This is a genomic window from Bradyrhizobium betae (genome assembly GCF_004123905.1).
Classification (GTDB): domain Bacteria; phylum Pseudomonadota; class Alphaproteobacteria; order Rhizobiales; family Xanthobacteraceae; genus Bradyrhizobium; species Bradyrhizobium betae_A.
In genome coordinates this window covers 1-53,018 of record NZ_MZXW01000031.1, presented here as the reverse complement: position 1 = coordinate 53,018, position 53,018 = coordinate 1, and the positions used below count along the sequence as shown (strand labels likewise).

At 61.6% G+C, this 53,018-nt stretch carries 59 protein-coding genes and 7 pseudogenes; 49 read left to right on the top strand and 17 right to left on the bottom strand.

The annotated features are described in order from the left end of the window. Positions 1-944 precede the first annotated feature (944 nt). The gene (locus B5V03_RS24130) at positions 945-1,334 is read left to right on the top strand and encodes a response regulator (RefSeq protein WP_129272874.1); all 390 of its coding nucleotides are present in this window, start codon (positions 945-947) and stop codon (positions 1,332-1,334) included. A gap of 404 nt (positions 1,335-1,738) precedes the next feature. Here the strand turns inward: B5V03_RS24130 and B5V03_RS43050 are convergent, their stop codons facing one another. Next, complete coding sequence (locus B5V03_RS43050; protein ID WP_129272873.1) at positions 1,739-1,924, bottom strand: DUF2934 domain-containing protein; 186 nt, start codon at positions 1,922-1,924, stop codon at positions 1,739-1,741. 201 nt (positions 1,925-2,125) lie between these two features. Then, entirely contained in the window at positions 2,126-2,572 is a 447-nt protein-coding gene (locus tag B5V03_RS24120; RefSeq protein ID WP_129272872.1) for a hypothetical protein, read from the bottom strand. A 330-nt stretch (positions 2,573-2,902) separates the two neighbouring features. On the opposite strand from B5V03_RS24120, the gene B5V03_RS24115 reads away from it, so the two are divergent. The 4 genes from B5V03_RS24115 (at position 2,903) to B5V03_RS24100 (ending at position 7,542) form a co-directional block, all read left to right on the top strand. Further along, positions 2,903-4,126, top strand: coding sequence for a sensor histidine kinase (locus B5V03_RS24115; protein ID WP_129272871.1), 1,224 nt, complete (start codon positions 2,903-2,905; stop codon positions 4,124-4,126). Positions 4,127-4,172: 46 nt separating this feature from the next. Further along, positions 4,173-4,550 carry a response regulator gene (locus tag B5V03_RS24110; RefSeq protein WP_129272870.1) on the top strand — a complete coding sequence of 126 codons (378 nt, stop codon included), beginning with the start codon at positions 4,173-4,175 and terminating at the stop codon, positions 4,548-4,550. Between the two features lie 33 nt (positions 4,551-4,583). After that, complete coding sequence (locus tag B5V03_RS24105) at positions 4,584-5,315, top strand: PRC-barrel domain-containing protein (protein WP_129272869.1); 732 nt, start codon at positions 4,584-4,586, stop codon at positions 5,313-5,315. A 265-nt stretch (positions 5,316-5,580) separates the two neighbouring features. After that, a complete protein-coding gene (locus B5V03_RS24100) occupies positions 5,581-7,542 on the top strand; it encodes a hybrid sensor histidine kinase/response regulator (RefSeq protein WP_129272868.1) in 1,962 nt (653 codons plus the stop codon). Positions 7,543-7,738: 196 nt separating this feature from the next. Here the strand turns inward: B5V03_RS24100 and B5V03_RS24095 are convergent, their stop codons facing one another. Continuing rightward, the gene (locus B5V03_RS24095; protein ID WP_129272867.1) at positions 7,739-9,097 is read right to left on the bottom strand and encodes a transposase; all 1,359 of its coding nucleotides are present in this window, start codon (positions 9,095-9,097) and stop codon (positions 7,739-7,741) included. 395 nt (positions 9,098-9,492) lie between these two features. On the opposite strand from B5V03_RS24095, the gene B5V03_RS42455 reads away from it, so the two are divergent. The 3 genes and pseudogenes from B5V03_RS42455 to B5V03_RS24080 form a co-directional block, all read left to right on the top strand. Beyond that, positions 9,493-9,819, top strand: coding sequence for an SAM domain-containing protein (locus B5V03_RS42455; protein WP_245502320.1), 327 nt, complete (start codon positions 9,493-9,495; stop codon positions 9,817-9,819). Between the two features lie 88 nt (positions 9,820-9,907). Further along, complete coding sequence (locus B5V03_RS24090; RefSeq protein ID WP_245502319.1) at positions 9,908-12,844, top strand: AAA family ATPase; 2,937 nt, start codon at positions 9,908-9,910, stop codon at positions 12,842-12,844. A 708-nt stretch (positions 12,845-13,552) separates the two neighbouring features. Continuing rightward, positions 13,553-13,921, top strand: a pseudogene (locus B5V03_RS24080) (molybdopterin cofactor-binding domain-containing protein); the annotation flags it as partial. Between the two features lie 43 nt (positions 13,922-13,964). Here the strand turns inward: B5V03_RS24080 and B5V03_RS42450 are convergent. Beyond that, positions 13,965-14,378: pseudogene (locus B5V03_RS42450) on the bottom strand (hypothetical protein); the annotation flags it as partial. A gap of 76 nt (positions 14,379-14,454) precedes the next feature. After that, a complete protein-coding gene (locus B5V03_RS42770; RefSeq protein WP_283811545.1) occupies positions 14,455-14,577 on the bottom strand; it encodes a hypothetical protein in 123 nt (40 codons plus the stop codon). Positions 14,578-14,897: 320 nt separating this feature from the next. On the opposite strand from B5V03_RS42770, the gene B5V03_RS24070 reads away from it, so the two are divergent. The 11 genes and pseudogenes from B5V03_RS24070 (at position 14,898) to B5V03_RS24020 (ending at position 22,309) form a co-directional block, all read left to right on the top strand. Then, positions 14,898-15,860 carry a DUF3618 domain-containing protein gene (locus B5V03_RS24070; protein WP_164988242.1) on the top strand — a complete coding sequence of 321 codons (963 nt, stop codon included), beginning with the start codon at positions 14,898-14,900 and terminating at the stop codon, positions 15,858-15,860. A 10-nt stretch (positions 15,861-15,870) separates the two neighbouring features. Next, entirely contained in the window at positions 15,871-16,530 is a 660-nt protein-coding gene (locus B5V03_RS24065; protein WP_129272866.1) for a hypothetical protein, read from the top strand. After that, positions 16,527-16,943: a phage holin family protein gene (locus B5V03_RS24060; protein ID WP_129272865.1), complete on the top strand. Its 417-nt coding sequence runs from the start codon at positions 16,527-16,529 to the stop codon at positions 16,941-16,943. The genes B5V03_RS24065 and B5V03_RS24060 overlap by 4 nt, the downstream gene beginning before the upstream one ends. Then, positions 16,940-17,671 (top strand): hypothetical protein, encoded by a 732-nt coding sequence (locus tag B5V03_RS24055; RefSeq protein ID WP_129272864.1) that lies wholly within the window; start codon positions 16,940-16,942, stop codon positions 17,669-17,671. Before B5V03_RS24060 ends, B5V03_RS24055 begins: the two co-directional genes overlap by 4 nt. A gap of 67 nt (positions 17,672-17,738) precedes the next feature. Further along, on the top strand, positions 17,739-18,200 hold the full coding sequence (locus B5V03_RS24050) for a YidB family protein (protein ID WP_129272863.1): 462 nt from the start codon (positions 17,739-17,741) through the stop codon (positions 18,198-18,200). 26 nt (positions 18,201-18,226) lie between these two features. Further along, positions 18,227-18,490, top strand: a complete 264-nt coding sequence (locus tag B5V03_RS24045) for a GlsB/YeaQ/YmgE family stress response membrane protein (RefSeq protein WP_129272862.1) — start codon at positions 18,227-18,229, stop codon at positions 18,488-18,490. 621 nt (positions 18,491-19,111) lie between these two features. Continuing rightward, positions 19,112-19,234, top strand: a pseudogene (locus tag B5V03_RS42060) (CopG family transcriptional regulator); the annotation flags it as partial. Then, on the top strand, positions 19,235-19,408 hold the full coding sequence (locus B5V03_RS42055; protein WP_245502323.1) for a hypothetical protein: 174 nt from the start codon (positions 19,235-19,237) through the stop codon (positions 19,406-19,408). Positions 19,409-19,879: 471 nt separating this feature from the next. Continuing rightward, positions 19,880-20,293, top strand: coding sequence for a response regulator (locus tag B5V03_RS24030; protein ID WP_129272861.1), 414 nt, complete (start codon positions 19,880-19,882; stop codon positions 20,291-20,293). 84 nt (positions 20,294-20,377) lie between these two features. Continuing rightward, the gene (locus B5V03_RS24025) at positions 20,378-21,166 is read left to right on the top strand and encodes an alpha/beta fold hydrolase (RefSeq protein ID WP_129272860.1); all 789 of its coding nucleotides are present in this window, start codon (positions 20,378-20,380) and stop codon (positions 21,164-21,166) included. Continuing rightward, on the top strand, positions 21,167-22,309 hold the full coding sequence (locus B5V03_RS24020) for a PAS domain-containing sensor histidine kinase (RefSeq protein ID WP_129272859.1): 1,143 nt from the start codon (positions 21,167-21,169) through the stop codon (positions 22,307-22,309). Between the two features lie 11 nt (positions 22,310-22,320). On the opposite strand, the pseudogene B5V03_RS24015 reads toward B5V03_RS24020, so the two are convergent. Continuing rightward, positions 22,321-22,807: pseudogene (locus tag B5V03_RS24015) on the bottom strand (3'-5' exonuclease); the annotation flags it as partial. 476 nt (positions 22,808-23,283) lie between these two features. On the opposite strand from B5V03_RS24015, the gene B5V03_RS24010 reads away from it, so the two are divergent. From B5V03_RS24010 to B5V03_RS23980, 7 genes are all read left to right on the top strand, one after another. Beyond that, positions 23,284-24,273 carry an NADP-dependent oxidoreductase gene (locus tag B5V03_RS24010; protein WP_129272858.1) on the top strand — a complete coding sequence of 330 codons (990 nt, stop codon included), beginning with the start codon at positions 23,284-23,286 and terminating at the stop codon, positions 24,271-24,273. 79 nt (positions 24,274-24,352) lie between these two features. Further along, positions 24,353-24,997: an HD domain-containing protein gene (locus tag B5V03_RS24005; RefSeq protein WP_129272881.1), complete on the top strand. Its 645-nt coding sequence runs from the start codon at positions 24,353-24,355 to the stop codon at positions 24,995-24,997. A 132-nt stretch (positions 24,998-25,129) separates the two neighbouring features. Next, entirely contained in the window at positions 25,130-25,516 is a 387-nt protein-coding gene (locus tag B5V03_RS24000; RefSeq protein ID WP_245502322.1) for a cupin domain-containing protein, read from the top strand. Between the two features lie 93 nt (positions 25,517-25,609). Further along, a complete protein-coding gene (locus B5V03_RS23995) occupies positions 25,610-26,584 on the top strand; it encodes a GlxA family transcriptional regulator (protein WP_129272857.1) in 975 nt (324 codons plus the stop codon). A gap of 178 nt (positions 26,585-26,762) precedes the next feature. Continuing rightward, complete coding sequence (locus B5V03_RS23990) at positions 26,763-27,404, top strand: HD domain-containing protein (RefSeq protein ID WP_129272856.1); 642 nt, start codon at positions 26,763-26,765, stop codon at positions 27,402-27,404. 126 nt (positions 27,405-27,530) lie between these two features. Then, positions 27,531-28,181, top strand: a complete 651-nt coding sequence (locus B5V03_RS23985) for a nitroreductase (RefSeq protein WP_245502318.1) — start codon at positions 27,531-27,533, stop codon at positions 28,179-28,181. A 23-nt stretch (positions 28,182-28,204) separates the two neighbouring features. Further along, entirely contained in the window at positions 28,205-28,747 is a 543-nt protein-coding gene (locus B5V03_RS23980) for a DUF4863 family protein (protein WP_129272855.1), read from the top strand. 34 nt (positions 28,748-28,781) lie between these two features. On the opposite strand, the gene B5V03_RS23975 is transcribed toward B5V03_RS23980, so the two are convergent. Next, positions 28,782-28,991 carry a hypothetical protein gene (locus B5V03_RS23975; protein WP_129272854.1) on the bottom strand — a complete coding sequence of 70 codons (210 nt, stop codon included), beginning with the start codon at positions 28,989-28,991 and terminating at the stop codon, positions 28,782-28,784. Positions 28,992-29,627: 636 nt separating this feature from the next. Here B5V03_RS23975 and B5V03_RS23970 point away from each other — a divergent pair. Then, positions 29,628-29,849 (top strand): hypothetical protein, encoded by a 222-nt coding sequence (locus B5V03_RS23970; protein ID WP_129272853.1) that lies wholly within the window; start codon positions 29,628-29,630, stop codon positions 29,847-29,849. Between the two features lie 11 nt (positions 29,850-29,860). On the opposite strand, the pseudogene B5V03_RS41625 reads toward B5V03_RS23970, so the two are convergent. Next, positions 29,861-30,053: pseudogene (locus tag B5V03_RS41625) on the bottom strand (hypothetical protein). Between the two features lie 220 nt (positions 30,054-30,273). Between B5V03_RS41625 and B5V03_RS23965 the strand changes: the two are divergent. Further along, positions 30,274-30,636, top strand: coding sequence for a PRC-barrel domain-containing protein (locus tag B5V03_RS23965; RefSeq protein WP_129272878.1), 363 nt, complete (start codon positions 30,274-30,276; stop codon positions 30,634-30,636). 75 nt (positions 30,637-30,711) lie between these two features. Then, a complete protein-coding gene (locus tag B5V03_RS23960; RefSeq protein ID WP_129272852.1) occupies positions 30,712-31,089 on the top strand; it encodes a response regulator in 378 nt (125 codons plus the stop codon). A gap of 67 nt (positions 31,090-31,156) precedes the next feature. On the opposite strand, the gene B5V03_RS23955 is transcribed toward B5V03_RS23960, so the two are convergent. Further along, positions 31,157-31,402, bottom strand: a complete 246-nt coding sequence (locus B5V03_RS23955; RefSeq protein WP_129272851.1) for a hypothetical protein — start codon at positions 31,400-31,402, stop codon at positions 31,157-31,159. 169 nt (positions 31,403-31,571) lie between these two features. Continuing rightward, positions 31,572-31,763 (bottom strand): hypothetical protein, encoded by a 192-nt coding sequence (locus B5V03_RS23950; protein WP_129272850.1) that lies wholly within the window; start codon positions 31,761-31,763, stop codon positions 31,572-31,574. A 499-nt stretch (positions 31,764-32,262) separates the two neighbouring features. Between B5V03_RS23950 and B5V03_RS41620 the strand changes: the two genes are divergently transcribed. Then, positions 32,263-32,430 (top strand): hypothetical protein, encoded by a 168-nt coding sequence (locus tag B5V03_RS41620; protein WP_164988240.1) that lies wholly within the window; start codon positions 32,263-32,265, stop codon positions 32,428-32,430. Positions 32,431-33,725: 1,295 nt separating this feature from the next. Here the strand turns inward: B5V03_RS41620 and B5V03_RS23940 are convergent. Next, positions 33,726-34,142 (bottom strand): hypothetical protein, encoded by a 417-nt coding sequence (locus B5V03_RS23940; protein ID WP_245502317.1) that lies wholly within the window; start codon positions 34,140-34,142, stop codon positions 33,726-33,728. Positions 34,143-34,434: 292 nt separating this feature from the next. Here B5V03_RS23940 and B5V03_RS23935 point away from each other — a divergent pair, with 292 nt between their 5' ends. From B5V03_RS23935 to B5V03_RS23910, 6 genes are all read left to right on the top strand, one after another. Then, positions 34,435-34,635, top strand: a complete 201-nt coding sequence (locus tag B5V03_RS23935; RefSeq protein ID WP_129272848.1) for a hypothetical protein — start codon at positions 34,435-34,437, stop codon at positions 34,633-34,635. 12 nt (positions 34,636-34,647) lie between these two features. Next, entirely contained in the window at positions 34,648-35,043 is a 396-nt protein-coding gene (locus B5V03_RS23930; protein ID WP_129272847.1) for a hypothetical protein, read from the top strand. 94 nt (positions 35,044-35,137) lie between these two features. Continuing rightward, entirely contained in the window at positions 35,138-35,347 is a 210-nt protein-coding gene (locus tag B5V03_RS23925; RefSeq protein ID WP_129272846.1) for a hypothetical protein, read from the top strand. A 132-nt stretch (positions 35,348-35,479) separates the two neighbouring features. Next, positions 35,480-36,520, top strand: coding sequence for a glycosyltransferase family 4 protein (locus tag B5V03_RS23920; protein WP_129272845.1), 1,041 nt, complete (start codon positions 35,480-35,482; stop codon positions 36,518-36,520). A gap of 103 nt (positions 36,521-36,623) precedes the next feature. Continuing rightward, complete coding sequence (locus tag B5V03_RS23915; protein ID WP_129272844.1) at positions 36,624-36,845, top strand: hypothetical protein; 222 nt, start codon at positions 36,624-36,626, stop codon at positions 36,843-36,845. Between the two features lie 126 nt (positions 36,846-36,971). Next, on the top strand, positions 36,972-37,487 hold the full coding sequence (locus B5V03_RS23910; RefSeq protein WP_129272843.1) for a PRC-barrel domain-containing protein: 516 nt from the start codon (positions 36,972-36,974) through the stop codon (positions 37,485-37,487). Positions 37,488-37,748: 261 nt separating this feature from the next. Here the strand turns inward: B5V03_RS23910 and B5V03_RS23905 are convergent, their stop codons facing one another. Next, positions 37,749-37,976, bottom strand: coding sequence for a hypothetical protein (locus B5V03_RS23905; protein ID WP_018643639.1), 228 nt, complete (start codon positions 37,974-37,976; stop codon positions 37,749-37,751). 647 nt (positions 37,977-38,623) lie between these two features. On the opposite strand from B5V03_RS23905, the pseudogene B5V03_RS42765 reads away from it, so the two are divergent. From B5V03_RS42765 to B5V03_RS41615, 3 genes and pseudogenes are all read left to right on the top strand, one after another. Next, positions 38,624-39,355 (top strand): annotated as a pseudogene (locus B5V03_RS42765) (ATP-binding protein); the annotation flags it as partial. Between the two features lie 839 nt (positions 39,356-40,194). Beyond that, on the top strand, positions 40,195-40,752 hold the full coding sequence (locus B5V03_RS23895) for an NYN domain-containing protein (RefSeq protein ID WP_129272842.1): 558 nt from the start codon (positions 40,195-40,197) through the stop codon (positions 40,750-40,752). A 392-nt stretch (positions 40,753-41,144) separates the two neighbouring features. After that, positions 41,145-41,297 carry a hypothetical protein gene (locus B5V03_RS41615; RefSeq protein WP_164988239.1) on the top strand — a complete coding sequence of 51 codons (153 nt, stop codon included), beginning with the start codon at positions 41,145-41,147 and terminating at the stop codon, positions 41,295-41,297. A gap of 44 nt (positions 41,298-41,341) precedes the next feature. Here B5V03_RS41615 and B5V03_RS23890 read toward each other — a convergent pair whose 3' ends face one another. Together B5V03_RS23890 and B5V03_RS23885 are read right to left on the bottom strand one after the other, a co-directional pair. Then, positions 41,342-41,743, bottom strand: a complete 402-nt coding sequence (locus B5V03_RS23890; protein WP_129272841.1) for a hypothetical protein — start codon at positions 41,741-41,743, stop codon at positions 41,342-41,344. 22 nt (positions 41,744-41,765) lie between these two features. Continuing rightward, positions 41,766-41,966, bottom strand: coding sequence for a hypothetical protein (locus B5V03_RS23885; protein WP_129272840.1), 201 nt, complete (start codon positions 41,964-41,966; stop codon positions 41,766-41,768). 665 nt (positions 41,967-42,631) lie between these two features. Between B5V03_RS23885 and B5V03_RS23875 the strand changes: the two genes are divergently transcribed. Continuing rightward, the gene (locus B5V03_RS23875) at positions 42,632-42,829 is read left to right on the top strand and encodes a hypothetical protein (RefSeq protein ID WP_129272838.1); all 198 of its coding nucleotides are present in this window, start codon (positions 42,632-42,634) and stop codon (positions 42,827-42,829) included. Positions 42,830-43,949: 1,120 nt separating this feature from the next. Continuing rightward, the gene (locus tag B5V03_RS23860) at positions 43,950-44,315 is read left to right on the top strand and encodes a response regulator transcription factor (protein WP_129272837.1); all 366 of its coding nucleotides are present in this window, start codon (positions 43,950-43,952) and stop codon (positions 44,313-44,315) included. Positions 44,316-44,401: 86 nt separating this feature from the next. Here B5V03_RS23860 and B5V03_RS23855 read toward each other — a convergent pair whose 3' ends face one another. Then, on the bottom strand, positions 44,402-44,629 hold the full coding sequence (locus B5V03_RS23855; protein WP_164988236.1) for a hypothetical protein: 228 nt from the start codon (positions 44,627-44,629) through the stop codon (positions 44,402-44,404). Positions 44,630-45,255: 626 nt separating this feature from the next. On the opposite strand from B5V03_RS23855, the gene B5V03_RS23850 reads away from it, so the two are divergent. The 4 genes from B5V03_RS23850 (at position 45,256) to B5V03_RS23825 (ending at position 48,821) form a co-directional block, all read left to right on the top strand. Beyond that, positions 45,256-45,444: a hypothetical protein gene (locus B5V03_RS23850; RefSeq protein WP_129272836.1), complete on the top strand. Its 189-nt coding sequence runs from the start codon at positions 45,256-45,258 to the stop codon at positions 45,442-45,444. Between the two features lie 1,139 nt (positions 45,445-46,583). Beyond that, the gene (locus B5V03_RS23835) at positions 46,584-48,266 is read left to right on the top strand and encodes a DNA polymerase/3'-5' exonuclease PolX (RefSeq protein WP_129272834.1); all 1,683 of its coding nucleotides are present in this window, start codon (positions 46,584-46,586) and stop codon (positions 48,264-48,266) included. Between the two features lie 48 nt (positions 48,267-48,314). Then, the gene (locus B5V03_RS23830; protein ID WP_129272833.1) at positions 48,315-48,554 is read left to right on the top strand and encodes a DUF2171 domain-containing protein; all 240 of its coding nucleotides are present in this window, start codon (positions 48,315-48,317) and stop codon (positions 48,552-48,554) included. A gap of 63 nt (positions 48,555-48,617) precedes the next feature. Beyond that, positions 48,618-48,821 carry a hypothetical protein gene (locus B5V03_RS23825; RefSeq protein ID WP_129272832.1) on the top strand — a complete coding sequence of 68 codons (204 nt, stop codon included), beginning with the start codon at positions 48,618-48,620 and terminating at the stop codon, positions 48,819-48,821. Between the two features lie 24 nt (positions 48,822-48,845). Here the strand turns inward: B5V03_RS23825 and B5V03_RS23820 are convergent, their stop codons facing one another. Beyond that, positions 48,846-49,712, bottom strand: coding sequence for a ribonuclease HII (locus B5V03_RS23820; protein ID WP_129272831.1), 867 nt, complete (start codon positions 49,710-49,712; stop codon positions 48,846-48,848). Positions 49,713-49,820: 108 nt separating this feature from the next. Continuing rightward, positions 49,821-50,207, bottom strand: coding sequence for a hypothetical protein (locus B5V03_RS41610; RefSeq protein WP_164988238.1), 387 nt, complete (start codon positions 50,205-50,207; stop codon positions 49,821-49,823). Here B5V03_RS41610 and B5V03_RS42430 point away from each other — a divergent pair. From B5V03_RS42430 to B5V03_RS23800, 4 genes and pseudogenes are all read left to right on the top strand, one after another. Continuing rightward, positions 50,088-50,613 (top strand): annotated as a pseudogene (locus tag B5V03_RS42430) (MOSC domain-containing protein). The gene B5V03_RS41610 and the pseudogene B5V03_RS42430 overlap by 120 nt on opposite strands. Positions 50,614-51,129: 516 nt before the next feature. Continuing rightward, the gene (locus B5V03_RS23810; RefSeq protein WP_129272830.1) at positions 51,130-51,351 is read left to right on the top strand and encodes a hypothetical protein; all 222 of its coding nucleotides are present in this window, start codon (positions 51,130-51,132) and stop codon (positions 51,349-51,351) included. 51 nt (positions 51,352-51,402) lie between these two features. Next, a complete protein-coding gene (locus B5V03_RS23805) occupies positions 51,403-51,831 on the top strand; it encodes a hypothetical protein (RefSeq protein ID WP_206736182.1) in 429 nt (142 codons plus the stop codon). 45 nt (positions 51,832-51,876) lie between these two features. Continuing rightward, positions 51,877-52,353 carry a DUF3833 family protein gene (locus B5V03_RS23800; RefSeq protein WP_129272828.1) on the top strand — a complete coding sequence of 159 codons (477 nt, stop codon included), beginning with the start codon at positions 51,877-51,879 and terminating at the stop codon, positions 52,351-52,353. Positions 52,354-53,018 lie beyond the last annotated feature (665 nt).

The window sequence follows — 53,018 nt, the reverse complement described above, 5'->3', positions numbered from 1 at the left end:
CTAATTCACTAACGACACGTCAATTCTTTGGCATGTGAGCAAGACTGACCAGCGCCGAACGCAGCAGCGGTTTCACAGTGGTTCCATCACCGTCCAACACGGCAACTACCGGTGACTGAGAGTTCTGTAAGGCTCCCGCCTGATCAAGGCGTGCAAGATGTTCCACCATCCCCGAACGCTATGTCCAACGTGTCGAACAGAAGCGGTGCTGGCTCGGATTACGCCCGGCCACTTTGGCTTCGATATCCGGACGTTTGAGTGCCCCGCGTGCAAGGACGTCCACCAGCTTGTGGCCGATCTGGTTGATCCGATGAAATCCCCACGAACAACCGGCTGGCTCCACGGCCAACTGCAACCGCCGAGGTAGCGGCTGCACGTTATTGAGCCGGGTTTTCGTATGAGGGCCTTGAATACACAGGCACAGTGCCAATCTCACGTCCGTCATCGCTGACTATGGCGATGCGACGCTAGGATCATCTTCAGGCTTATCAAGTGCAACGCCGATGGCAGCGTCGTCGCCCTGATGATTGCGGCAATATCGTCGTCGCAAACAAAGCCCGATGAATCAAAAAGCCTGTGGTCATCCTCAACATCAAAAAAATAGCGGGCATTGGCAACCTCCAGATGCCGAGTTCTTGCGGAAGGCGTTGTTCCGATAGGGGCCGCATCAGTTGGCGGCCTCTTTCATAACCCGACTAAACCTGCCATGTCGCTTGATGGCCCATCAGCGAAGTCGCCGAGCGCTTCGTTGAGGTCCGCTCAGTACGGCAAGGCCGACCAGATTTGCTCCGGTTGAGTTCTTCGCATTTTGACCCACCGCGGGCTCCAGAGCGTCGAGCTGCCTCTAGGCACTGGACCGGCTTGTGCAATAGTGTTCACAAAGGAACATAACCCTCCATCGTGAGTTCCTTCCTCGGGCGCAGCAGGGTGCGCAGGGGACAACCATGCAAGGCGCGGCAATCATAATCCTCGTGGTCGAAGACGATCAGCTTATCCGCGACATGGTGGCCGACGCATTGTCCGATGGCGGTTTTGAAGCCGAGGTCGCCGTCAGTGGAGAGGATGCAGTTATTCTTCTGCAGGGTGACCAAATCAAGTATCGCGCGCTCATCACCGATATAAATTTGTTCGGTACACTCGATGGCTGGCAAGTCGGCCACCGCGCGAGGGAGCTAAATCCGGACATCCCAGTCATCTACATGACGGGCGCTGCGGCCGATCAATGGTCCGCGCACGGCGTCCCCAACAGCATTTTGTTAAACAAGCCATTTGCACCTGCGCAAATCGTGACCGCCGTATCTCAACTTCTGAACACCGGAGCGCCGCCAGCGTAGTGTAACCCTCCTGAGGGAGGGGACGTCAGTAGCCCAGCAGAGTATCTACTTATGCTTATCCTCATTGACCCTCCTGAACAGCGTTCGCGGCTAATCGAAAATATCCGGCGCCGCATGGGTGAAGAGATCGAGGAAGTTGCCTTGATCATTTGCGAAGGCAAGTCCGCCGAACGCTCCCTGCGACGATTGCAAACGCTTACAATGCTGCTCACGTCGATGAAGTAGCTACGGCTCCGACTCGGCTTCTATCCTGGCGGATGGTTGGCCGCGGGTCCGCTCAAGAAAACTCGCGTCGACAGAAGGTTCGTCGAACGGTACCGAACGCGAGACGTCCCGCCAAATGGCGAGGCGGTTCAGAGGACAGTCTTTGCCCTTGAAATGGCCGCGAAGTTGTTTCTAGGAGATCAAATCCTGTGTCCCCTGGAAGCAACCGGCGGATAGGCAGCATGTGTGTCGGCGTCCAATTGCTCTATAGCCCGGTGCCAGTATTCTTCCGCTCGCCCCTCTTGGCGGCCCTCGAGTGCCCAAAGCTGGTAGGCCCGCTCTCGGATGCGCCGTTCTTGATCGTAATGAGTGTTGGAATCGGGCATGTCTTGAGCCTTGGATGTTGCGGCGGCCGTTGCCGATGGGATCTTGCCATTGGGGCGTCCGGCGGACCGTCACTTGAGACCGTAGCGGATCACATATCGGAAGCACACCTATAAGAATGCAGCATGGTGCTCAGGTGTCCCAGTAACTACGTTAATCTGTCCGTGGGACTCACCTTAAAGTCAGGCCGTGTTGGCTCTCCATCACTCCTCAATCACCATCTCCACCAGCTTGGCTATTTTGGCTCGCGTCAGATCACCGGAGTTGGAAATGTAGGGCTCGACATCCGGGGCAAAAACAAAAGGGATACCCTTCTTGGTCCCGCTGTCACCGATGCGAGTTACAACGATGTTGCCGAATGCAGTTGAGATGCTGGTCGGAGCACCATTGCCCACGGTAAAAGAAACCCCCACTGGACGGTGCTCGTTGCGCTCAATCTGGGGAGCAAAGGAGAACTGCTCTTCGCCCAAATGGTGCTTCAGCTCCTCCAGAAAAGGTATGACTTCGCGCTCCATCGCCTGCTTGCAGTGCTCGATGTCGGCGGTTCGCTTATCCTTGTTTTCTGCGGCGATAATCGTCTGCCTCTCTTTTTCGACGACCGCTGCGGATATTTTCTGTCGAAATTTCTCAGCCAGCTGCTCGGCGTTCATTCTTGTTCCAATCGAGCTCGGCCCCACCTCACTATGTATTTCATAGGACTACGGCTTATCGGCGGCACCGACGACTGAACGCGATCGATCGGAGCACGTAGCGATGTCGCTCCGGACATGCCGCTGCGTGGATTGGCGAGCCGTAGGAACGAGGCGCCCGTGCCCCGTTTGTTTATGGGCGGACTGACGAGAGGGCAGACGTTGCATAGGAACCATGAGCGGCCAAGACCGTTGTTGAATGTCCTCCTCCGGCAGTTGGTAGGGTGCTTCTCTAAGCACCGTGTATGGCCATCGTCTCTGCGAAGACGCTACCCAGAACTGGCAAGCTAAATGACCTCTGAACCGAGGCTGGTTTCGTCCACGGCCGTCGATGCTTTCCCGGATCGCCAGGATGAGCTTCCATATCGTCGCCGCCAACAGGCTCTCCTCAGGGATTTCGGCACGGCTACACTACAAACCCGCGACTTCCGGCAAATTCTTCAGCACGCGGTCGAACTCAGTGCCCGCGGTCTGGGATGCTCATACGCCAAGGTTCTCGAATATCTTCCCGATGAACAGCGTTTGATAGTACGTGCCGGCATCGGTTGGCCGGCGGGGACGGTCGATCATGCAACGCTTGGCGCCGATATCGAATCGCCCGCCGGCTTCGCCTATCAGACAGGGCAGTCGGTGATCTCCAATCACTTGGAGGAAGAGACTCGGTTCCGAACGCCGAAACTTCTGGCGGAACATGGCATCAAGCGCGCGATCAACGTGCTTATCAGGCGTGGCGGCGAGGGCGACACGCCGTTCGGTGTTCTCGAAGCTGATAGTCACTATCCCGGCCAATTCGACGATGCGGATGCGGATTTTCTCGCAGGCTTTGCAGGTCTTCTCGGAATTGCCATTGAACGCCAACACGCCGACGCCAAGCTTCAGGAAGCCCTCGATCACGAGGCCTTGCTGACGCGAGAGATGAGCCATCGGGTTAAAAACAGCCTCACATCAGTCGTGGGCCTGCTACGTGTTCAAGCACGCGGCTCAGAGTCGCTGGACGTGAAGCGCGCACTCGAAAATGCCGCTATGCGCGTCGCGTCAATAGCGGAAGTTCATGATCATCTCTGGCGAGGCAGCAAGATTGGATATGTCGATCTCTCGGACTTCGTCAGTCACCTTTGCCAAAACCTTCAGAGTTCGGCGCCGGAACACAGGCTTCAATCGCGATCGGATCCCATTATCATATCCGCCGACAAGGCCATTCCTTTGGGCTTGCTGGTCAACGAGCTCGTCACAAACGCGATTAAATATGCCTACGTCGATGGGCCGGGTGTCGTCATGGTAGACGCCCGCGAAATCGACGGGCATCTGCGCGTTGAAATCTCCGATGAGGGCGCAGGGCTACCCGACGGATTTGACATCAACCAACCTCGGAAGAGCCTCGGATTCCGGGTTATCAGCGGCCTGGTCAGACAGTTGATGGGCGAAATTACCATCTCAAAAAACATACCAAGGGGGGCGCTGTTCACGATCAGATTTCCTCTCGATCACCCTGCACGATCGCCTGATGCGAGCTAAACACCCACTGCGGGTGTAGGCGTCGATTCTTGAGAGTTCTGTTCGTATGCCCTTCGTCATTTCAACCATCCAAGTCCTAGTTGTCGAAGACGAGGCATTCATTCGCATGGATGTGGTCGACATGCTCCGCGCCGCCGGCTTCGATATTCTGGAGGCAGCCAACGCGGACGAGGCCATTCTGTTACTCGAAAGCCACTCCAATATTCGCCTTATATTCACCGACATCGATATGCCGGGTTCAATGAACGGCCTGAAACTCGCGGCGGCCGTCAGGGAGCGCTGGCCGCCAATCAGGATCGTCGCAACTTCAGGGCATTTCAAAGTACGAGCCGGTGATCTTTCGGCGGACGCGCGGTTTATCCCCAAACCCTGCATGCCCGTGCAAATAATCGACGCTATCCATGAGCTGACGAGCACGGTGTGATGAACAATTCGAATCGCCGAAAGGTAGGTTGCAATGAAGACCCGACAAACCATTTTCATGGCCGCGCTAATAGTTTCCGGCGGTGTCACCCAGGCGCTGGCAGATTGCCAGATTGCCGACGCGGGGCTTGAAGAGGCGATTCAGCAAAATCCCCGGCTTCGAGGCCCGGCCAACAGTCAGTCCGTGCGCGACCTCCGAAGTTTGAGAGATGCCGCTTTCACGCTTCGATCCTATGGACGCCACGAAGACTGCGAGCGTCTCCTCGCCAACATTCGCGAACTTATCGCGGGCCCCCCTATGGGATCCCTTGGAGACAATGATGAAGAGTCGGCCGACAAGCAAATGGCTGATAGCGAACCCAAAGCCAGGCGCGGGGCATCGTCTGGGAGCAGGGACAAGAAAGGCGCCAGGCCGTTAATGAAGATAGATCAACTTACGCCCGGCTTGAGGACCGACGAGATGATTGGGGCGGAAGTTCGCAGCTCCGATGACAAGATCGTTGGCGAGGTGCGAAACATCGTGTTCGGCACCAAAGATGGGACGGACTACGCGATTGTCGCGTCGGGAGGTTTTTTCACGACCGGCAAGGACAGCATTGTTGTACCGATCCGATCTCTCAAGGTGACGCAGGATCGATCGAGCTTCTTTCTTCCAATTGCAAAAGAAGTCATGAAAACGGTGCCTGTTATGCCTGATCAAGACTACAAGTGGCTCTCTGACCAGGCCTGGCGCGTCCACAACGATGCATTTTTTGGAAAGCCCTAGGTCCTGATCACTTTGTACATGTGCCTCCCACAGCCTGAGCTCATCCGGGCGTCGGTCGGCGCCTAGGGATGTGGAAGCTACAGATGGACGCCGTCCTTCGTTGCGGCATCTCATTCAGCGACAGGAAAACCCGCTCGTAGCCCACGAACGGAATTCATATCCCCTCGACAGCGGCCGGGCCTGCGCGCCCAAGTGGGGAGCGGTGCGGAACTATGCGTTGTCAACACGGTTGTCTAGTGTTCCCTCCTCCGTTGGAGCCCGCCGTTTGCAAAGCCCAAAGTCAAAACTGGACGGGATCGGAGATGCCGCGCGCCTTCAATTGCTTATCGACGCAATCATTGACTACGCCATCTACATGATCGACGTCGACGGTACGGTGCGGAGCTGGAATTCCGGCGCTCAGCGGTTGAAGGGTTACTCGCCGGACGAAATCATCGGCAAGTCGTTCGCATCATTCTATACGCCCGAGGATCGCGCAAAAGGACTGCCAGAACGCGCCCTGCGCGTCGCAACGCAAGCAGGGCGCTTCAGTGCCGAGGGCTGGAGAGTTCGCAAAGATGGCGGTCGTTTCTGGGCATCGGTGATCGTCGATGCCATCCGCAATGAAGGCGGTGAACTGATCGGGTTTGCCAAGGTCACGCGAGACATCACTGAGCGGCAGCAAGCCCACGAAGAGCTTCTCAATAGTGAGCGGCGCTACCGCCAACTGATCGAAGCCGTGGTCGATTACGCGATCTTTCAGCTCGACCCGCTAGGCAACGTGACAACCTGGAATCCGGGAGCGGAGCGGATCAAGGGCTACACGCCGCCGGAGATCATCGGTCGGCATTTCAGCGCTTTTTATACTCCCGAGGACATCGAGCTTGGTGTGCCAACACGTGCGCTTTCCGAGGCGGCAGTGCAGGGACGCTTCGAAGCGGAAGGGTGGCGCCTGCGAAAAGATGGCTCCCGCTTTTGGGCGTCGGTCATCATCGATCGCATCATGGACGAGACTGGAGGCATCGTCGGGTTTGCCAAAGTCACGCGCGACGTTACGGACCGGAAGCGCGCCGAGCACGAGCTCAAGCACGTTCAGGAGCAACTCGCCGCATCCCAAAAGCTGGAAGCGGTGGGGCAACTCAGCGGCGGGATCGCGCACGACTTCAACAATCTGCTGATGATCGTTCTTGGCAATCTCGAAACGGCTGAACGGCACGCCATGGTGCCTGGAGCCAATCTGAACCGCGCGGTCGCAAACGCCAAACGAGGCGCGCAGAGAGCCGCGGCGTTGACCAGCCGCTTGCTGGCGTTCTCGCGCCGACAGGCGCTCGATCCCAAGCCGATCAATGTGAACAACTACATCAACAGTCTGCAGGAATTCCTTCAGCGCACACTCGGAGAGCGCATCGAGGTCCAAGCGGTCGGAAGTGCGGGTCTGTGGGAAATCGAAGCCGACGCGAATCATCTGGAGTCAGCCATCGTCAACCTGGCGATCAACGCTCGCGACGCCATGCCTGACGGCGGAAAGCTGACTTTGGAAGCTGCCAACATCGCCGCCGACGAGGATTATTGCCGTCTCAATCCCGAACTGGCGCCCGGTCATTACGTCGCCATTTGCGTGACGGACACCGGAGGCGGAATGTGGCGGGACGTTCTCAGTCACGCCTTCGAGCCCTTCTTTACCACGAAGGAGCCGGGCCACGGCACCGGCCTTGGCCTGAGCCAGGTCTATGGCTTCGTCAAACAATCCGGAGGCCACGCAAAAATCTACAGCGAGGTGGGGCAAGGCACGACGATCAAGATGTATTTCCCGCGCTTTTCCGGGAGTGCCCGACATGAGGAAGTGGCATCTGAGGAACTCGCCGAGGGTGAGCTATTCGAGACCATTCTCGTCGTCGAGGATGATGACGACCTTCGCAGCTACATTTCCGACGTTCTGCGCGAACTCAACTACCGCGTCCTCTCGGCCCGCAGCGCTCAAGCCGCTCTGACTATCCTCCTGCAGGATGATTCGAAGGTCGACCTTCTCCTCACCGACGTGGTCATGCCGGGAATCAATGGACGCGAACTTGGCAGGCGCGCGCACCAAATTCGGCCGGGTCTGAAGATCCTGTACATGACCGGGTATTCGCGCAATGCCGTGGTCCACCAGGGAAGGCTTGACGAAGGCGTCAATCTGCTGGAGAAGCCGATCTCTCAAGCGAAACTAGCGCTAAGGGTGCGAGAGATTCTCGACCAGATTGAATGAACCGGCGCGCGACAGCAGCGGCATCTGGGGAACGGCAGGCGCCAGGGACGAACTCTTCCGGTCAGCCCGCAAGCGACTTCCGCTTGTGGCCGATTTTGTTGCAAAAATCGGCTGTAACCGATGATGCCGTTCGGCCATTTCAACTGGGCGACGGGGTTTGGTCCCCGACCCCGACACTCTCTACGCAACTCTTACGCTACGTAATACAGAGAACCTGAGCGGGAGGCGCTCGCGCAACCAGCGATGCGAGCCGCCGCAAGTTCTGGGCGATGGCAGCCAGAACGAACTCATCTTGGGCGCCTTGTGGACCACGCAGTCGAAGCCGGCCGAGCTTCAGGTGTGCAAACCGCATCTCGATCTTCTTGCGCTCGCGACGCGACGTCTCGAAGCCCTCGGTGCCAGCGAACGACCGGGCGACGTCGCGGGCGTGCTCAGGTATGTCGCGCGGAATCTTGCGCGATGGTTCTTTTGGACAGCACTTCGGTTTGAGCGGGCATACATCGCAGTCGAGCTTGCTGGCGCGATACAGAAGCGTCTTGCCCTCGTGCACGGTGCCACTCGTTCCGAGCCGCTTTCCGCCCGGGCAGTGGTAGACATCGCTGGTCGGATCATATCGAAAGTCGCTGCGCGAGAAGGTGCCATCATCCCGCTTCGACTTGTCGAACACGGGGATATGTGGCGCGATACCCTTCTCCTCGACCAGCCAGTTCAGCATCGGAGCCGCCCCGTATGCGGTATCCCCGACAAGCCGCTCCGGCTTGAGGCCGAAGCGCTCCTCCGTTCGCTCGATCATGGTTCTCGCCGCACCGACCTCGGCCTGGCGAATGGCGCGGGACGCCTCGACGTCGACGATAACGCCGAACTTCACGTCGATGAGATAGTTGTCGGAGTAAGCAAAGAATGCCGGTCCTTTGTGAGCTCCGGTCCACTGGGCCGCGGGATCGGACGGCGAAACGAACTTCGGAACGACGTCGCTGGCGGCGCCCCACGCCGTATCGTCGAGGGTGGCCAGATACTCCTTCACAGCGCGGCTTGACCTCGCCGGATCACGATCCTTCCACCAATCCTGACCCGCGATCGAGCGCTGCTTGTTGGCGTCGGCAGCAATCAGGCTCGCATTGACTGCAAAGCCTTCTCCACCAACCAGACCGGCCGCAATGCACGCCTCGACGACACGCTCAAACACCCGGCGAAAAACATCGCCCTCACGGAAGCGCTCGTTCCGGGCGCGCGAGAACGCCGAATGATCTGGGATAGCGTCCTCGATACCGAGCTTGCAGAACCAGCGATAGGCGAGGTTCACCTGCACCTCGCGGCAGATCAGCCGTTCCGAACGGATCGCAAAGACATACCCAACGATCAGCATCCGGATCATCAGCTCCGGATCGATCGATGGACGACCCATCAACGAATAATGAGGTGCAAGTTCGCTGCGAAGCCAGGACAGATCGAGAGCGGTGTCGATCTTCCGCACAAGATGATCTTCGGGGACCGCGTCGCCAAGATGAAACTCGTAGAACAGTTGACCTTGGTCACTCTTCAGACGGCCCATCATGGATCGACCTCACCGAGAATCGCGTCACATAACGGAATCATGCTTCGCGGTCTGTCTCAACCGACTTTTGCAACAGAATCGGCCAACAACGGAAGTAGCCCTCTCACTTGATCACCCCGTCGGCGAGCGCGAGATGCGTCGGTGGGATAGTGACGGTGAGCGTCGTTCTTCGGGAGTCCTCACGGGCTCGCTCCCGGGTTGATCCGCGGGTTCCAACGCTTCACGAGCCAAAAAAACGTGTCTCGTCCCATGGGGTGGGGTAAACTGGCTTTCTCATTCTGGTGCGACGGTCTGATCCGCGAGCGGCTCGACCGACGACGCACGGCTGACGGACCGGCCGACGTGACGACGGCTATAGCCAGTCGATGAGTGCGGCCAAATGTGCGGTGAATGGCATGGATATCTCTGCCTGGCTGCGCGGCCTCGGCCTGGAACGCGACGAGCAGGCATTCCGGGAAAACGCGATCGATGAGGCAATCCTGCCCAAGCTGACCGCGGAGGACCTCAAAGACCTCGGCGTGACGGCGGTCGGCCATCGCCGTATCCTCCTCGATGCGATCGCCGCCTTGCGAGCCGAAAATTTTTGCGAGACGACCGAACGTTCGGTCGAGCCCGACCGTCCCGGCGGCAAGGCTCCCGAAGCGGAACGCCGCCAGCTCACGGTCATGTTCGTCGACCTCGTCGGTTCCACCGCGTTGTCGGCGCGGCTCGATCCAGAGTAGCTGCGCGACATCATTGGCACCTATCACCGCCGTTGCGCCGAAGTGATCACCGGGTCCGGGCTTTGTTGCCAAATATCTCGGTGACGGCGTGCTGGCCTATTTCGGTTACCCGCAGGCACATGAGGAGGACGCCGAACAAGCGGTGCGCGCGGGCCTCGCCTTGATCGAGGCCGTGGCGAAGCTCGATGCGGGCCAGGCGAGCTCACTGCAGGTGCGTGTCGGCATCGCCACCGGCCTTGTGGTCGTCGGTGATCTCCTCGGTGAGGGCGCCGCCCAGGAACAAGCGGTCATTGGCGAAACCCCTAATCTTGCGGCACGGCTACAGGGGCTTGCCGAACCGAACTCGGTTGTCATCGCAGACGACACGCGCCGCCTGCTTGGCGGTCTGTTTGATTATTGCGATATGGGCACATTGCCAATTGCGGGAATTGACTATCCGGTGCGTGTCTGGCGGGTCGTGGGCGCGAGCCTGGTCGGCAGTCGGTTCGAGGCCCTACGCGCCGCCAGCACGCCGTTGATCGGTCGCGAGGAAGAGATCGCATTGTTGACGCGGCGCTGGGAGCGGGCCAAGGCCGGCGACGGTGCCGTCGTCCTGATCGTGGGCGAGCCGGGCATCGGCAAGTCGCGCATCGCCCAAACCCTGCTGGAGCAGTTGGGCGAGGCACACACGCGGTTGCGTTATTTCTGCTCGCCACATCATCAGCACAGTGCCCTTTATCCAAGCATCACCCAGCTCGAGCAGGCGGCTGGATTTCGGCGCGAGGATACGGCCGAGACCCGCTTGGATAAGCTTATTGCGGTGCTGGCTCTGGCCAACGAGGAGCTGAGCGAAGCTATCCCGCTCTTGGCGGACTTGCTGTCGATACCGACCGGCGACCGCTACCCGCCGCTCAATCTCACGCCGCAGAAGCGCAAAGAGAAAACACTTCATGTGCAACTTGCGCAGGTCGAAGGACTCGCGGCGCAGCAGCCGCTGCTGATGCTATGGGAGGACATTCACTGGAGCGACCCCACCACGCTGGAGTCGCTCGATCTGCTCATAGATCGAGCCGCGACGATGCGGGTTCTGATGATTCTCACCTTTCGACCCGAGTTCACGCCGACCTGGGTCGGCCGTCCGCACGTAACGTTGCTCAGTCTCAACCGCTTGCCCCCTCGGCACCGCGCCGAGATGATCGCGCACGTAACCAGGGGCAAGACATTGCCCACGGAGATTGCAGATCAGATCATCGATCGCACCGATGGCGTGCCGTTGTTCATCGAGGAGCTGACCAAGTCAGTCGTCGAGAGCGGATCGATGACCGATGCCGGAGACCATTATTCCCTGGCCGGCCCGCTGGTTCCTTTGGCGATCCCGACAACGCTCCAGGCCTCGCTTCTGGCCCGGCTCGACCGATTGGCGCCCACTCGCGAAGTGGCGCAGATCGCAGCGGCGCTCGGGCGGCAGTTTTCTCACGAGCTGATCAGCGCCGTCGCCGAAATGTCGCCAGCGCGGCTGGAGAGCGCTTTGGAGCAGCTCATGCGCGCCGAGCTGGTGTTCCGGCGCGGGACGCCGCCTGATGCCACCTACACCTTCAAGCACGCGCTGGTGCAGGACGCCGCCTACAGCACCTTGCTGCGCACCCGACGGCAGCAACTGCATGGCCGGATTGCCAGCACGCTGGAACGCCAGTTTCCAGAGATTGCAGCGGCCCAGCCTGAGCTGATGGCGCAGCATTGTGCCAGCGCTGGCATGGTTGAAAAGGCGATCGCGTATTGGGACCAAGCCGGGCGGTCGGCCGTCCAACGTTCGACGATGGCCGAGGCGGCTGCGCACTTTGGCAAGGCGCTCAAGCTGCTCGTCAGCCTGCCGAAAAGTCCGGAGCGAGGGTCCGACGAACTTTCGCTTCGGCTCGCCCTCGCCGGGGCTCTGACGGCAGCCGAGGGATGGGCATCGCCTCAGGCCGCTGAAGCGTATGCCCGTGCCCGCGAGCTGTGCCGTGAGGCCCCGGCGGGAGCCCAGGCCGCGATGGCCCTGAACGGCGCCCACTCGGTCTTGCACAATCACGCCGAGATCCGCGCCGCTCATCAGCTCGCGGAAGAGTTTGCCGCGCTTTCCGAAGGCCGAAATGACCGCGACACCCAGCTGATAACGCACAAGTGCTTGGGCCTCAGCCTTCTGTTTCGCGGCGAATTCAGCCGTGCGCTCCACCATCTGCAGCACGCGCTCAGCTTCTATGATCAGACTGAGCACCGACTTCCGAAGCTGACGCCCCACGATCAGCGCGTTGCCTGCGAGAGCTTTGTCGGATGGACACTTCTGCTGCTGGGACAAGCGGAACAGGCGCTGGCGCAAAGCCGACGCGCGCTGGCTTGGGCGCGCGAGCTGTCGCATCCTTATTCCTTGGCATTCGCTCTGCACGTCAACTGTGTCTTTCACCAAATTCGCGGCGACGGAGCGATCCTTGAGGAACGATCCGAGCAGCTGGTGGCACTCGCCACCCAGCATGGTTTTCCGCACCTCGTGGGAACAGGGACCTGTTTCCGAGGATGGGCCACGCTCGCGATGGGAGGATCGATCGAGGAGGCCATCAGCAGGATGCGGTGGGATCTGGCGACGAAGCGGGCGACGGGTGCCGAGATCAAGGTGCCTTACTATCTTGGTCTTCTGGCGGAAGCGCACCGGCGAGCGAACCGAACCGCCGAAGCGATCAGCCTGTTACATGAAGCCCTGGAGGTGGTCGAGCGAACCGACGAGCGGTGGTACGAGGCGGAGCTGTACCGGCTCATGGCGGGGGTGCTGATCACGACATCGGATCGACACGATGCCGAACGCTGGCTGTGCCGCGCGCTACGAACGGCGCAGCAACAGGACGCGAAGCTTTGGGAATTGCGCGCCGCCACCAGCATGGCCCGCCTTTGGCGCGATCAAGGCGAGCACACCGACGCCCGCGACCTGCTCGCGCCGATCTATGGCTGCTTCACTGAAGACTTCGATACGCGCGACCTGAAAGAAGCCGCCGCGCTACTCGCCGAGTTGGCCTAGAAGGCCCTATTAGCCTACGGCTCGGACGCTTACTGGTGAGGTGTCCGCAATGCCCAAACCTGTCACCGTCATCGCAGGATACGTATGCTGCATCTACCAGCTGATGTGACCCGTCGAACGATGCAGTGGCGCGCCCAAGAGATTCGAACTCTGATCCCCGGATTCGTAGGCTGGTGTCCGGTCAGGGTTCGGACCGTCTTGGTCTGCGACTTCTGCTCCGGGTCAAAAGCGGCGCTCCGGCGCTCGCATACGGCAGGTCTGATCCACCCTTGATAACGGACCTACCTACACTCACGACGCCAACTATCCGTGCGCCGATCCGATCCCCAATAGAGTTCGCGCAATAATCGGGACGCCGCGCACGCCCATCTCGCGAGCGCCACGGCCACCGTACCGCTGAGCCTCGTGGTGGGCAGGCACCACCCGTAAATTTCCCAAGTGCTGGCAACCAGGCGCATTGGTTAAGCTAGTCGGCAGGTTTTGAGCGCCGCACCATGAAAGCACCGAAGCCAAAGCAATGGGCCGAGCGCGAGGTCCAGCAGTTGTTCAAGCTGGCCCGGGCAGGAGCTGGCGTATCAAAGATAGCAGCCGAACTGGGCCGTCACGCCGGATCGGTGAGGCGAATGGCAAGAGCGATGGGGATACTGCTGAAGAAGTAGCCCCGCGCCTCCTGTCAGCTCGACGGGCTAAAAAGCGAGCACGCGACACATCTTCCCGACCGGCGCCGTGACCCTGGTTATTCCGATGGTCGAGATGGGACAGGGCGTTTACACGTCGCTCTCGATACTTCTCGCTGAAGAACTGGAAGTGAAGCTTGACCAGATTCAGGTTCAGCATGCGCCGCCAAATCATGCGCTTTACGTCAGCTCGATCATAGGTATTCAAAACACAGGTGGTTCCGCCTCTATCCGTGCCTTCTGGACACCACTACGTCAGGCAGGGGCAGTGGGTCGTAATCTGCTGATCGCGGCAGCCGCAAAGCGCTGGAATATCGACCCAGCGGCTTGCCGAGCCGAGGATGGCGTCGTGTTCGATGCATCAGGCTCGAAGCATCTGAGCTACGGCGAACTTGCGACGGCTGCGGCGCAATTGCCTGTGCCGCCTGCAGCAGACGTCAAATTGAAGGATCCGAGAAGAGGCCGTAGACCGCGACGAGTGCCGCCAGCGCCGGAAAGATGGCGAGTAGGCTGTAATAGGTCATGCCGGCGGCGAGGGCGAGGACGCGGTGCTCGGAGATGTTGCCGTAGACCCGCAGCAGGATGTCCCTCCACCCGCGCGCCGGAATCTCGGAGGGCGCGGAAGCGAGCCGGCCGCGCTCCTTGCCTTCCGCCGCGACTGCGGCGGCGGAGGTGTCCCGATCGTCCTCCCCCTTCTCAGGAAATGCTTCGTCTTTGTCGCGCGGCGGGTCCACGTTGTTGTCGGCCAGGGCAAGGCGATCCCATATGAACGCTACGGTGAGAAGGCCCAGCGCTGCCGCCAGACTCCATCCGCCGTTATATACAGGCGGGGTATCCGACTTCGGGATCTTGGCCATCGAGTTCCTCCGCGAAATTCAATTGCACCGCGGAGAATGAGTTCCTCGTCGGTCGCCCGCAATGACGGAGGCTGGCTCAGGCGCTCGTGGCGCCGGCCCAGGCGGCCACCTGTCCCGACATGACGAGCTGATCGCGACCGCTGTCCTTGGCGGCGTAGAGCGCGCGATCGGCCGCCGCCACCAGGGAGCCGCAGTCCATCGCACCCTCCGAAGCATGTTGGTCGCCCCGCCGAGGCTCGCCTTGAACACGCGCGCCTAGTCCAGGTCGCGAGACAGCGCCAACGCAGCGGCCAGATGGGAGTGTGCAATCGAGTAATTCCGGTTTGCTTCAACGCAGCGGCGAGTTCACGGCAGCGGCATCCTCGCTCAGCAAGATTTGGAAACCCCCGCGTTATTGTCCTCCGTTGTGTTTTCGAGCGTTCTTGATGCGAGAGCGCTGGACGAGCAACTAGGAACGATCCAACCAAAGGCGAGTTCGTCCTCGAAGCAGAAACAAAAAATAAGCCCAAGAGGATGAACATGACACGATCGGTGGAGGAGCTACGACGCGAGTCCGAGCGTAACCGGGTGGAGTTGGCGGCCACGGTCGACCGTCTGAAGCAGGGGATATCCGACACGACGCGGGATCTGCGGCACATGGTCACGCCTCGGCACGTCAAATCGGAAGTGTCGGACTATGTGAGCGACAAAGCACAAGGCTGGGTCAAAGGGCTCAAACAGCAGGTGATGGATAACCCGATGCGCGCGGTCGCCGCGGGTACCGCAGTGGCTGTACCGCTGCTGCGATTGGCGCGAGGGGTGCCCCTACCGCTTCTCATGATCGCTGCAGGCCTCGCTCTTACCTCCAAGAGCGTGCGCGATCAGGCTGCTGGCGCGGTGTCACCCGTGATGGATGGAGCCAGTCGGTTTATCGATCAAACTGCCGAGAGAGTGCAGGAAGCGAGAAGTGGGGCCCAGGCGAAACTCTCCGAGTCCCAAGGGCAGGCCGCTGGTGCGGTCAACGATGCGATGGATGCGGCCAAGACATCGGCCGACGACCTGAAGGCTCGAGCAACGGAGGCCGCAGGGGCGATCGGTGACAACATCACCAGAGGGATGGACGCCATCAAGGATTCGGCGAACGCCGCTCCAGAACAAGCGCGTCAGATCATCGGTGACAATGCCGCGTTGATCGGAGGACTCGGCATCGCCATCGGCGCAATAATCGCGGCGGCCCTTCCGGAAACGAAGTTCGAAGACCGGACGGCGGGCTCGGCCAGCGACAGCCTGAAGCGGGCTGCAGGCGAAGCGGCTCAATCCGGTTTCGAGGCGGCCAAGGATGCGACGTTGTCCGCCGCCGATGCCGCGACAAGAAGCGTGAGTGAAGCCGATCTCGGGCGGCACGCGAGCCGTATGACCCGGAATCTGGCCGACAACCTCAAGGAAGCGGCCACAGAAGTTGTCGACGCGGCGTTCAGCCCCTCCCGAAATTCGAGCACCTGAGAGACATAACATGAGCGATTCAGACGTGATCAAGCCAACCAACTTCAACCAAGGTAACTCCTCCATCGGTCTGAAGGATCAGATCGGCGATGCAGGGGCCGAGATGAAGCAGCGCGCCGGAGAGGCCCTGCAGGCATCGGCGGACATGGCACGTGACAAGTTCAGCGAAGCCACCGATGCAGCCAAGAACGTCGCCAGCGGCACCGTCGACCAGATCCAAGAACGGGCACGAGAACAGCAGCAGACCGGCGCCGATTTCATCGAGCGCCTGGCCGGCAACTTCCGCCAGGCCGCCGGCGCATTCGAAACTGACGTGCCATTTGCCGCACGCGGCATAAATTCAGCCGCCGACTATGTGGAAGACGCGGCCGCAAAGGTTCGCGACGGCAGCTTTCGCGACCTCGTCGACGGTGCGACCGATTTTGCGAAGCGACAACCCGCGGCATTTCTCGGCCTGTCTGTCTTGGCTGGGTTCGCCGCCGTACGCTTTCTGAAGGCGTCAGGAGGCTCTTCGACCGCGCAGCGGACGGGCTCGGCGACAGCGGCGGAAGCTGGCTCATCCGGGGGCCGAGCCGCCTATGCGAGCAAGGACTTCGGTAGCCAGACGTCTACGGGATCAACTACCGGACAGCAGCAGAAGCCACCTTCGGGGGACGGTAGCGCATCATGAGCATCGAACACGATATCGAAACGGGGAAAAGCGATCTTCGCAACATTTCGGGCCTTGTCGGCGATGCAATGGCTCAGGTGGCGAAGCTTTTCCAGAATGAGGTCGACCTTGCGAAGGCCGAACTTGGCGAAAAGGCGCAAAGGCTCGGCAAAGCATTTGGACTTTTGGCCGGGGGCGCAGTCCTTGTCATCCCCGCCATAGTCATGGCGTTGTTCGCCTTGTCATCCGCGTTGATCAGCGCCGGGTGGTCGCCAACATTGGCCTACCTGACTTCCGCGATTGTCGCCGCTGCGATATCGGGCGCTCTGTTTGCCGTGGGCATCAAGCGGCTGGACGCGCGCAGCCTGACACCGCAGGAGACCATAAGGCAGCTTGAAAAGGACAAAGACACTGTGAAGGGAATGGTGCGATGAGCGGCCCGCAAACCGGCTTTTTTGATAACCTCCTTGCTGCAGCCCGAGAGAACCCGCTTTCCGCCGCGCTAATCGGGGGCGGAGCCCTCTGGCTGCTGGTCGGTGACGAGAAGTTGAAGGGTGCTGCGCGATCCGCCGCCAACGTCGCATCAGACGTCGTCGACAGCGGTGCGAACAATCTGCGGGCTACAGCGTCGGGCTTGCAGCGGACCGCAGCGCCTCCGACCGCCCCGGAGATGGATCATGAAGGAAGCGGCGCACGCGGGACGATACACGCTGCTGCCGAAACTGCAGCCGGCTCGATGTCTGATGCGGCGGACAGCGTCCGCGACCGTTTCGACGAAGGCGTAGCCTACGCTCGCGAACAGTTCGCTAAGATGGGCAATCCTCTACCAACAGAAGACACTTTGGCGAAAGCTCAGTCTTCACTCGGCGATCTCATGGAGAGACAGCCCCTGGTCATTGGCGCCGTTGGCTTGGCGATCGGCGCAGCACTTGCGAGCTCCTTTCGAACGTCTCAGCTAGAAGACGACTACATCGGCGGGGTCAGCGACGAAGTGAAGGATGATCTGGGCAGGCGCGGATCCGCCGTGTCTAATGCGCTGCGCGAAGCTGCCGATACGCTCGTGGCCGAGGCGAGCGACATGGGAGCTGAGGCAGTCGATCGGGTAAAGCAGGTGGGAACGGATGCCACTCGGGCCGCCAAGGAAAAGGCCAAGCAATTGTGAGGGTCGGCGGCCCATGAGGCCGACTTCTTGCGCACTACTATTCCCGTTGGAAATCAGGAGTCGAACTATGAGCCGCGGAATGCCATCGATGACTGCCCTTTTGGGCATGCTCGCGATTGCGGGCTACCAAAATCGCGACAAGTTGGCGGACATGTTCCGCAACGCTACCGCCGGTCAACAGGGGAGCGGTGGCAAGGATTCTCTCAGCGGTATGCTCGGCAATCTTGGGGGCTTGATGGGCGGCGGTGGCGTGGGCTCGCTGCTCAATGGCGGAATCGGCGAGTTGCTCGAGCACTTCAAGCAAAACGGTCACGGCGATGCCGCGCAGTCCTGGATCAATCAGGGACCGAACCGGGAGGTCACCCCGCCCGAACTCCAGCAGGCCATTGGTCCGGACGTCCTGCAGAAACTGGAGCAGCAGACCGGGCTGTCGCAGCGGGAGATTCTCGACCGATTGTCCCGCGAGCTGCCGGCTGCCGTGGACAGATATACGCCCGATGGCCGTCTTCCCGCTTCGGCGGTGGGGTAAACCAACGCACCGCGGGAGGAAAAGACATGGGCATAATTTGGACGGTCATCATCGGCTTTGTCGCAGGCGTGATTGCGAGGTTTATCATGCCCGGTGACAACGAGCCGTCCGGTTTCATCCTGACCACGATCCTCGGAATCGTGGGGGCATTCGTGGCGACCTACCTTGGCCAGGCTCTTGGCTGGTACCGACCTGGGGAAGGCGCAGGGCTGATCGGAGCCGTCGTCGGCGCCATCATCGTGCTGTTCGTCTACGGACTGGTGGCCGGCAGAAGCCGCCGCGCTATCTAGAGCGGAGAACGTGTCTCTGACGCCGACGATCCGCCCGTCCGGCGTGTAGTCGAACTTGACCATCCCGAGCTCGATGATCTCGTCTTTGGCGTAGTCGAGACCCGTCGTCTCGGTATCCAGCAGGATCCCGGTCCTGCAATCCTGCCCGATCGTCGGCTGGCAGGCGGCCCGCGGCACGAGGCGCCGCAGCACCCGGTAGTCGGCCGACCGGCTCAAAGCCTCGGCCATTGCAGTCAGATCCATCGGAGTTTGCAGCATCGGGACTTCGAGGTGTTGCGATCCGGCCAGTCCCGTGTCGCATAAATTTGCGCCGCTAGGTACTTCAGAATCGAGCGATTCACGGTGCTTTCGGGGATGTAGGTCGAGTTCGAGGGGGTCGCGGTAAGACGGAGCCGCGACGGTCTGCTCGATCAATCATAGCCTCTCCTTAGTGGCGACCCCGGTAGTTTCGGCATCGATCCGGAGGCTCCTCAGCTTCGCGCTCCGGTGCCGAAACCGGGTGCCGCGCATCAGGCACGCAGTCCGCACCCAAGCTGAGCTTACCGAGCGCGATCGGCGCCAGCTCCTTTGCCTCTTAAAGTCCTGCATCACCCCTCCATATGCCATCTATTAGCCATCCCCATTCGCACGGCCATCCGCAATCAGCTCGAACGGCACGGGGACGTCGTCAAGCAGTCGACGGCCCGGAAGAGTCTGGACCTCGGGCTGCGAAACTACACGCGCCAGGATGTCCAGTACAAGCGCGTGACACCGCGCTTCTTCGCGGTTTCCAGCTACAAGGGCGACAAGGTCTGGTACGACCGCTGCAACTTCTCGGCGCAGCTAGTCCATTGCGTGCTGATCAACTATCCCGCCGAAGAAGAGCACGCCTGGGACGACGTCGTCACCCGGATCAGCCTGTCCCTCAAGGGCAAGTAGGTCGCCACCGGATCCGCGGAACGACTGCGCCGGCGTGCCCGGCCTTGCGGGACATCGCCTCGGCCCGCATGACGGCGGCGTTGGCGCTGAAGCACTCCGTTGCCTCCCCGGCGGCCACGCCGTCGTCGGAGAAAACGAACGGAGAGCGACATAGTAGGTCACGTCAGACATCTGGCTCGTCCTTGCGGCGTTCGCGCTCCCTTGGAAGCCGTCCCCGGGCGTGGCCGGTCGACGGAGCGTTAGGCCGGGACGACTCCGGCTGCCGACACGGATCCTTCGGACCGCGGGCTGATCCTGCCGGTTAGCCGGGTCTGAGAATGCGGAGGCTCGGGCTCGTCTACCTGTGCCGTGGGCCCTTTCCGCGCTTGGTCTGGCCGGCCCTAAAGTGAACGCTTCGCCCTTTGCTACGTTAGGACAGGTGACACGGTTTGCACTTGGACTTGCTGGTGCCATTTTGATGAAAGATGCGAGATGCACCTAAGCAACTCCCAAGACGCTTCAGAACGATCGACAATCCTTCTGGTCGAAGATGAAGATCTCCTTCGTGAGATGCTAGAAGAGACGCTGGTCGAGGCGGGTTACGGTGTCGTAAGCGCCGCTTCCGGCGAAGAGGCCACCGATCTGCTCAACGGAGATCCCCTGCCGCGAGCGCTCGTCACCGACATCAATCTAGGCCGCGCCAGGATGGACGGGTGGGAACTCGCCCGTATCGCGCGGGCGAACGATCCAAGTTGCGTGATCCTTTACGTGTCAGGCGACAGCGCGCATCGCTGGGCCGCCAATGGCGTGCCGCAAAGCCTCCTCTTGGCTAAGCCTTTTGCGCCCGCGGAATTGGTGGAGGCGATATCAGGTCTCCTCACCCGTTCGGGGTCGTTCCAGTCGTAGAAAAACCATGCGCCGCGGCCTATTTTGCGCCTAAGGTGCCTTGCGAAACAACAAGGCGTGCTTCACACGCAAAGGGTGGTCTAGGTGTCCGTTGAATTCCGCAACAACGTGCAGGTCCGGGGGCGCGGTGAGCGGGCCATGATGTTCGCCCACGGCTTTGGGTGCGACCAGAACATGTGGCGCTTCGTGGCGCCGGCGTTTGAGGCGGATTTCGCTACGGTGCTGTTCGACCACGTCGGGGCCGGCCGTTCGGACCTCACCGCTTACGACCGTGGGAAGTATTCGACGCTGTCCGGCTATGCCGACGACGTCGTCGAGATCGGACGCTCGCTGCGCCTGAAGGACGCCGTATTCGTGGGGCATTCCGTCAGCGCGATGATCGGAGTGCTTGCCGCGATCAAGGATCCGACACTCTTCGAGCGCCTGGTGCTGGTGGGGCCTTCGGCGCGCTACATCGACGATGGCGACTACGTCGGTGGCTTCAGCGCCCAGCAGATCGAAGAGCTTCTTTCGTTTCTGGAGGAGAACCACATGGGGTGGTCGGCGCAGATGGCGCCTGCCATCATGGGCAACCCGGAGCGGCCCGAACTTGGCGAGGAACTGACCAACAGCTTCTGCCGTACAGACCCCGCCATCGCTAAGGAGTTCGCCCGCGTCACGTTCCTGTCCGACAACCGTGCCGACCTGGCCAAGGTCAAAGCGCGCACGCTGATTCTCCAGTGCAGCGAAGACATCATCGCCGGACAACAGGTGGGTGCGTACGTCCAACGCAACATCCCAAACAGCAAAATGGTCGTGCTGAAGGCGACCGGCCATTGTCCCAACCTGAGCGCGCCTGACGAAGTCGTCGCCGCAATTCGAGATTTCGTCTGAGTGAACAACAATCATCCTGCCGACAGCGATTTCGAAGACCTCTACGAAAACGCACCCTGCGGCTACCTGTCCGTTCGTCCTGACGGCCGTATCGACCGGGCCAATCGGACCCTTGCGGACTGGATAGGCTACCCGCCCGATGACCTTCCCGGCATGCGGCTCAGCGACCTGCTCAACATGGCGGGGCGCATATTCCTGGAGACCCATGTCGCGCCGCTGCTGCGCATGCAGGGCTTCTTCGACGAGTTCGCGATCGATCTCCTGACCAAAACCGGAACGCGGCTGCCGGCGATCGCCAACGCGCGTGAGCGGCGGACCGACGCGGACGCGCTCCTGTTCACGCGCCTGACGATCATGCGGGCCACGGACCGGCGCCGCTATGAGCGCGGGCTGATCGACGCCCGCAAGGAAAGCGACGAGCTCAAGACCGCACTAGAGGAGCGCCTGCGACAGGAGCGCGAAAACGCCGAACTGCGCGAGCAGTTCATCGCCGTCCTCGGTCATGACTTGCGCAATCCGCTCGCATCGATCGCGGCTGGCGCACGGCTGATGCTCAAGACCAAGACGCCGGAGGACGCGCTGCGGCTAGAGGCCATGATGCAGAGCAGCGTGGGTCGCATGGCCAAGATGATCGAAAGCGTTATGGATTTGGCTCGAGGTCGGCTTGGGGGAGGCATCTCCGTGTCGAAGGCCATCACCGCCATCGAACCCGTTCTCGACCAGGTTGTCGCAGAACTGAGCGCCGCGCACCCCGAGCGGGGCATCGAAACCCATTTTGAGCTCGAAACCCCCGTGTTCTGCGATCCAGCGCGCGTCGCGCAGTTGTTCTCCAACCTGCTCGGTAATGCGATCAGTCACGGGGCACCGGACCTACCCGTGCGTGTCGAAGCGAGCGCCAAGGCAGAAATGTTTGAACTCTCGGTGGCCAACGCGGGCGCGGCCATTCCGGAGGAGGCCCGCAAACGCCTGTTTCAGCCGTTCTACCGAGGAAAGGCACACGGACCGGCCCAAGGACTCGGGCTAGGCCTCTACATCGCAGCCGAGATTGCCAAGGCTCACGGTGGTTCGATCGACGTCGCTTCGTCCGAAGCGGAGACAAGGTTCACGTTCCGCATGCCCTTGGAAGGGGCGCTACGCCCCTAGTCGTCTCGGTTGCGCCAGTCGATCTCCCTCATGCTGCAGCCCCAAGCCTTGTGCTCGAACACGGGCCAGTAGCGCTCGACGAATTTTCTGTCGAAGCCGCTGTTGTGGGCGATGGATGACGGCACTTTCGACGAAGGCGTTCACGGCGGCCTCGTCGATTCTATGGCCAGCGACCATCTCGTTGGTGATGCCAGTCAGTGCCGTCACCTCGGGCGGGATCGGCGCGGACGGCTCGTTGAAGGCCGAAAACGTGTCGCGGACGCCGGCGATGCGGCCGTCGGGCGTGTAGTCGAATTTGACCAGGCCGAGCTCGATGATCTCGTCGCTGGCGTGATCGAGGCCGGTTGTCTCGGTGTCCAGCAGGATGCCCGTCCGGGTCTCCTGTCCCGGGGCCGCCATGGACGTCGGCCGCGGCACGAGACGCCGCAGCACCCGGTAATCCGCCGACCGGCTCAAGGCCTCGGCCATCGCCGCCAGATCCGATGGGTTTTGAAACATCTCTTCTCGTGGTGTCCCTACCGATTGACCGGAAGCCCACGATACCGGGGGCGCCGGCCGGGAGGTATCCGAAAGACAGGCAATTCACGGCCTTTTCGGGAGTGTCGTGCAATTCCAAACTGTTGCGGGGTGAGTTCCTGGAGGCGCGGCGCTCCTGCGAAGGTCCGAGTTGTCTTGCCACCCGGTCTTGCTCGCCTGGCGTGCCCTGATCGGTCCTCCACATCGGGCCGCCTCTCCAGCGATCTCGGAGCCCAGCGTGTCTGAAACCTCTTGCGGCGAACTCTCCGGCGGCCGTTTGTCAGAAAAGGACGTTCGGCTGTCCTGATCCGTAGGATCTTGTCCGTTGTCCAACGCAGGGCTCCATGGCGACATACGGGCAATCCCGCCCGGGCCGAGGAGACGACCGGGAAAACCGCAGCAAGGCTCCCGAGAGTGGTCGGCGCTACTCGCGACGAGCTGAGCGCAAGGAGAGTGAGATGGCCTCGAGCAGCACGGTTACTCAAGTTACGGAAGCGCGGACCGGATCGACGATGATGGCGTGGCGCGTACATGAGTTTGGGCCGCCGCAGGTCATGCAGTTCGAGGCCCTCTCCCGTCCGGAGCCCGGGCCCGGCGAGGTCCTGGTCAAAGTTGCAGCTGCCGGAGTAGGACCATGGGACGGCTGGATCAGAGCCGGAAAGAGCGCATTGCCGCAGCCGCTCCCGCTCACTCTGGGCTCGGACCTTTCAGGTGAAATCGTCGCCGTTGGGCCCGGAGTCTCGCAAGGACGTGCGGGAGAGCAGGTCTACGGTGTTACGAATCCGCGGTTCGTCGGGAGCTACGCCGAGTACGCGTTGGCTTCCGCGGAGATGGTCTCAGGCAAGCCGAACTCGCTAAGTCACGCCGAAGCCGCCTCCGTTCCCGTCATTGCCGTCACCGCATGGCAGGCGCTGTTCGACCACGCGCAACTCAGAGCGGGCCAAACGGTGGTCATTCACGGGGCGGCTGGCAACGTGGGATCCTACGCGGTCCAATTGGCCCGTCATGCGGGTGTGCAGATCGTCGCAACGGTATCGACGGCCGATGCTTCCTTCGTGCGCAACCTTGGCGCCAACACGGTGATCGACTACCGGAGCCAGCGCGTCGAGAAGGAAGTGCGGGATGCGGACGCCGTCATCGATCTCGTCGGCGGCGAAACGCAAAGCCGCTCGTTCCAGGTCCTTCGTCGAGGCGGCAAGCTGATCTCGGCAGTGTCCCGCCCGGATCAGGATCTCGCAAAACACCACGGTGTGGAAGCCACCTTCTTTTTGGTCGACGTCACGAGCCGGTATCTGACGGAAATCGCTCGCCTTGTCGATGCTGGAGAACTGCGAACAAACGTCGGCGTGGTCTTGCCCCTCGCGGATGCGCGTGAGGCTCACTTGATGCTGGAGGGCGCGCGGCCCCGGCCAAAAGGAAAGATCGTGCTCGCGGTCGGAGCGGGCTGACCGATCTCGCGCCTCCTCTTGCGCTCACGCGTCCGGATGCGCAAGCCAAGCCCATCGATTTTTGTTGAAAGGACAAAAAATGACACCCCGAACTCCCGCCCCGGCCCTCGTCACTCCCGATTCCTTGCTGGCGAAAGAGGCGACAGACGTCCTGCGCGAGCATTCCACCGATCTGCTCTTCAATCACTCGATCCGCGTGTACCTGTTTGCGGCGGAGCAGGGTCGTCAGAAAAAGCTGCGCTTCGACTCTGAGCTTCTCTACGTGGCCGCCGCGTTCCACGATCTCGGTCTCGTCAAGAATTTCTCCAGCCCGGACGAACGCTTCGAGGTCGATGGCGCGAACGCCGCCCGACAGTTTCTGAGCGCCCACAACATTGCCGAAGACCAGGTGCAGAGGGTCTGGGAGGCGATCGCGCTGCACACGACCCCCGGCATTCCGAAGTACATGGGTCCCGAGGTCGCGCTCCTCAATTCAGGTGTTCTGCTCGATGTCGTCGGGGTAGGCTTCGACCAGTTTCCCGCGGAGCTTCGCGAGGAGATCGTCGCCAAATATCCCCGCACGAATTTCAAGGAAGGCTTCGTTCGGGAGTATTTCGCCGGCTTTGCGCATAAGCCGGCGAGTACGTACGGCACCGTCAACGCCGCGGTCTGCGAACGCTTCATGCCCGAGTTCAAGAGCCCCAACGCCTGCGACTTGATCGCCTGCTCTCCCTGGGCTCATTAGAAGAGGAGGTGCGAGATGTCGATCAGTGCTTTCACCAATCTGATAACTGCGCTGTCAAACCGTTCAAGAATCGTAGCCAAACAACGAGTAGGGTTCGTGCGAATGGCCTTGTTCTCGCTGGTAGCAACAGTCATGGCTCTGGGAGCTTCGCCCGCGATCGCACAGGAGCGGGAGCAAGTTAAGCTCGTCTTCGAGCACGCACTGCCGAACGTTGAAGGAAAGAGAATGGACGCTGTCCTGGTGAGTTATCCTCCCGGGAGCAAATCGCTGCCTCATCGCCACGCAGCGTCGGCATTTATCTATGCCTATGTCCTGTCCGGGGCCATCCGCAGCCAGGTCGGCAATGACCCTACGCAGGTCTATCACGCAGGCGAGGGCTTTTACGAAACGCCAGGTGCTCATCACAGGATCAGCGAGAACGCGAGCGACACCGAGCCAGCCAGCTTGCTCGCGGTCTTCGTGGTCGATTCCAAGGACGGTGCATTGACGATCCCCGATAAGGACGCAACACCGAAATAGCGGCGCGACCGGTTCGCCTGCCATTCACCGCCCGGCCTTTGCACTGTGTGAACGACATGCATAATAAGGCGCCTGACTGGAGAGGCAGCAAAGGTGCCGGTACAAGCTGTCGCGATCGTCGTCTACGAGGGGGTCCAGGCCTTGGACGTGGCCGGGCCGATGGACGTGTTCAGCGAGGCGAACACATTTCTCGACAGTGCCGACCGGTATGAACCCGTACTCGTTGCTGCTCACCACAATCCGCTGCGCGCCTCGAACGGCATACGGCTTATTGCCGATCTAACGCTTGAGGAGGCGACGGGTGGGTTCGACATTGTTCTGGTGGCCGGCACGCCCACCCCACCTGAAACGGAGCCCGACCCGCACTTGCTTCAGTGGGTCAAGGAGCTGCCGTGGCGGTCGAGCCTCTATGGATCGATCTGCACCGGGGCTTTTGTCCTTGGCTATGCCGGTCTGCTGGACGATCGGCGTGTCACGACCCATTGGCAGGATGCGCAGGCGCTGGCGGCCAGGTTCCCGAGAGCAAAAGTCGAACCGGATTTGATCTATGTCCGCGATGGGCGGCTGATCACCGCGGCGGGTGTGACTGCGGGAATAGATCTCGGTTTGGCCCTAGTCGGGCAGCGCCACGGCGCGGAAACGGCGCTCAAAGTGGCCAAGCGGCTGGTCGTAGTCGCCCAGCGCCAAGGCGGACAGTCTCAGTTTAGCCCCTATCTCACGGCGCCTGCCGATCCGGAATCGCCTATCGCCCGTATCCAGGACCATGTGATGGCGAACGTCGGGGATCGCCACTCGCTTGAGTCCCTTGCCGCTGTTGTCGGGATGAGCGCCCGAAATCTGGCCCGGCATTTCGTGCAGGCGACCGGGATCACGCCGCACGAATTCATCGAGCGCGCCCGCATCGATGCGGCGCGCATGATGCTGGAGGGAAGCGACCGGCCGCTGAAGGCAGTTGCATTCGACTGCGGGTTCGGCTCGGCGGATCGGATGAGGATCGTGTTCACCGCCCGTCTTGGCGTCAGCCCCATCCAATATCGCGCGAGCTTCCGGCGGGCGACACCGGAATAGACCGCGCGCTCCCCGCCAAGGCAACGCTCGCGATCCTGCTTTCCCCACAAAAGCCTCATGTCAGGAAAAGACGTGCGGCTGTCCTGATCCGCGGGATGCCCTTCCTTGTGCGGAGCGGTGCCCCGTTGGCAAATAGGTACAAGCAACCAGCCCGCTACGCAAAAAAGGAGAGCGCTCCATGTCCGAGATCATCGCCGGCATCCGCCTGCCCGACAGTGCCATCGCCCGCGCCGCCACGCAGCTCGTGCGCGATACCGAAGACGACCTACTCTACAACCACAGTCGCCGCGTCTTTCTTTGGGGCGCGCTCACCGCCGAGCGCCACGGCCTGAAGTACGAACCGGAGCTTCTTTACCTCGGCGCGATGTTCCACGACATGGGCCTCACGGAGAAGTATTCCAGTCCCGACCTGCGCTTCGAGGTCGACGGTGCCAATGCCGCTCGTGATTTCATGAAAAGCTACGGCCTGCCCGAGCGTGAGATCGAGGACGTCTGGACCGCCATCGCGCTCCACACCACGCCAGGTATTCCCGAGCATATGCGACCCACCATCGCGCTGGTGACCGCGGGCGTCGAAATGGATGTGCTCGGGATCGCCTATCACGACTTCACGCATGAACAGCGTGACCATGTCTGCGTCCATCATCCGCGCGAAACGAACTTCAAGGAGAACATCATAGATCATTTCGCCAAAGGCATCGTCAAGAAGCCGTTGACCACGTTCGGGAACGTCAAGGCCGACGTCCTTGCGCTGAAGGACATGACCTATGTCCGCCAGAACTTCTGTTCGATCATCCTCGGTTCGGCCTGGCCGAACTGACCTTCGTTGCTTCGAGCGGAGCAAATCGAGATGAGCGCCAGTCGAGCCAGGATGTGCGGACCTGAAGAAGCCGTGATCGGACCGAGCGAGGAGTGCGTCGCTGCGCAGAGCCCGGTCGACGAGATCATGACCCGCCGGTTCGCGTGCCGTGACTTTTGCGATGCTCCGGTCCCGCGACGGACGATCGAGCAGATCCTCCACGTCGCGCGCTTCGCGCCAAGCGGTGCGAACATTCAGCCCTGGCATGTCTACGTGCTGGGTGGCGCCGCCAAGGCCCGCGTCTCGGCGGCGCTGCTGGACGCGCACGAAACGTGCCGCGACGAGCACGTCTCGGAGTACAAATATTACGCCAGCGAATTACCTGATCGGTACCTCAAGCGGCGGCAGGAGTTTGGGCGGCTGTTCTACGGGTCGCTCGGGATCCACCAGGCCGATGCCGAGGCAAGAAGCAGGCAGACCGTGAAGAATTACACGTTCTTCGGAGCGCCCGTGGGACTGATAGTGACGATCGATCGTCGGCTGGAAGCCGGAAGCTGGCTCGACCTTGGCATGTTCGTGCAGAACGTGATGCTGGCGGCAGCGGGGCGCGGACTTCAGTCGTGTCCGCAGGAGACGTTTTCGAAATATCACCGGATATTGCGCCCCCTGCTCTCGATTCCGGAGGAGCAGATGGTGGTATGCGGCATCTCGGTCGGGAAGCCTGCAGGTCAGGCGCAGCGATTGATGCCCCGGGCGAATGTAGATGAGTTCGCGACGTTCTTGGGATTGGACGCGTAAGAGACATTCAGGAGTAGATCGCCATGACGAGTCGAGAAGAACTGATCCAGCGCAGCATTTCTTTTCTCCGCGAAGTGAAGGATATGACGCCCGGAGCCGATATGGAGCGTTGGCTCAACGAGACGTACGGCGAAAGGAGCGCCCTCTATCAGGATCTGTGCCGCCTGATCAAGATCGGGGTCGAGGAGGGCTGGGCGGCGAACCAGGAGGTGGACGGCCCGAACTACCGGCGCAGCCGCATCCTCGAGCCGAGTGCCGAAACGTTCCAGTTCAGCCTCACGGCGGTTTACATGAACAGCGCTGCTCCACGCCGGTTCAAGGACGAGGACGACCACGACGTGCTGCGCGGGCAGTATCATGGTCATCCCTATGGGGAGATCAACCTTGTGGTACCCTTGAACGCGGGCGCGGAGTTGAAGGGATTGCAGGGCTGGCAGGGACCCGGCTGGACGGCGCCCGATCCGGGCAGCAGGCACTATCCGGAGGTCAGGGGCGGTGCGGTGATCGCGCTGTTCTATCTCCCGGCCGGACGCATCTCGTACGATTTCAAGGCTCCCGCCGATTAGGTGCGAACATCGCGAACCAAGGCTGGTTGCGCCGTCAGGCCTCGCCAGGTCCGGAGAAGATCGGCGCCGGCGGTGTCGTGCGCGGCAGCGGAAGCGGGCGCTCGACCAAGTGCGCGGGGCGCGAGCCTCCTTTGGCATCGTACCGTTTGGCGAGATCCAGCAACCGACGGCGGGTGAACGGATCGGCCTTCTCGGCAATGATCCGGACCCGCTGCGCGAGACCCAGGTAGAACTCGTGCTCCATGACGCACCCCACAACATCACTGCTCAGAGTTGAGTAGCCCCGGCTATCGGAGTCAAGAAGCACCAGGCGCGCGCATGCATTTTTCCGAGTCGCTATTGAGATCGCGATGTCGGCGGACGTAGGCTGGCCAGCGCAGGGGAAATCGGATGGCAGTGTCCTATCCGGAAGGCGTGCCCGGCGTGCGGCAGGCCGATGAAGGCTGTTTCCGGCGAAACTCCGGAGGGGCTGCGGTGCACCAGTTGCGACGACGACCCGATCGCCCGCAAGTGGGCCGACGGCCCGCTGCGGCCGACCAGAGCAGTAGGTTGCCGCTGGCGCGCCCGCCTCCGCCTTTCGGCGTAGTAGGAACACCGCGGCGCAGGCTGCTCACCGATTGGGTCACGCGCGCCTGACATCGTTCCGGCGTAGACTTGCTCAGCGGTCGAGGCAGCCCGACTGACCTGTTTTCAGTCGAAGGCGCCGAGCGAACGGAACGATAACGCGACGACATCTTTGACTCGTTGGACCCATCGCCCGCCGTTTGAGTACGGCGCCTGTAGCGGATAGCCAAAGGCTCAAAGGCCCGCTGTTCAAAAACACGCGCTCGCGCGGATAGCCAAAGGCGGTGGTCCCGTTCCGAGCGGTGAAAGAATCAGCTTGAAGAAGCCGTCAAAAACGCGCGAAGAGCTCGAGGCCGCGATCAGGCTGGAGATGGAAGACATCAGTGAGTTGCCGACGGATTTAGCCATCTCGGTCATGCCCTGCGAGGACACCTGGAAGGTCGCGATCATAACGGACGGCCTACAAGACCCGGAGCGCTCCACGATGATCGAAGCGATCGCTGACAGGCTGCGCAGCCAGTTCGACTTGAAGAGCTGAACCCGACGGCTTCATAGCGCGCTCAGGTCGTCCGGCACCTCGCCGAATTTCCTGATCAGCGCGTGTTCGAAGTCGCCGGTGGCCCCGCTGCGGCTGAAGGCAAGCGCGCCGACGTGCCCCGGCTTGCGCGAGAAGGCTTCAGCCTTCATCACGGCTACGGCCGCGTTCGGGTGCGATGCCGTCGTCATAAGGGACGAACAGCAAAGCGGACGTCGTCGGTCGAGCAGGGCCCAGTCCCCCGCCGCCATTCCGGTGTTCGCAGGAACCTTGGACCTGCTGCCGCCCTACGGGGCAGCGCGGGCCGCGTCGTGCGGGACGGCGCCCATCGATGACGATGGCGAGAAGCAACGTCACCGAGGCGTCAGTCAGGAACGGAGCCATCGTCGTCCGGTTGTCTCCGGAAGACAACATCCGGGAGGTCAACATGGCCATGGAAGATCGCGAGACCTTCAGCCTTATCGGGAGCGACAAGGTCGAGGGCACGAACGTGTACGGGGCCGACGGAGAAAAGGTCGGCTACATCGAGCGCGTCATGATCAACAAGGTCGGCGGCAAGGTGTCGTACGCGGTGCTCAGCTTCGGCGGCCTGCTCGGCATCGGCGATGATCATTATCCGCTGCCCTGGCAGGCGCTGAAATACGACACCAACCTCGGCGGTTATGTCACCGGCATCACCCAGGACCAGCTCCGCGGCGCTCCCAAATACGCCGACGAGAGCAGTTGGAACTGGAGCGACCCGGCGACCACACGCTCCGTGAACGCCTACTACGGTGTGCCGGTGGCTTGAGGCCGCACGGCACCCGCGGGCCGACGCGCCCGCCGCACGCGAGACGACCGCATCGGTCGCCGAGGAGACTTGAAAATGGGCAATGTCGTTCGTGTTCTCGTGGTGGAGGATGAAGCTCTAATCTGCACCTTCATCGAGGACGCCTTGTCGGACGGCGGCTTCGAGGCCTGCTCGGTCCATTCGGGAGAGGCGGCGATGTCCACCTTTTGGGACGGCCGGAAGCAGTGTCGGGCGCTGGTAACGGACGTCAACCTGGGTGCTGGCATCAGCGGATGGGAGCTGGCGCGGCAGATCAGGAAAATCACGCCTGGCTTTCCCGTGGTCTACATGACGAGCGCCAGCGCGCCAGACTGGAAATCGCAAGGCGTCGACGGCAGCCTCCTGATCGAGAAGCCCTTTGCGCCGGCGCAATTGGCTGCCGTCGTCTCGCAACTACTGGATACCCGAGCCTAGCCGGGTCGAACCGGGATCGTTGTGAGACTCCGATCCTTCGATCAAGCCCGCAATGGTGGGCGGCGGATCAGCGGATCGTCGAGCGCGCCGGCGATGCCTTGGCCTTGCATGCGGCCGCAGCGCGAGCCTCCGCTACCGCCATCCAGTCCCGCAGCAGGCCTTTGTCCTCCTTCGAAAAAGACGCGCGCCGCTTGAGATCCTCCAGCGTCTCGCCGGGATGGCATCGCTCGAAATCCTCGCGGATCAGGGACTCGAGGTAGGTCCGGTCCCAAGCGCTGCCTGAATCGAGATGCTGCCGTGAATCGGTCCCCATGATTGTCTCTCGGCGCATGCAGTCGAAGGCGCCCGGATGCGGCACAACGGCAAGAGCGATTGTTTGGTTCACGAAGGGGGCTGCCCGTGTCGACGATGACGGACGGCGTCAAGGCCGCCGTCGGGCCAAGTGAGAGGCGCGCTCCAGCCGCCAAGGACGAGGAGGTCCCTCAGGCCTCGCCAGACACGGGTATGGCCATGGCCGGCGGGACGATGCGCAGCGGCGGCAACGGACGCTCGGCGGACCGGGACAGCGGAGAGGTCTTGCCGCCCTTGGCTTCGTATCGTTCCGCCAGCACCAGCAATCGCCGCCTGATGAAGGGGTCGGCCCTTCCGGCCAGCTCGCGCACGCGATGGGCCATCGCCCAGTAGAATTCCAGCCAACGCTACCGACGGATGAAGTTGATGACATCGGCGGCGGCAGCGTCAAGCGGCATCGTTCGCTGCGACGCGCTCCCCGATTTCCCTTGAGCGAGCGCTCGTTGCGGCATTAAGTTGGTCGGGCGGGGAAATCCAGATGTCCGTGTTGCACCTGATCCGGAAGCGGTGTCCGAACTGCGGGAGCGCAATGAAGCTTGTCTCCGAGTCGACGGGCCGGAGCCGCGAGCGATACGTCTGCCCCGCCTGCGAGGAGGATCCGTTGCACGACCCCGCCGCCCAAAAATGGGCGGACAGCCCGCTGCGCCCGCCGGCCAAGTAGCCTCCGAAGAATCCGGTCATGGCGCCGAGGCCGGTTGTCCATCCATCTTCCATTCAGGGTTTGTGGCGTAGGCTATCCGTTGCCGGTGACAGGACTGGCGGATCGTCGGCGGCGCACCAACGTCTTTGAAGGATGCCGCTGCAGAATACGGGGAGGGTGCGATGTCGACCGTCGCGAAGTTGCTTGCGCGGAAGGAACGGCTCCTGGCGCAACTGGAGAGCGATCCAGGGTCGAACGAGCGCGAGGAAATCGAAAGGCAGCTTGCGCAGATCGAGACCGCACTGAGCTTGCTCGGACCAGGAGATGCCGCCGGTCGGAGTGACGAGTGAATCGAGTTTTGCCGCTGGTCAGAGTGCGCTGAGATCGTCCGGCACGTCGCAGAACTTCCGGATCAGCTTGGCGTCGCTGAAGTCCCCGCTGGATGGATCCCCGGTCCGCAAAGAGAACATGCGGCATACCGGCTGCGTCCGACACTGCTGCGCCCCTCGAGGGCGACCTCGATCTTGCCGCCGACCAGGCCATCGCGGCCTGCGGCGGAGACGCCCGGACGAAGGTGTCGAGAGGCTACGCCCGGGGACGGCTCCCAGGGGCGCGCGAACGCAACGATGAGGCAGATGTCTGAAGTGACCTACTATGTCGCTCTGCCGTTCGTTTCTCCGACGACGGCATGGCCGCCGGCGAGGCGGCGGAATGCCTGAGCGCCAACTCGCCGGTGCGTGGAGTTTATAGGACGCCGGCCCTAATGGATCAAAACGAGATACAGAAGAGCGGCCGCCAGCAGAACTCCGAAGACCATATTGGCGTTGAGGTGCACGTCCTAGCTCCTCGGCCCGTGGCGGCCCCAGCATCGGGCCGGGGGGCTTGATGATGCTGGGGCCTCCGGACAGGCTCTTGCCCTCTGAAGAGAGGCAGTCACCGCAGACACAAATCAATCACGGGCAGGGGGTTCCTACAGAGAAGCACAAAGCGCGAGGAAGAGAGCGACGCGAAGGAAGCCAAGCCATCCCGGACGGATGAAGCGCGGCGCGAGTTTATCAAAAAGTTGCGCGGCCGATTAAACTGAGGCAGCCTCACCGCTCCGCGGAATCTGCAAGTGGCCAATCTCGTCGGTCGGTGCCACGAAAAAAGATCCGGCCGATTCACATTTGTGAAGGCAGGGATTTGTTAACCGGGAAATAATGGCATACCGGGCTGGCAGAGCCATTTCATTTCGGAATTATTTGAAACCCGGAAGCATGAGGGGGGCGTTGTCTCAAAACAGCGGCCCCTACTGCATTTTTGGCTTTAGCCAGCGCCACATGCGGAAGAGAAATCGCCACATTAAGCACCGCCATTTCTCAAATCTCCTCCACCGTGCAGGCCGAGCAGATGCCCGACGAACCGCAGCAGCCGCTGCGGGAGGCAATGGCCGCCCTCCCTGCGGCGCCTCCTTCCGAGATCGAGAAATAAACGCAGACCCAGCATGTCAAGCGACTGACGAGGACGTCGAGAAGAACTCCCAAACGTCGGCTGGCCTTCGAACGGCACGTCCAGGTCTTCGGCGACTGGTGAGCGGAACGCCGGCCCCAATGAAAAGGCCGCGCCTTCGGGTGCGCGACCTTGGTTGCGTTCGGATGGACCGATCTCACCAGTAGTGGTGGCGCCAGCGGTGCCGAACGACCGGGTAGGATCCGCGGTAATAGGCGTAGGCGGGGCGCACGACGCGGCGATAGCGATAGCCGTAGGATACGGGCGCCGTGTAGTAGGTCGTGGTGTAGCCGCCGCCCCAGCGATACGGCTCGTCGTAGCCGTAGCCGTAGGGGCCGCCGTAATAGCCGGCTCGATAGTAGCCAGGGCCGCCGTAGTAGCCATAGCCGGGGCCCCAGCCATACGCGGAGGAAGCAAGCCCGCCGATCACGGCGCCCGCGACCAAGCCGCCGGCGATGCCGGGTCCCCAACCGCCCCAACCTCCTCGCCAGTGGGCTTCGGCAGGAGAGGTCGTGGCCACCGAGGCCAGACCAAGGGCGCCGACCAGCAGCGCCGACATTGCAATCTTCTTCATCGGGAGCTCCTTTCACATTGCGCATGCCCTGCCGATAACGGGAAAAATAGGCAATGGTTGCTGCTGGCCCGGCGGCGAAGGGCAATGGAGCTCGGCGCCGGGGCAGCGTGATTCGACAGCTTCGAGTTCGGACCACAACACGAGGCCGCGCTGGGGTCGGCCCACGCTGCGGCGCAAAAGCTTTCAGGAGCGCACCCCGAACATCTGCCTGATCTCTGCGGGCATTAACAATGTTGATTCCACCGGAATACGTCTTTGCGGTAGGCTATCGCTTCTAGCGTTTGGGGTTCCCATGTTCGATCCGGCCACGACGGCGCTTTTGCGCGCCGTACTCGACGAGGTCTGCGAAGAGGTTTCGCGTTTCGAAACCGGTGCTCGCACCCATGTCGCTTCAAGGATTCTGGAAGCCGCCGCGACGGGCAACATCACGCCGGAGAACCTGAAGCAGATCGGTCGCGAGGCGCTCCATCAAGCCCCGAGCATGGGGCGATAGCGGAGCGTCGGGGTGAATTTCCAGGTCACAGTGCTCAAGATCCTGGTGAGTTATCCCGATGGATTCGCCGTCATGTCGGACCTCAAGCGCGACATGGCGATCCTGACGACGAGCAGACGGGATTGGGCCGAGCGGACCATGCGCTTGGCCGCGCGCGTTCCGGATCTAGACATCTTCTCGCAAGCCTTGGTCGAACGCCTGAACGGCGGATGGCGGATTACGGAGAAGGGCAGGACGGTACTCGATTTCATGGAGGCCAGGTCTTCCGGGCCACAAACCGGACGGGATGGTCCGGTCGAGCAGCTGTCGTCCGAAGAGCGAGCGCCCAAACTTGTCGCCTTCACAAAGGTTGGCCGAAGCCAACGCCGGCGTGCGGCACGTGCGCGGGCGCGTGCCAAAGCATCCTGACTCTCCTCCCTTCGTCTACTCCCGGGAAAAACCGGAAACTTTCCAGAGTGCCTTGAGTTGGCAGCGACTGGGTCGGTCTCCGGAGAGAGTAAGTATGGTCGACGAAGTCGTCTTGAAGAACGCCACGGAGACCGCCTGGACGGTGTACCGGGCGCGGCACCCCGAGGTCGATGAGCACGACACCCGGCGCTGCCTGCTGGAGCGCCACCTCCAAAGCAGGTCGGAAGCGCGAGAGAGCGATACCGAAGAACTCGCTGGCTTCGGGATCGCCTACCTGCAGCGGCTTCCTCGAGACGAATGTTGACGGCCGTGAAAACGCTCGCAGCGCGCGTGGCCCGCGGAAGTACGAGGCCCAATTGGACGCTGCTCGCGATTTCGTCCCTCATTTCTGCGACGATCGTGACGGTCCTGCAGTTCGTGTTCGGGGCCTAGCGCGATGCGGATTGCCCAGCTTGCTCCGTTGGCCGAGAGCGTGCCTCCCAAGCTCTACGGCGGCACCGAGCGTGTGATCGCCTGGCTGGTGGACGAACTGGTCGAATCCGGGCACGACGTCACCCTGTTCGCAAGCGGCGACTCGAAGACGAAGGGAAAGCTCCACGCGGTGTGGCCGCGCGCGTTGCGCCTGGGGCGGAAGGGTGCGGATCCGAACGCCGCCTGCGCGCTTCTGATCGAAGCCATCGCAGAGCGCGCGCGCGACTTCGATGTGATCCACTCTCACGTCGACTGGTTGCCTCTTCCGATGCTGAGCCGGACCGACGTGCCTTTCCTGACGACGATGCACGGCCGGCTCGATCTTCCCGGTCTGCCCCAGGTAATCGGTGCCTTTGCGGACGCTCCATTCGTCTCGATTTCCGCCGACCAGCGTCGGCCGCTTCCGGAGGCGAACTGGATCGCGACGATCCAGCACGGACTGCCTAAGGATATGTTTAGGCCCTCCTACGAACCAGGTTCGTACCTGGCCTTTCTGGGGCGGCTGACGGCGGACAAGGGACCGGAGGACGCCATACGCATCGCACGTGCGGCGCGGATGCCGCTGCGCATGGCCGCCAAGATCCCTCGCGCGGAGACGGCCTACTTCAAGAACAAGCTCGAGCCGAACATCGATGGCCAGAAGGTCCAGCTTGTCGGCGAGGTCGACGACGCGAAGAAGCAGCCTTTCCTCGCCAACGCAGCGGGCCTGCTGTTTCCGATCGATTGGCCTGAGCCGTTCGGTCTGGTGATGATCGAGGCGATGGCGTGCGGGACGCCCGTGATCGCCTATCGCTCAGGCTCGGTGCCGGAAGTCGTGGAGGACGGCGTCACCGGCTTCATCGTCGACGGTGAGGAGCAGGCGATCAGGGCGGTGAAAGAACTGGGCCGGCTGGACAGACGAGTGGTCCGCGCCCGGTTCGAGGAGCGCTTCGCCGCACGCCGGATGGCGAACGAGTACGAAAGCCGATATCGCGAGCTGGTCGCTCGCAGAGGGCGCCAACCGTAAGGGCAAAGCAGTGGGGCGCGAAGGATTCGAGAACGGCACGCCTCGTTCGATCGCTGCCGGAACGGCTGACGGCGCCAACCGTTGACGCCGATCAGGAGGCGCCATGAAAATCATCCTTTCCGCGACAGCAACTTTTATCATTCTCGCGACGCCAGCCCTCGCGGACGACGCATCTCCTTCGCAGCCGATGATCCAGCAGGTCCGCGACTCCTCGACGGAAGTGGCAGAGTGTTCGAAGCAGGTTTGGCCACATTTCTCTGATGCCTGCCTGCGTTCCAAAGGTAAGGGCGTTTCCGTCCGGGTCGTGACCACCGAACGTCGATAAGGAACGGGATCTAGTGGGATCGACTCCTTCTGGCCGCCCCGTGTTCCAAAATCGGGAACAAGTGGCAATTCCAAGCGTTGGCGCCTGCACCTTGACGGGCGCGGCTCACGTTGGAGGAGATAATCGATGAAAAGCATTCTTGCCGTTGCTCTGCTCGGCACTACCGTGATCGGCGGCGCCGCTTTCGCCCAATCCACTCAGCCAGCCGATCGCGCCGCCCCGGCGGCCACGGCCCACCCGGCCGATGCAAAGATGGCGCTGAAGGGCAACTGGCGCGCCTCGAAGCTCATGGGGCTGAACGTCTACAACGAAGCCAACGAGAAGCTCGGCGACATCAACGAACTGCTCGTCGACAAGAGCGGCAAGATCCACGCGGTGGTCATCGGAATCGGCGGCTTCCTCGGCATGGGGGAGCACGACATCGCCGTCTCCATGGACAAGCTGAAGTTCGTTGAAGAGCCGGTCCGGACCAGCTCGAGCGGCACTTCGACCACGTCGCGCGACACCACCACGACCGGGACCGCGTCGACAACCACGACGAACCGCACCACGAACGATTGGGTCCCCGACCACGCCGTCATGAGCGGCAACAAGGAGCAATTGAAGGCGCTTCCGCAGTTCAAATACTCGGACTACAACTAGCGCTACGAGTGCTCTCGGTGAATTGGGGCCCCGACTACGGGGCCCCTTTTTGTGTACGGACTTGCTGCAACGAAAAACGGCCCGCCCAGATGGGCGGGCCGTTCATCCGTACGGGGTTTCCGCTCAGTGCATGTGAACCAGGAAATAGCCGACGCCGCCAACAACCAGGACGGCTGGAACGGCCCACAAAATCAGTACGGGCATTTTCTCCTCCAATTGTTGTCAGAACGCTTCAGACGGCTCTTGCCGCCGTCGCGACTATTACTGCTCGGTGCAGACCTTCGTGGTCTTGACCGCGGACTCCGCCTCGACCTTGGTCTTGTAGACGCCGTCGCCCACGACCGTCGTGGTGGTGGTGGTCGGCTTGGTGTCGACGACGGTGCACTTCTTGGTGGTGGCGTCGCGCACGATGTAGAACTCGGCGGCGCTGGCGGCCTGCGTGCCGAGGGCGAAGGCGGCGAGAGCGCCGCACACGATAAGCTTCTTCATGGTGTCCTCCTCAAAGTGAAAAATGACTCGTAAGTAGTCATTGCCAACTATGCCGAGCGCGCTGTCAACGCATCGTTCGATGGCTTTCAGGACCAGGTAGCGAGACTAGCCGTACCGACCCGTTAAGGTAGAGGGAGGTCGCGGCGGTCTTCCCCGTACTCGCTCCAGAACGCCGCAATGAAATCGCAACGAATTGGCTGAAACAAGCATGAACAAAACGGGGCGGATGTGCCCGTCGCAGCAAGAAATATCAATAGCTTAGAAGATGCTCACTGCGTTCGGGACGCAGAGGACTTGCTTGAACGTTACTAGGCTACCGCCTCAAATAGCAATTTGAGATGGTTGCACGTCCGGGATTTGAACCTACGACGCAAGGTGAGGCCGCCGAACTGGACCATTGCCGCGTCTTAGGTTTGTTCGAACACCACCTTGCGACCAAGCAACTGCTGCTCGTTTAGAGGCGGAAATTATCTGGAGCGAGTGGTGCAATAGGCGCCTACTTCCGGGGCTATTAGTCGAACGAGGTCGTAAGGACGGCGACAACGCGAAGTGGAGAAGACGAGCGAACTGGCCGCCTCGGGAAAAAGCCGGCCGGCATGGAAGTTTCGACGACAATGCCGTCCGCATCGAATCAGATCTCGAACTGGCTGGAGACAGGCAACGCACACATCGACGAAGCCTATGTTGCCGCTCACACTGAAGTCGTGGCTGGCCAATATGTAGTGATCTCGGTCACCGACACCGGCGTCGGTATGGACGCCGCGACGATCGCTCAGGCCTTCGAGCCGTTCTTCACCACCAAGCCGGTCGGCAAGGGTACGGGTCTCGGGCTCAGCCAGGTCTATGGGTTCGTCAAGCAATCCGGCGGCCATATCAAAATCTATTCGGAGACGGGCGAGGGCACGACCGTCAAGCTGTACCTCCCGCGCTTGGCCGGCGATGCAGCGGACAACGCAGCTTCCGACGAACCACTCAACCCCGAAGCCGCGCAGGGAGAAATAATTCTGGTTGTCGAAGACGACGATGACGTGAGAGCGTATTCCGTCGACAGCTTGTGCGAACTCGGCTATCGCGTGCTGGAGGCTCACGATGGGCCGGCGGCTCTGCGCATTCTTGACCGACAGCCGCGAGTGGACCTCCTGTTCACGGATGTTGTGCTACCGGGAGGCTTGACGGGCGCGCAGATTGCCTCCCAAGCCAAAGCGTTGCGCCCGTCGCTGAAGGTGCTGTTCAGGACGGGCTACGCCCGCAATGCGATCATTCATAATGGCCGTCTCGATAAGGGCGTGCAGCTGATCGTCAAGCCCTTCAGTTTCAACGACTTGGCCGCGAAGATCCGCGACGTGCTCGACCTGCCCGAGAAGCCGGCCGACGGCTGATTCCTGCGCGCTCGGCGGTCGCGGACCATGCGGGTTCCTTTGCACGGCTACGACGCGGTGATCGATCGGCGCTGATTGAAGGAATGTCCGCCAAGGCCGCCCTGGATTCTGCGGAACAGCCTTCGCGCGCAAGCGGAAGGATGGCACCTTGATAAATGTCGTCGGAAAATTTCGCGAAGAACATCGTGCCGCCGGCTCGTGGGAGCGCAGCAGCCTGACCTGCCACCGGCCGGTCGTCGGCCTGCGGCCGGCCTAAGGCGAGTTCGCGACCGCGAGCTTTGAACCACCTGACATCACGCCGGTGTTCCCGGACCACGTTTCCGCCGACGAGAGAGCCCCCTGTCAGATCTGCGACCGACTTGTGCGGCCCGTGCCCTCGCCTTTCTTGGACAGGTCCGGCGAGCGGCTCAACCCACGGCTAGGCAACGTAGTCGGCCCTCGCGCCGAACCCAGTAGCATTAGAAATAGCGCACGGGTTGCCTGGTAGCTGGCGGCAGCGCGGGTTGCTTCCGAGCCTTGCATGACAACACGGCCCTCGCCAGTGAACAGATACCACCTGCAGCCCCTTCGACGGGTCTGCAGGCGGAAATCGAAAATCGGAAGTCGATAGGACATAGCCAGCCTGTCACTCAGTCGTGCTGTACGGTCGTCTCGGTTTCGTAGGAGTTGGTTCAGAATTAATGAAAATGCTTTTGAAGAAAAGCGCGGCGCCGGATAGCTTTTGTCCGTCCCCCCGCACCGACGCGAGCGAGAGGCCAGCTCACGTCTGGCGACGCTTGGAACTGACGGGCGGGGAGCCGAGGCGATGCCGTCTCGGTCAGGCCAATCGAGCAACCAGGATGTCCGCAGCCAAGATCACGGTGCTCATCGATGGTCCCAATCTGTACGCCGCCACGAAGGTGCTTGGGTTCGACATCGACTACAAGCGCCTGTTGAAGGAATTCGGCGACCGCGGTGTGCTGGTCCGCGCCCTCTATTACACGGCCGTCATGGAGGACCAGGAATATTCGTCGATCCGTCCGCTGGTCGATTGGCTGGACTACAACGGCTACACGGTGATCACAAAGGGCACCAAGGAATTCGTCAACGACCTCGGTCGGCGCAAGGTCAAAGGCAACATGGCCGTCGAAATCGCCGTCGACGCGATGGAGCTGGCCGAACGGGTCGACGAGATGATCCTTTTGTCCGGCGACGGCGGTTTTCGCTGCCTCGTCGAGGCCGTGCAACGCCGCGGAGTCCGGGTCACGGTGGTCTCGACGATCGCCAGCCGGCCGCCGATGGTCGCCGATGAGCTACGCCGACAGGCCGACGTCTTCATCGATCTGGTCGAACTGCGGTCCAGGATCGGCCGCGATCCGCTTCCGGTACCGCGTGAGGGCGACGAATCAAGGTCCTGAAGTCGGGCGTCGCCAAGCCTCGAGAACGCCATGCAACGAAAACGCCGCTGCGCAAAGACAGCGGCGTTTGCCGGATGAAATTGGACCGTGCTGAAAATAGCCCCGGCGAGCCGAGCCAAGCAAAATGACTCCCGGATGTTGAGTCCGGGAAATTACGGGTTTGGGCGGTTCCTTGATTCCATCTCTCCTGGGCGACCGGGCACAGGCGGCGGCGCCTCGTCCCGCCGGTGACGTCCCTTCTCGGTTCGGGCGAGACATGATGGCACTCGACGAGCCACCGTCGCTGCATCATGAGCATCAATCCTACGCGCATCGATTTGAGAGGCAGTTCACACGCCAAGCCTCCGGACCGGACTATGCTGTCCATCACGTCCTTTCGGAGGAGGAGGCAGATGATGGCCGCGTTGACGAAGGTGCTCTGGCGCACGACCGGCGCGGATGTCGATATCGAGGATCTGAAGATCGTCCTGATCTTCTGCGGCGCGGGCCTGCTGCAGTCCCTTCTGGCGGCCATGACCTACGGAGTCGGCCCTGGTCTCCTCTGAAGCAACCGGCAGCGCCCCGACCCGGGCGAGTCCCAGAACGGCCTTTATGAGGCATTGGCCCTGGTCCGCTCGCGAGCCGCGCGGCGGCGCTGAAGGCGTGCATGGCGGCGCCGTCCGACCTCGGCTGGCAGGCGCAGCGGTGGTGCGGCTAATCCGGGCGCAGGCACCTCTTCGGACGCCGCCGCCTGAGTGTCCGGCCGGGCTTCCATGAACTTGAGCACGGAGCGTCCCTTGTCGGTGATGCGCCAGCCGCCGTTCAGGCGATCGATCAGGCCATGCGAAAAGATATCCAGATCCGGAACGCGCGCGGCGAGCCGCTTCGTGCGTTCGGCCCAGTCCCGTCCGCTGGTCGCAAGGATCGCCATGTCGCGCTTGAGGTCCGCCATCGGAGCGAACCCGTCTGGATAGCTCACCAGGATCTTCAACACTGTCACCTGGAAATTCACCGGACGCTCCCGCGATCCGCCGTTACCGCCACATCGTCGGCGCTTCGGAGAGAGCCCTGCGACCGACGAATTTCAGGCTTTCGGGCGGGGTCTCGCCCTGGGCGGCGGCCTCCAGGATCTTGGAGGCGACGTGCGCCTTGGCGCCGGTCTCGTGGCTGGGAACGCTTCCGCAGACCTCGTCGAGGACGGCGCGCAGCAGCGCCGTGGTGGCCGCGTCGAGCATGCTGCGCCCCTCTACTTCTGAGACGCCGGCTTGGGTATCGCCGACAGCAACGAGGTCAACAGGAAAAGAGATGAGACGCCCGCTCGCAGCATCGAAATCCTCCACGAAAAATGCGTTGTTCTGAAATCCGTCCCGACCGAGGACTTCATTGATCTCACATCAATTTGGGTGGAACGGCAATCGATTCAGACGCTGCGGCGCAAAATCTCTCTCGGCGCCCCTTCAATGGCTGAACAGCGTGGCGTAGGCTGCGAGACATCTGGCCCGCGGCATCGGGCGCCTCATCGCCGCGATCGATCCGCAGATCCACGGTTCTTTGAGGTCGGCGGCCCTTTCGACCAAGGCGCCTTATTTCCGTCCGTGGACCTAGAGCCGAGTGGGCGGCTTCAGCGGGCTCTCGACCCACTTCCGGGCGGCAGGATCGTGCAGCGGATCGTCTTTGCAATCGGGACAGACGTAGCGTTCGGCGACTCTGGCGTCCTGGACAAGCTTCATCGGCCGCCCGCAATGAGGGCACGGCTTCCGGATCGGATACAGCAGTGACATTTAACTCCCCCGCCTCGGACAGCGTAGCGCCGCTTCCCGGGCAGGCACATGCACAAGTCTCTTGACGCGAGCTCCGCCAGCTACTGAAATCCGGCTTTCGTGATGTTGCGGGTATCGTCATGGAAGAGTTCTACAGGGGCTTCGCGCAGCGAGCGCGCGAGCTGGCGGAAAAGGGCGACCCATTCACTCGCAGGCGTCTGCTGGACCTGGCGAAGAAGTACGATGCCAAGAGCCGACCGTCCGGAAGCGCTCGTCCGTTGCCGGCGGCGCGCACCACTCCGCCGGCGACGCTCTTCTCCGGCACCGGCGAGGCTTGAAGAAGGTCGGTTCGCCGGCCGGGATTCGGCCGCCCACCCCAGCGCTCTTCAGGCTCGATTGACCAGCCCAAGAGGCACGGAACGTTCGCCTCGCGGTCGGCGTATCGGGCGGTCGGGCGATCAACCTTGCTTCAGCGCGTCCTTGACCTCGCGCACCGGCCAGCTTTCGCCGGCTGGCAGGACGCGGACCTTGACGCCGCCGCCGACCAGCGCGTGCGAGGCTACGTCGTCATCCACGGTAGCGACCGTCAGATCGGTTTCGGGCTTCCAAGCGAGGGTGAGATCCAGATCGCCCGGAAACACCTGCCATTGCGAGCCGTCACGAGTTCGACGATGTGACTTTCGGAATGGGTCCGGATCTTCATCAGGCCGCGTCCAGATCCCGCTGCGCGAACGGACGACGCAGCCGGCCAGCCTCGTCACCGTGGCACCTCGGACATCTGAAGCGGATGTTCGGCTGCGCAGAGGACGTCCGGTGCAAATTCGCCGCCATGGGCCAGGCGCCGCAGCGCGGACATTTCTCCAAAAGCGTATCGCTTTCGATCATCGCCATGACTCCTTCGAGCTGAGCCCCATGGCTGCGAACGGCTCGAATTTGCGGAGGTTCCCGTCTCGGCTTCTGTAGCCGGGCCCCGACGCCGTCAACGTGCCCAAGGCAGGATCCGGCCCGAACCAACGATTGCTCTCCCCGTTGTGTGCTGCATCAAGGCGCCTCCACCGCGCGCTAGAGGAAAACCATGAGGACCGGCCCGCCCCAGCATCTCGATCCCGATAGCGAGAGGGACCCGACCTATCTCGAGTCCCTGATCCGCGAGGATTACGCGCGATGCCATCCCGGCGAAACCTTGGACGATCTCAAGCGGCGCGCGTCCTTTTCGAGAGAAGACAGAGGACTGCTGCGGGACTGGATGGCCGTAGCGGCCGCTCGCGCGACATGGGGCGCCCTCGATGACTGCAGATCGCAGCTTCATACCGCCGGCGCCACGAACGGCATTGCCAAACCCCCTGTTCCTCGCGTTGCGCCGAGACGCATGAACCCTCAGTCCCGCTCACGTCAGGAACGACGACGCAATTGGGCTGTTCGACATGCGTTGCGAACGCTATCCCAAGTGAGCCGCCAGTGAGCGTACTTCTCGTCGAGGACGACCCCCTTATCCGTGAATTCGTTGTCGAAGCGTTGCGCGACGCGGGCTACCACGTCATCCACGCGAGCAACGGGGAAGAGGCGCTGGACTGGTGCAAGCGCCACGTCGCGGATGTGCTGGTCACCGACGTCAGGCTGCCCGGAAACATTGACGGCTGGCAGATCGCCGAGCGCTGCCGCGAAAGCAATCCGAAACTGCCGGTCATCTACGCGACAGGCTTTTCGCCCGCTACGCCACGCCCCGTCCCGGGCAGCCGGATCGTGCAGAAGCCCTTCCATCCGGAGGAGCTCGTCCGCATGATCAAGGAACTCGGCGAGGAAAAGGGAGGGCCGCCGTGCTAGCTGCTTACTCGTGGCCGTGCCTTAGCGCGACCGCTGTAGTCTGGACCGTCGTCGGATCCATCGCTTGGGTGCATCCGCCTCCCCCGTCAACCTTTCGGCAGGCCTAGTTCCTCGACGGCCCGACCGCAGATCGCAGCGGGGTCCTTGAGGCCGGTCTGACCGATCTCGATGATCTTCTTGGCAATCAGTTCGGTAAGGGGATCGTTGCGATCCTGTACGCCAATTGCACGCAGGGCCTGTTCGTAAGCTGTCGAAAGCCGCGTGATCTCCTCAGGCCCAAGAGGCGAGTTTTGAAGTATTCGGTAGATCGCCAATTGTTAGTCTCCCCCTGCTGGCACAGCGTAGCACCAGTCCACTGAGGGAGCATTGCGAATTAGGAGCCAATTTTAGCTTCCGCAGACTATGCTATGGAGCGCCGCTTCGAGGGCTTGAAGTTCCCGCTGGCTCGCGCGTGATCGCGAGCGACCGACCGGGCCGTTGAGGATAAGGCGGATTGGTCTGGTTGGAGGGCTGGCTGGTCTGCGCCTTGGCGAGGCGGCTGGGGACCCGGCATCGCCGGCGGCCTGATCGCCGGCGCGGTGATCGGGCGGGCATCCTCCTCGGCAATATGCCTGGGCTACGGCTATTACGACTACGGTCCAAGCTATTGCGGTGCCGGGTAATATGGCCCACGGGGACGTTGCGAGCGCTCTTGGACCGGCCCCGAGCCTGCTTAGCCCAGGCGCCAGGAGGTCTGCTTTCTGATCGTTATCTGAACAGTGCCATGCAGGGTGGGCCAGACAGCCTAAGTAACGGCGGGTGCTGTGGCGGATATGGACCGCGGCTCGACTGAGAGCCTCAACGCAATGTCCAGGGGATCTGATTGGAACATTGGTGCGTCCGAGCGGGTATAGATCAGGAAGCTTCCTGGAGAAGCGTCTTTATCGGAAGGGAGCCACAAATGGATGACGAGCGAAAATCATCAAAAGCGGGCGAACGGGCCGCTGAAGGCTTGCGCCAAGCAACTTCCAAGGAAGAAGCGAAAAACGAGAGCAAGATGGGGCACGACCTAGCTAAGGGCGCTGATCGTTTCGAAGAACGCTCTAAAAGCTCCGATGGAAAAAGCGCAGAAGAAAAACAAAAAGAGTAAATCCCCTCGCGGCTTCCTCCGCAATGACCCCGGCAGGTGGCCTTCATCTAGGGACCTGACAGAAGCTCATGCGTCATGAACTATTGTTAGGCTTCAGCAATTTTTGCAGATCTTTTTTACCGTCTGGTCGACTTTGCTATTCTCCTGATCGATCTTGGCGTCACTATCATGTTGATCAGTGGTCGTCGGCCGACCGATGCCGCCGGCGGCGGCGCCCTGGGTATTAGAGGCAGGCGTTCCCGATGAAGTTGCGGTTCCGGCAGCATTGGTGCCGGGGCTCGCGACACTCGTGCTGTTTCCATCGACCGCTCCCCGATTGCGCCCGGATTGAGGGTTGGGAGTGCCATTGGCGATACCGGTTATCGCATTGGTGGTGCCCGTGGTTGGATTGGTATTTGCACTCGGGGCAGTAGCCGACGGGCCTGCCGTACCGCCCGAGTTCGCAGCGCCTGCGGCTCCCGCAGCGGACGGAGATGCTGCAGCCGAACCTCCTGCACCTGCAGAGGACGAGGCACCGCCAGCGCTTCCACCTGCAGATCCGCCGGCACCGCCACCACCACCACCACCACCACCGCCGCCGGCTCCGCCCCCTCCTTGGGCAAATGCTGCGCAAGGGATGACGAGAGCCAAGACAAGTGCAATGCCTGAGCGTTTCATGGCGCGACTCCTTTAGCGACCAAGCCACGCTGCTGCGTTTCGTTCCTAGGCGTTGGGTCGAGCCGAGGCTGCTGGCGGAGATCGCAAGGGCCAAGTCGGCCGTGGGACAGGTGCAGCATCAGTTCTTAAGGGGCGCCCAACCCAGCAGGGCGGAGACCAGCAAACCGAACTATGGGCGAGACCAGGCGTTATCGACATCATGTCAGACGCTTTCGACTACTTCCGGGCTTACGCTGTCCGCGCTCTGTGTAAGGCTCGATCCATGCCGCACGGCAGAATGAAGCATCTGCAGCTGCTGGCCGGGCGGATCTATAATCTCCTCAAGAAAGAGGCCGCTTACGGCCCGAATACGCAGCACCTTGAGGACTTCCGGGCAGCCCAGAAGCTCGAGAAGTCTCTCGACCGTCCCCCCGGCGAAGGCTCGGGCGCTGGAAATCGCTTTGGTCCGCCGAGGTCGCGGGACGCGCGGGGAGGCTAGTTGAGTGTCCTCCCTCGATACCCGGACCGTAGCAAAGCTCCTGCGAGAATACGCGCAGCGGACGGCGTTGCGTGGCGGCAACCCCTACCGTGCAAAGGCCTATTCCAAGGCGGCGGACAGCCTGACGGCTCTCGCCGTCCCTCTCGACGTGCTCGTTGCGGAGGACCAACTCACGGAAATTCCCGGCGTCGGCGAGGCGATCGCCGACATCATCACCAAGCTCCACAAGACGGGCACTCATCCGAGCCTCGAAAAGCTGCGGAAGGAGATTCCCGAGGGCGTGCTCGAGATGCTTTCCGTGCCCGGTCTCCGCCCTGAGAAGGTGCTGCGTCTCTACAAGGATCTCGGCGTTGGCTCTCTCGCCGAGCTAGAGGCCGCCGCCAAGGACGATCGCATCAAGAAGGCCAAGGGACTGGGCGCCGCGCTGCAGACCAAGATCCTGCAGAACCTGGCCATCGCGAAAAGCGGAGAAGGTCGGCTCCACCTGCACCGTGCCGCCGTCCTGCTGGCACATGCCAAGGATTCGATCAGAAAGTCCCAGCCCGAGCTCAAGCGCGTCACGATCGCCGGCGATTTCCGTCGGGGCTGTGAACTCGTCGGCGATCTCACCATCGTTGCGGAAGCACCGGAGGCCGCCAAGGCACCGAAGCCGTCGACGGCGGACGGACTGCAGATGCGGCTGTCGGACCGCAAGCATTTCGGCGCGATCCTTCTGTTCGCGACCGGCTCCGCCGCTCACATCGAGCAGCTCCGGGCGTTGGCCGCCCAGAAAGAGATGAGGTTGGAAGCCGACGGCTTGCACAACGGCCGCACCCTGATCGCGGGCGACGAGGTCGAGATCTATCGCGCCCTCGGTTTACCTTTCATCGATCCCGAACTCCGGGAGGGGCGCAATGAGCTCGAGCTGGCTCTGAAGGGCAAGTTGCCGAAGCTCGTCACTGACGAGGACCTGCGCGGAATCCTTCACTGCCACACCGATGCCTCCGACGGCACGGAGACGCTGGAGACTATGGCCAAGGCGACACGCCAGCGCGGCTTCGAATATTTCGGCGTCGCCGATCATTCCAAGTCCGCGCACTATGCCGGCGGTCTCTCAGTCGACGAGATCGCGCAGCAGCACCGAGAAGCAGACCGGTTGAACAAGCGCTTCGGCAAGGATTTCCGGATCCTGAAAGGCATCGAGTCCGACATCCTGGCGGACGGGTCGCTCGACTATGACGACGACGTGCTGGAGCGCTTCGATTTCGTGGTCGCGAGCATCCATGGCCGTTTCAAGCTGGACCGCAAGGCGCAGACGCAGCGCCTGCTTCGGGCCATCTCCGATTCTCACACAACCATCATCGGCCACATGACCGGGCGGCAGCTCCAACGGCGGCCAGGCTACGAAATCGACGTTGAGAAAGTGCTGCGGGCCTGCGCCAAGCATGATGTCGTCGTCGAGATCAACGCCCACCCGTGGCGCCTCGACCTGGACTGGCGCTGGCACCAGGCGGCCCTCGACTTCGGCTGCATGCTGAGCATCAATCCGGATGCGCACTCGATCCCCGAGCTCGATCACATGCACTGGGGTGTCGAGATGGCCCGGAAGGGCGGTGTCCCCGCCGACAAGGTCCTGAACGCGATGACGCTTCCGGAGATCACGCGCTACCTCCGCCAGAAGCGGCGCTCGCTCGCCCGGGCGGCCTGAGAAAATCTCTGACCGATCGAATATACGATTGCTGAATGGGAGAACCCCATGACAGACGTTTCGAAGATCAAGGAACACATGGACGTCATTTCGTCCGATAGGAAGATGGTCGGAAAAGTCGATCACCTGGATGGAACCGACAAGATCAAGCTGACGAAGCAGAGTTCGCCGGACGGTCAGCATCATCACTTTATTCCGCTGTCATGGGTCGATCACGTCGATCAGCACGTGCATCTCAATAAGACCGGCGCCGACATCACCTCACACTGGCAGCACGCTCAAAGCTGACGAAATCGACCGGTCAACTCCTGCATCACTGCGGCAAACCTGTTCAAACTAGGAGGACAACTTATGGGTATCGCGAAATACGAGATATTCGGAAAGGACGGCGCGTGGCGCCTACGCCAGGACGGCAAGCCGGAGAATGAATACGCCACGAAGGAAGCTGCGATCGAGGCCGCAATTGCGGCCGCTTCAATCGTGTTGCGCGAGGGCTATGATTTCACAATGACGGCTCGTCCTAGCGAGACCACAACCGATGCGCCCACGAAATAGAGATTTTTCGAGAGAATGAAACGGTCAAGTGTTCCCAGCGCGCAGCGCCGAAGCCCCTGGCCCTGCCGGAGTATCGGTGCGTTCCGATGGCAAAGGCCAGGGTGGCAACGGCGGCAAGCCGAGGACTTCACGCACAGGGCCAAACGAACGCCTATGGGCCGCGCATGCGCCTAGCCTGGACAAAGCGGCATAATGGGCGCGCACAGGATAACCCTTATGGTCGGCGAAGCCGTAGCCGGGGTGACGCATGTCAAGCGTTCGCATCAACGCATCGCGCGAGACCTTCGCCAAAATAGAGGCGGCAGCGATGCTCGCGGATTTGGTGTCGCCCTTGATTATCGCCTGCTGCGGGATCGCAATTTCTTTCAAACGTTTCGCGTCGATCAGAAGATGCTGCGGAGTTACCGCCAGCCCTTCAACGGCCCGCCGCATGGCAAGGATTCCCGCCCAGTAGATGTTGATGGCGTCGATCTCCTCAACCTCGACAAACGCGACCGACCATGAGGCCGCCTTTTCCTTGATCTCTTTCGCTAGCGATTCGCGCAAATTTGCGTCCAGCTTTTTTGAATCATCGATTCCCAATATGCGCGTGCCGGGCTTGAATATTACTGCGGCAGCTGCGACCGGCCCCGCAAGCGGGCTCATTCCGGCCTCATCGACACCCGCGATAACTTCCCGCCCCTCTTGCCAGAGAAGTGTTTCGAAGCGGAGCATCTTGCGAAGCCGCTGCCCTTCGGACCGATTTTCAAAGCGCCGCTTTTCAATCGAGGCAAGGATTGAACGCGCTCCGGCGCGGCCGTCGGCGCGCAACATTTCCTCAAGGCCGGCCTCTAGAGGTCTGCCCTCGATGACATAGCGCCGACGTAATTTTTCGAGTGAGTAGCGGGTCACGACACCCTCGACAGGAATAGGAGCGGTGATCGCCAAGCATTATGGCGAATATCTGAAAATTGGTTTCCCCAGCCAATGGAACTCTAGCATTCACTGTCGTCGCGGCCTTTAGCGAGCCATCTTCATTGTGAATAAGCGGAAATAGACCCAATCGGCGTCCGAGATCCCACAATTGTTCAAACTTCCAACGACAGTCCAGAAGTTCGCTATGTCCTCGGAGGAGCCAACCTCGGCGCCGATGAGAGGCCAAACCGTGCTCCGACTGACATCTTGAACGTAAGGACTGGTCCGGAGACCGCGCTCCCTTCGCCAGAAGCGCCCCTCGCTCGCCAAAGCGGCCTGATGCCGCCGAACGATCTCTCGCTCGAGGGAAGGGTGGTGGCGGTCGCCGCCGATCGCAGGCACCACTTCAGCAAAGCGACCCTTGACCGCATAGTCCTGGTGGAAGGCCACGGCGTCGAAGGCGACGCCCACGCCGGCGCATTCGTTCGGCACCGCTACCTCGCCCGCCGCCAGCCCCGCCTACCCAATCTCCGGCAGGTCCACCTGATCCAGGCCGAGCTCTTTACATCCCTCTCGGAAGCTGGCTTCAAGGTCGCAGCGGGTGATCTGGGCGAGAATATCACAACGACCGGCCTGGACCTGGAACGGATGCCGCTCGGCACCCTCATAGAGCTCGGGCCCAACGGCCATTGTCGAGCTGACCGGTCTCCGGACGCCCTGTGTCCTCATCGACCGCTTCCAAGCCGGCTTGAAACGGCAGCTCTCGTCGGCGGAAACGGGCCCTCCATTCAAATCCGGGGTGCTGGGCGTGGTTCGGGCCGGGGGACAGGTCGCGGCCGGCGACGGCGCGCGGGTTCGGCTGCCGTCCTCTTCGTTTCGCGCCTTACCGGCTTTGTAAGAGCGCGGTGCACAACTTGGCTCCCCGATAGCCGAATCGAGGCTCGTTCGGTAGGTCGGACGGGCATGGCCGCAAACAAGGTAACGGCGGTACGCTTGGGGCTGGGGGAGCAATCGACAGTCCGGGACTATCTAAGCCGCCGCGCCCAGCTGGCGGCTTCTTTCTTGCCCGCGCTCGCTCCAGGAATCGTTTGCCCTCGCCCGCCCGCTGACCGTGCCAAGCGCCGGCGCGAACGCCGCGAACGTCGGCGCGCGGCGCGCGAACGCTATATCAGGGGACGCTGAAGCGTCGGCACCCAGCAGCAATGCCGGCAACGCCAGATCGATCTCCTCGAGCAAGCGACGTCAGGAATTGCCGCATCGCAGAAGTGCCGCTACCTAGCGGGTATTCCCTGTTCTTAGCAGGTAAACGCGCCTACTTGAGCGGGAGGAGCCTCGTTTTCCTTAAAGGCGCCCCTTATTAGGAACGAGCTCTCGACTTCGACATTCCATTCGAAATGCAATCGGGAGCCTCAGCATGGCCACGCAAATCGTTATGGATCACAGCGGCGACAGCCGGCACTTTTTCGACAACTCCAAGGCAGATGGCTTGGCAGAAGCGGAGAGGTTATTCCTAGAATTCACCAGCAAGGGTTATACTGCGGCGGTGCGGACGGGCACGGGCGAGGTGACCAGGATCACGACATTTGATCCAGCGGCGGAAGAGACATTGTTTTTCCCGCGGCTTGTGGGTGGGTGAGCGCAAGTGAAGAATGTGTCCCGTCGCGCAGGTCGCTGGAGTCTGCGAAGCTTGGCCGTTGGTAAGCTTTATCAAGCGGCCAAGGACGAGAAGACGAGCTTCGCTCGCTCGCTGCGGCTTCTGCGTTCATGGCTTTCGCCCCAGCAAAGAGTTCAATTCGACACGAAAGGATACTTCGACGTCGTAGGATGCGATACCGGCAAGCGCTACCGCATTCGTCGGGGAATGTCGGCTAACGTCCACGAGATCGACGAATATGGGCGTCTCGGGACGGGGCGATGCTTCGTCCCGCTCGGTGGCTTGCCACATGGCGACGTGATGCTTGCTCAGAAAATCGCTCTGGAGACGGACGAGGCGCGTGCTTTGAACATCGCCAACAGCTTCCCTGGGCCTGTCACCTGGCGAATTCCACGTTTTTCTTCAGAGAGGAGAAGTTCACGCAGCTCTCTTTCGACCGAGTTGGGCCAATCGCGTCAGTGATTCGATCTTATTTAGTTGATTGGATGCATTTCGAAGGGCTTACCAATGGCGATCGATGCTTTTAGAGGAACAACGCCGCTGTTTCTTCCTGAACGTTTTTTCGTCGGGCGGCTAGAAGGTTGGGCAGTACTTGAAAGTCTAGTTGGCGGACTACTGAGACGCGCAACGATTGTTGGTCACGGCGAACTAGATGCGGACACCGATACAGTGCTGTTCATCGAGACATATACATTTGACGATGGGCATAGCGACACTTTGCATTGGACGATCAGAAAGGGTGAGGAGGGCAAGTACACCGGCTTGGAAAATCGTCTCGAAGGTGATGCCATTGGGGAGCAAGCCGGTTGCGCTTTCCACTGGAAATACACGCGCGATACACCGCAAGGGGGTGGTAAATCGTTCAAGCTGAATTTCGACGATTGGTTTTATGGAATCGATGAACGAGCTTGCATAGTCCGCGGCCGTGCTGGCCGTGTTGGCATCCCGTTTGCGACGGCGCACGTTACTTACCGTAAGCTTTAGCTTCGCCGGTGTCCGTCACTGCGACCGGCGAGAGCAGGTGAGGGGCCCAGGGAAGGTCGTACGCCCAGGTGTTTAAGCTAACGCTCCACCTCGCGAAGGCGTCGGCATTGTCCACCGTAGTTCGCTCCTGGCTGGGTCTTAGTCGGAAAGCCTGCACTAGCTTGCTCCTGCCGGGTCCGAACCATACAGGCGGTCCTCCGCGCGCCCGAACACGCCCTCGGGCACTTCTCGAGCGCCGATACTTGCTTCGCGGACATTGCGAGCAGAGGACGTTTGCGTGAGCGCCTGCGTCTGGATTCGAACCTACTGTACGAGCGGTGGCACTGTTGTGCTGGCGCGAAGGCTCCGAAGTCGTCTTTGTCAGGAAACGACGTCCGGCTGTCCTGATCCGCAGGATCAGATTGGTTGCCCAAAGCAGGGTCCATTGCGACATATGCCCCCTGGCCGAGGCCAGCAGGATCGAGAAAGCCGTTTCACTGAAAACGACTCGAACGATCGCGACGCGATTACGGGAAGATAGCAGGTCAGGAGCAAAAAGGTTGTGCCTTCATCTTCAATGGCAGCTTATGGCCCTTCTGCGACCTCGGGAGAGGTCCGCTTTTCCGCTGCTGTTGGGGGTTGAACGGACATCAGGCGGCCAACCTCTTAATGAGTACACGGCCTAA

What these genes read in the sequence shown, in the direction of transcription:
- B5V03_RS24070 (WP_164988242.1), top strand. Translation starts at nt 14,898, where the DNA reads ATGACACGATCGGTGGAGGAGCTACGACGCGAGTCCGAGCGTAACCGG.
- B5V03_RS23955 (WP_129272851.1), bottom strand. Translation starts at nt 31,402, where the DNA reads ATGGGGACCGATTCACGGCAGCATCTCGATTCAGGCAGCGCTTGGGAC.
- B5V03_RS23800 (WP_129272828.1), top strand. Translation starts at nt 51,877, where the DNA reads ATGGCGATCGATGCTTTTAGAGGAACAACGCCGCTGTTTCTTCCTGAA.
- B5V03_RS42770 (WP_283811545.1), bottom strand. Translation starts at nt 14,577, where the DNA reads ATGGACTGCGGCTCCCTGGTGGCGGCGGCCGATCGCGCGCTCTACGCC.
- B5V03_RS24055 (WP_129272864.1), top strand. Translation starts at nt 16,940, where the DNA reads ATGAGCGGCCCGCAAACCGGCTTTTTTGATAACCTCCTTGCTGCAGCC.
- B5V03_RS24045 (WP_129272862.1), top strand. Translation starts at nt 18,227, where the DNA reads ATGGGCATAATTTGGACGGTCATCATCGGCTTTGTCGCAGGCGTGATT.
- B5V03_RS24095 (WP_129272867.1), bottom strand. Translation starts at nt 9,097, where the DNA reads ATGATGGGCCGTCTGAAGAGTGACCAAGGTCAACTGTTCTACGAGTTT.
- B5V03_RS43050 (WP_129272873.1), bottom strand. Translation starts at nt 1,924, where the DNA reads ATGCCCGATTCCAACACTCATTACGATCAAGAACGGCGCATCCGAGAG.
- B5V03_RS24005 (WP_129272881.1), top strand. Translation starts at nt 24,353, where the DNA reads ATGACACCCCGAACTCCCGCCCCGGCCCTCGTCACTCCCGATTCCTTG.
- B5V03_RS24115 (WP_129272871.1), top strand. Translation starts at nt 2,903, where the DNA reads ATGACCTCTGAACCGAGGCTGGTTTCGTCCACGGCCGTCGATGCTTTC.
- B5V03_RS24060 (WP_129272865.1), top strand. Translation starts at nt 16,527, where the DNA reads ATGAGCATCGAACACGATATCGAAACGGGGAAAAGCGATCTTCGCAAC.
- B5V03_RS23950 (WP_129272850.1), bottom strand. Translation starts at nt 31,763, where the DNA reads ATGGCCCATCGCGTGCGCGAGCTGGCCGGAAGGGCCGACCCCTTCATC.
- B5V03_RS23830 (WP_129272833.1), top strand. Translation starts at nt 48,315, where the DNA reads ATGACAGACGTTTCGAAGATCAAGGAACACATGGACGTCATTTCGTCC.
- B5V03_RS23920 (WP_129272845.1), top strand. Translation starts at nt 35,480, where the DNA reads ATGCGGATTGCCCAGCTTGCTCCGTTGGCCGAGAGCGTGCCTCCCAAG.
- B5V03_RS24030 (WP_129272861.1), top strand. Translation starts at nt 19,880, where the DNA reads ATGCACCTAAGCAACTCCCAAGACGCTTCAGAACGATCGACAATCCTT.
- B5V03_RS24000 (WP_245502322.1), top strand. Translation starts at nt 25,130, where the DNA reads ATGGCTCTGGGAGCTTCGCCCGCGATCGCACAGGAGCGGGAGCAAGTT.
- B5V03_RS23975 (WP_129272854.1), bottom strand. Translation starts at nt 28,991, where the DNA reads ATGGAGCACGAGTTCTACCTGGGTCTCGCGCAGCGGGTCCGGATCATT.
- B5V03_RS23905 (WP_018643639.1), bottom strand. Translation starts at nt 37,976, where the DNA reads ATGAAGAAGCTTATCGTGTGCGGCGCTCTCGCCGCCTTCGCCCTCGGC.
- B5V03_RS24050 (WP_129272863.1), top strand. Translation starts at nt 17,739, where the DNA reads ATGAGCCGCGGAATGCCATCGATGACTGCCCTTTTGGGCATGCTCGCG.
- B5V03_RS23990 (WP_129272856.1), top strand. Translation starts at nt 26,763, where the DNA reads ATGTCCGAGATCATCGCCGGCATCCGCCTGCCCGACAGTGCCATCGCC.
- B5V03_RS42455 (WP_245502320.1), top strand. Translation starts at nt 9,493, where the DNA reads ATGGATATCTCTGCCTGGCTGCGCGGCCTCGGCCTGGAACGCGACGAG.
- B5V03_RS23915 (WP_129272844.1), top strand. Translation starts at nt 36,624, where the DNA reads ATGAAAATCATCCTTTCCGCGACAGCAACTTTTATCATTCTCGCGACG.
- B5V03_RS23850 (WP_129272836.1), top strand. Translation starts at nt 45,256, where the DNA reads ATGGATGACGAGCGAAAATCATCAAAAGCGGGCGAACGGGCCGCTGAA.
- B5V03_RS24120 (WP_129272872.1), bottom strand. Translation starts at nt 2,572, where the DNA reads ATGAACGCCGAGCAGCTGGCTGAGAAATTTCGACAGAAAATATCCGCA.
- B5V03_RS23925 (WP_129272846.1), top strand. Translation starts at nt 35,138, where the DNA reads ATGGTCGACGAAGTCGTCTTGAAGAACGCCACGGAGACCGCCTGGACG.
- B5V03_RS23810 (WP_129272830.1), top strand. Translation starts at nt 51,130, where the DNA reads ATGGCCACGCAAATCGTTATGGATCACAGCGGCGACAGCCGGCACTTT.
- B5V03_RS23935 (WP_129272848.1), top strand. Translation starts at nt 34,435, where the DNA reads ATGTTCGATCCGGCCACGACGGCGCTTTTGCGCGCCGTACTCGACGAG.
- B5V03_RS24110 (WP_129272870.1), top strand. Translation starts at nt 4,173, where the DNA reads ATGCCCTTCGTCATTTCAACCATCCAAGTCCTAGTTGTCGAAGACGAG.
- B5V03_RS41620 (WP_164988240.1), top strand. Translation starts at nt 32,263, where the DNA reads ATGTCGACCGTCGCGAAGTTGCTTGCGCGGAAGGAACGGCTCCTGGCG.
- B5V03_RS41615 (WP_164988239.1), top strand. Translation starts at nt 41,145, where the DNA reads ATGATGGCCGCGTTGACGAAGGTGCTCTGGCGCACGACCGGCGCGGAT.
- B5V03_RS23980 (WP_129272855.1), top strand. Translation starts at nt 28,205, where the DNA reads ATGACGAGTCGAGAAGAACTGATCCAGCGCAGCATTTCTTTTCTCCGC.
- B5V03_RS24130 (WP_129272874.1), top strand. Translation starts at nt 945, where the DNA reads ATGCAAGGCGCGGCAATCATAATCCTCGTGGTCGAAGACGATCAGCTT.
- B5V03_RS23985 (WP_245502318.1), top strand. Translation starts at nt 27,531, where the DNA reads ATGACCCGCCGGTTCGCGTGCCGTGACTTTTGCGATGCTCCGGTCCCG.
- B5V03_RS23895 (WP_129272842.1), top strand. Translation starts at nt 40,195, where the DNA reads ATGTCCGCAGCCAAGATCACGGTGCTCATCGATGGTCCCAATCTGTAC.
- B5V03_RS23875 (WP_129272838.1), top strand. Translation starts at nt 42,632, where the DNA reads ATGGAAGAGTTCTACAGGGGCTTCGCGCAGCGAGCGCGCGAGCTGGCG.
- B5V03_RS23885 (WP_129272840.1), bottom strand. Translation starts at nt 41,966, where the DNA reads ATGCTCGACGCGGCCACCACGGCGCTGCTGCGCGCCGTCCTCGACGAG.
- B5V03_RS24010 (WP_129272858.1), top strand. Translation starts at nt 23,284, where the DNA reads ATGGCCTCGAGCAGCACGGTTACTCAAGTTACGGAAGCGCGGACCGGA.
- B5V03_RS23960 (WP_129272852.1), top strand. Translation starts at nt 30,712, where the DNA reads ATGGGCAATGTCGTTCGTGTTCTCGTGGTGGAGGATGAAGCTCTAATC.
- B5V03_RS23940 (WP_245502317.1), bottom strand. Translation starts at nt 34,142, where the DNA reads ATGAAGAAGATTGCAATGTCGGCGCTGCTGGTCGGCGCCCTTGGTCTG.
- B5V03_RS23965 (WP_129272878.1), top strand. Translation starts at nt 30,274, where the DNA reads ATGGCCATGGAAGATCGCGAGACCTTCAGCCTTATCGGGAGCGACAAG.
- B5V03_RS23825 (WP_129272832.1), top strand. Translation starts at nt 48,618, where the DNA reads ATGGGTATCGCGAAATACGAGATATTCGGAAAGGACGGCGCGTGGCGC.
- B5V03_RS24105 (WP_129272869.1), top strand. Translation starts at nt 4,584, where the DNA reads ATGAAGACCCGACAAACCATTTTCATGGCCGCGCTAATAGTTTCCGGC.
- B5V03_RS24065 (WP_129272866.1), top strand. Translation starts at nt 15,871, where the DNA reads ATGAGCGATTCAGACGTGATCAAGCCAACCAACTTCAACCAAGGTAAC.
- B5V03_RS23910 (WP_129272843.1), top strand. Translation starts at nt 36,972, where the DNA reads ATGAAAAGCATTCTTGCCGTTGCTCTGCTCGGCACTACCGTGATCGGC.